This is a genomic window from Collinsella sp. AF36-3AT, assembly GCF_003475205.1.
GTDB classification, from domain to species: domain Bacteria; phylum Actinomycetota; class Coriobacteriia; order Coriobacteriales; family Coriobacteriaceae; genus Collinsella; species Collinsella aerofaciens_AF.
Genome location: NZ_QROZ01000001.1, coordinates 182,264 through 239,934, shown reverse-complemented (window position 1 = coordinate 239,934; position 57,671 = coordinate 182,264). Strand labels below are relative to the sequence as shown.

Genomic DNA, 57,671 nt, shown 5'->3' with positions numbered 1-57,671 from the left:
GAAGCGCCGCCAGACCACGTTTGCCGGCGTCGAGGTCATTCCGGTGCTGCCCGACGATATCGATATCGAGATCAACCCCGACGACATCCGCGTCGACGTGTACCACGCAAGTGGCCCGGGTGGCCAGGGCGTAAACACCACCGACTCCGCCGTGCGCGTGACGCATTTCCCCAGCGGCATTGTGGTTACCTGCCAAAACGAGCGCAGCCAGATCCAGAACAAGGCCGCGTGCATGCAGATCCTCAAGGCTCGCCTGTACGAGATTGAGCTCGAGAAGCGTGCCGAGGCTCTGGACGAGATTCGCGGACCCAAGACCACGATTGGTTTTGGCAACCAGATCCGCAGCTACGTGCTCTACCCGTACCAGATGGTTAAGGACCTGCGCACGGGCGTGGAGACCAGCAACGTCGAGGCCGTTCTTGACGATGGCGATCTGGATCCGTTTGTGATTGGCTATCACCGTTGGGCTACCGGCAACGCCGATGCGGAGGTTCCATCTGCCTAAACCGCTCGGTTTAGGAGAGGATGAATTAAAACCCTCCCAGCAGGGTGGTTTTGTATCCAGAGCAAACCCTGCGCAGGGGTGGTTTTTGTCCGGCGAATCGGTAGAATCGAATACAAGAAGAAGTTCAAAGCGCATCCGATGGGGTGCGCTTTTTTGAGGGAGGCAGCATGGCATATCGTCTGGACATCAAGCGCATTCTATCGATGAACTTCTTTCACGACCTGCCCCAGATTATGTTGGGATGCGCTCTGGCCGCCATCGCGACCGACCTGTTTTTGATTCCCAACGGCCTTGCTGCCGGTGGCGTTACGGGCCTTGCCACCATTATCCAGGCGGTCGGCGCATCGCGCGGCCTATCACTTCCCGTTGGTATTCAGACGATCGTGATGAACGCCTTGCTGTTGCTGGTCGTTATGCGCGAGGGCGGCATGTTCTACGTGGTGCAGACCGCGACGGGCTTTGTGCTGCTGGGCTTCTTTACCGATCTGTTCGCCCCGTTTGTAGCACCTCTGGCGGATGCGGACCTGATGCTCCCTGCCATGTGGGGCGGCATTATTACGGGCATCGGTTACGGCATGGTGTTGCGCGCCGGCGCCAACACCGGCGGCTCGGACACGATTGGCCAAATCATCTCGCGTAATACCTCACTGCCCGTGGGCTCGACCGTCATGGCGATCGATGTTGCCGTATGCGCGCTGTCGGCTCCGGTCTTTTCAATCGAAAACGCACTTTATGCAGGTCTTTCGATGGTCATTAGCGGTTATGTGATCGATGCCGTGGTCGATGGTGGCAACAAACGCCGTATGGTACTCATCATCTCGGACAAGTTCCCTGATATCGCTGCCGATATCATGTATGGCCTGGGTCGTGGTTGTACCAAGTTTAAGGCGACTGGCATGTATTCGGGTGCCGAGAAGCCGGTGATTATGGTCATCGTGAGCCGTCGAGAGCTCAATACCCTCAAGACGATCGTGCGTGAGCGTGATCCTCACGCCATTGTGACGGTTGCCGATGTTACGGAAACCTTTGGCGAGGGATTCAAGGACATTAACGCGTAGGGCAGGCTGCGTCCCATCCAAAAGACGTTCACATTGATAAACCGTTTCATCAGCGGTTCTGCCTGCTCAATTGTTCAAATAATGATAAAAACTCTGGTAAAGCCATCAGTTTCCAGCATAATGAATAACGTACGTGCATTGCGGCTGTGTTGGGATGACCTTCTGTGCCGTGCGCATTTTGTCTAATGAGGATGAAAGGAAGGCACAATGAGCGACGAAGAGCTCAAAAAGGTTGCCAACGAGGTAAGGAAGGGCATCGTCACCGGTGTGCACGCTGCCAAGTCCGGCCATCCGGGCGGTTCGCTCGGCGCTGCCGACATCATGACCTATCTGTACTTTGAGGAAATGAACGTCGACCCGGCCGATCCCCGCAAGGCCGATCGCGACCGCTTCGTGCTTTCCAAGGGCCATTGCGCGCCTGGTCTGTACGCCGTGCTCGCCGAGCGTGGGTTCTTCCCCAAGGAGGATCTCGAGACGCTGCGCCACATCGGTAGCCACCTGCAGGGTCATCCCAACATGAACGACACCCCGGGTGTCGATATGTCCACCGGTTCGCTCGGCCAGGGCATCTCCGCCGCCGTGGGCATGGCCGTTGCCGCCAAGCACTGGGGCGATACTTACCGCACGTACGCCCTGCTGGGTGATGGCGAGAGCGAGGAAGGCCAGGTCTGGGAGGCCGCCATGTTTGCCGGCAACCAGCAGCTCGATAACCTTTGCGTGATCGTCGACCACAATGGCCTGCAGATCGATGGTCCCGTCGAGGAGGTCAACGACCCCATGCCGCTCGCCGACAAGTTCCGCGCCTTTAAGTTCCACGTGGTGGAGCTTGCCGACGGCAACGATTTCGATCAGATCCGCGCCGCCTTTGCCGAGGCTCGCGCTGCCAAGGGTCAGCCGACCGCCATTATTGCCGAGACCACGAAGGGCAAGGGCGTCTCCTTCATGGAGAACCAGGTGGGCTGGCATGGTAAGGCCCCCAACGATGAACAGTTTGAGCAGGCCATGGCAGAGCTCACGGCCGCCGGAGAGGAGCTCTAGGATGGCAGACGTCAAGAAAATCGCCACGCGCGTAAGCTACGGCGAGGCCCTCGTCGAGCTCGCCAACGAGCACGATGACTTTGTGGTCCTCGACGCCGACCTGGCCGCCGCCACGCAGACCGGCAAGTTTAAGGCCGCTTGCCCCGATCGCTTCTTCGATGTGGGCATTGCCGAGAGCAACCTGATGGGTGTTGCCGCCGGTATCGCAACCACCGGTCGCGTTGCCTTTGCGAGCACCTTTGCCATGTTCGCCGCTGGTCGCGCCTTTGAGCAGGTCCGCAACTCCATCGGCTACCCGCACCTTAACGTCAAGATCGGTGCCACGCACGCCGGTATCTCGGTGGGCGAGGATGGCGCCACGCACCAGTGCTGCGAGGATATCGCCCTGATGCGCGTTATCCCCGGCATGACCGTTATCGTTCCCGCCGACGACATCGAGGCCCGTGCCGTGACGCGCGCCGCCTACGAGTGCGACGGCCCCGTGTACATGCGCTTCGCCCGTCTGGCCTCGCCGGTTATCAACGACCCCGAGACCTACAAGTTCGAGTTGGGCAAGGGCATTGTCATGCGCGAGGGCGCCGATGTGACCATCATCGCCTGCGGCCTGATGGTCGGCGAGGCTCTCGAGGCTGCCGAGCAGCTCGCTGCCGAGGGCATCGACGCCGAGGTCATCAACATGCACACCATCAAGCCCATCGATGCCGACCTGATCGTCAAGAGCGCCACCAAGACCGCCCACATCGTGACCGTCGAGGAGCACTCTGTGATCGGTGGCCTGGGCAGCGCCGTTGCCGACGTCCTGTGCGAGCAGTGCCCGACGCCGCTCAAGAAGATCGGCGTCAACGACACCTTCGGTGAGTCTGGCCCGGGTGCCGAGCTCTTGCACAAGTATGGCCTGGACGCCGCCAACATCGTGGCGACCACCAAGGAGTTCTTGGCATAAGGCAAGACGAGGCAAAGTATCGCGTCGACAACCGCAAACAAGCCAGAACAGGGGCGTCCTCAAAGAGGGCGCCCCTGTTTATGCTGAATTTTAATTAGAGTCCTGCCAAGCAAAGTTCCCATGGGGAAACGGACCCATCCCAACAAAGTGCAATTCAGACCCTTCCAACTTTGTATGCGCAGCATCTCAAGTTGGTGCGTCGGCCCCATAGTAGCCGCAGGCCGGGCGCAGGGCTACCTCCCAAATCTTTCCGCAGCGCAGGCCGGCGTTTGTCCGCAGCTCCGCAGGAGCAGGACAAATGCCGGCCATGCGCGAGGACGATTTGGGAGGTAACCCTGCGCCCGGCCGGTGAGACCCAAACCCCGCCATGCTTCTTATGTGCAGTAAAGCTAATGCTGCTAAAATACAAAGCGCTCATGTAGTTTAAACGCACGACGATAAGGAGCACCAGTGGGTAACCACTTCCGTACCTCCGGTGCGGGCGATGATGCCCCCAAGACGCAGACAGGCGTCCAGGGCAGTCGTTTCGCCACTCCGGATTCAGAGGGCCAGCCTGTTGCTCAGGCCCCCGCTCAGCCGGCAGATCAGGCACAGCCGGCATCCGATCCCTTTGCCTACAATCCCACCAGCGATGCTGCGCTTTCCGGCACGGCGGGTTTTGAGCCCGTTCAGGCTGTGACCGCTCGCGTGGAGCAGCCTCAGGCTGGCGCCGCCGCGCCGCAGCCTAGCATGGCCGGCATTCCCGACCCCATGGCCCCTGCGATGCCGGTTCCTCAGCCTGCGCAGTCCGGTCTCTTTGCCGCTATTCCCGATCCCACGCAGCCTGCTGCCCCGGTGGTCGAGAGCGATCAGGCCGCCGAGGTCGCAAGCCTCGATAACGCGCTCAACAACCCCGATTTTACGTCGGTGTTTGCGCCCATCGATCCGCAAGCCAGCCGCAAGAAGATGGCCAAGCAGGCCGGTGTCGAGCCCGTCATCCTTATGGAGCATGTCACCAAGATCTATCCGGCACAGCCCAACAAGCCTGCACTCGACGACATCAACATCGAGATCTATCCGGGCGAGTTCGTCTTCCTGGTCGGTCATTCCGGCTCGGGTAAGACCACGCTGCTGTCGACGCTCAACCGCGACGTCAAGCCGACGAGCGGCCGCATCCTGGTTGCCGGTCAGGACCTCATGAAGATCAAGAATCGCAAGGTTCCGTTCCTGCGCCGTCAGATTGGCGCCGTGTTCCAGGACTTTAAGCTTCTGCCTCAAAAATCTGCCTACGAAAACGTGGCGTTTGCCCTGCAGTGCATCGGCAAGCCCAAGGGCGTTATTCGCAGCCAGGTTCCCGAGGTGCTGCGTCTGGTCGGCCTGGCTGATCAGATGGACTCGCTGCCCGATCAGCTTTCCGGTGGCGAGCAGCAGCGCGTTGCCGTTGCCCGCGCCATGGTCAACCGCCCGCCGCTTTTGATCTGTGACGAGCCCACGGGCAACCTCGACCCGGCGATTTCGCTGGGCATCATGAAGCTGCTCGAGCGTATTAACCGCACCGGCACCACCGTGATCGTCGCCACGCACGACCGCGAGATGGTCGACAGCATGCACCGTCGCGTGATCGCCCTCGAGGGCGGCCACGTTATCCGCGACCAGGAGAGGGGAGGTTACGGCAACTATGGCACCAACTAACGTGGGCTACTCCTTCAAAGAGGCAATCAGTCACTTCTTCCGTAACTGGACTACCTCGCTCGGCGCCGTCATCACGATCTTCCTTTCGCTGTTTATCATCGGCCTGTTCATCATGGGCTCCGCGATGCTGAACTCCGTGATCGGCACCGTCGAGGATCAGGTTGTCATCAACGCGTTCATTAGCGATGACGCCGATCAGGCCGATGTTCAGGCTTTTGAGGCCGAGCTTAAGACGTGGAATAACGTCAAGTCCGTGACCTATAAGGACAAGGACGACGCGCTGGCCGAGTATACGAGCAAGATGTCGGGCAACGCCGACGCCACCATGAGCGCGCTCGATGGCCAGAACCCGCTGCCGGCTTCGTTTGCAATTGAGATGGACGATCCGTCCAAGGTCGAGAGCACGGCCCAGAAGCTCAAGAAGAACGCCGACTTCCAGAAGATCGCGGATGACGGCGACGTCAACGCGAGCGTGCTGTACGGCCAAGAGGAAGTGAGCCGCCTGTTCCAGGTGACCAACTACATCCGCATCGCCGCCGTGGTGCTCGTTGGCCTTTTGACCTTTATCGCATTCATCTTCATCAACAACACGATTCGCCTGTCCATCACGGCGCGTCGTCGTGAGATTGCGATTATGCGTCTGGTCGGCGCCAGCAACGGCTTCATTCGCGGCCCGTTTATCACCGAGGGCGTACTGCAGGCCATTTTGGGCTCGCTGCTTTCCATCGGCGTTCTGGAGCTGCTGCGCAATCTGATGATTCCGCGTTTGCAGGAGAGCATCGGCTGGATGTCGTTTGCCCTGCCGATGCAGTACTACCTGGTGACCTATGCTGCGCTGATTCTGGTCGGTGTGATTATCGGTCTCTTTGGTTCTGCCATAGCCATGCGCCGCTACCTGCGCGTGTAGGCATGCCTGGAATTCATCCCTTCCAACGGGTCGTCTCTTATGGGGCGGCCCGTTTTTTGATCCCAAGGGAACGGCAGGAAAGCGAATCATTTGGGTAGACTCTTTGGAGTTCGTCATCGATAGCAAGGAGGCGCCATGGGGCGCAATAACAAGCATAAGCGTGGAGCTCGCAATAAGCGCGGGCCGGTGCGCAGCGAACGCCGTCCGAGCTTGACCGGGCGCGTGCAGCTCCATGAGCATGGCGCCTATGTCATAACCGAGAGCGGCGACTACAAGGTCATGGGCCGCGGTAAGCGCGAGATCATGGATGGCGATACCGTTGCCGTGAGCATTAAGAACAGCCCGCACGGTGAGCGGTGCGCCGTGATCGAAGGCGTGGTTGAGCGCGCAGCCATAAGCGTGGTGGGTACGTACCAGACCGCTGGTCCGCTCGGTGTGATCGAGCCGCTCGATTCGCGCCTGAAGGCTGACTTCTTCATTCTGCCCGAGGATACCTCGGCGGATCGTCTGGGCGTTCACCCGGGTGATGCCGTTGTCGCGCGCATTTTGACCTACCCGACGCGCCTGGAATCAGGCACCGTGACGATCGAACGCCGCATTGGCGGAGATGACGCGCCGGATTTGGGCGTTCAGTATGTGATGGCGCGTTACGGCTATACCGATAGCTATCCCGAGGCCGCGCTGGACGAGGCCGAGGGACTTTCGCTCGATGTGTCCGCGGCGCTTAAGGACCCGCTCCGCCGCGATCTGCGCGACCGCTTTGTCATCACGATCGACCCGGTCGACGCGCGCGACTTTGACGATGCCATTTCGCTTGAGCGCACGCCCGAGGGTGGCTACAAGCTGGGTGTGCATATCGCTGACGTTTCTCACTATGTGGCTTGGGACGGGCATATCGATCTTGAGGCTCGCCATCGTACGACATCGGTGTATCTGGCCGATCGCGTGCTTCCCATGCTGCCCGAACGCCTGTCCTGTGACCTGTGCTCGCTTCGCCCTGACGAGGACCGTCTTGCGTTTACCGTTGACATTGAGCTCGATGCGCAGGGTCGCGTGCGGCATTACGATCCGTACCCCAGCGTGATTCGCTCGCGTGTGCGTATGGACTATGACGGCGCCGAGGCGCTGCTGGTGCGCGCCGGCGCGGTGGAGTATGGGGTGCTGGAGGGTGCGGCCGAGGATGTTGCGGCTGCTGAGGCCTCGCGCGAGGAGGCGCTTGAGCGCGGTCTTGCGTGCGAGAAGGCCGCCCGCGGCTGCAACGTCGACCTCGGCAATTTCCTTGTCGCCGCCAACGAACTCGCCGAACTTCGCCGTCGTATTCGTCGCGTCCGCGGCTCAGTCGATTTTGACACGGCCGAGATTCGCGCTCTATTGGACGAGGACGGAGTGCCCGTGCAGATTGTGGCGCGTGAGCGTTCGTGTGCCACGTCGCTTATCGAGGAAGCCATGCTGCTCGCCAACGAGTGCGTTGCAGAGTGGCTGGCAGACCGTGATATCGAGGCTTGCTATCGCGTGCATGAGGATCCGAGCCCCGATAGCCTGCACGGTGCCGCCGTTGCGCTGGCGCAGCTGGGCATCATCGACGATCGCCGTGCTGCCGGTATTGCCCTGGGGAGTCCCGATGAGCTGCAGGCTGCAGTTGATGCTGCCGCCGGTACGGCCAACGCACCGCTCGTCAACACGCTGCTTCTGCGCAGCATGCAGCGCGCGCTGTACAAGCCGCGCAACGAGGGCCACTTTGCGCTCGCCGCGCCGTGCTACTGCCACTTTACGAGTCCCATCCGTCGCTACCCCGATCTGGTGGTGCACCGCGTGCTCAAACTGCAGTTGGCCTATGAGCAGCTCGGCGGCAAGGACGCCTTGGTCCGTACGCCGCGGCTGATCGGCAAGGGGCGCGAGTCGCTGCCGCGCATTCTGCCGCAGATTTGCCGTGCGTGCAGCGATGCGGAGCGTGCGGCCGATGCCGCCAGCCATGCGACGCAAAAGATCAAGATTGCCCAGTACTATGAGGATCGCCTGGGCGAGCGCTATGCCGGAACGGTCTCATGGGTCAGCAGCATGGGCCTCTTTGTGCGCTTGGACCTGACGCAGGTCGAAGGCTTGGTTTCGATCAAGAGTCTGGGCAACGAGTGGTTCGAGTTCGACGAGGATGCGCTTACGCTGACGGGCGCCGACACGGGGACTCGCTATGAACTGGGCCAGCGCGTGATTATCGAGGTCTCGCGCGTCAATACCACGCGTGGGCACTTGGACTTTAAGCTTATCCATTAGCCAAATCTCGACTCATGGCGGGAGAGCGGAGGGCGGTCTTTCGGGGCCGCCCTCCGCATTTGGATCATGGCTACCTTGCCGTCTGCTCGGCCGCCCGCTTACCTGCTATTCGAGAGGTAAAACCTACCAAAATAAACCTGTCCCTTTTTGGCAGGTTTACAAGAAAGCGGGGATGAGATGGCGACGGTGTATGGTTATGCGCGGGTGAGTTCGCGCGATCAGAATCTAAATCGGCAGCTGGATGCGCTGGGCGCCTATGGCGTGGGCTCGGCGAATATTTATGCCGACCATGCGAGCGGCAAGGACTTCGATCGCCCGCGGTATCGCGAGCTGCTGCACATCCTGGGAGACGGGGACGTGCTGGTGGTGCTTTCTATCGACCGACTTGGCCGTAATTACTCCGAGATTCTTGAGGAATGGCGACGCATTACCAAGGAGCTCGGGGTTGCCATTGTGGTGTTGGACATGCCATTGCTTGACACGCGCGCCAGGGCCAGCGGCGCGCCGGATGTGACCAATACCCTGATTGCCGATATTGTGCTACAACTGCTGAGCTACGTGGCGCAGGTGGAGCGCGAGAATATTCATCGGCGCCAAGCGGAGGGGATTGCAGCGGCGCGGGCGCGAGGGGTCCGTTTCGGTCGACCTCGCAAGCCGTGCCCTCCTCAGTTTGAGCTGGTACGCGATAGCTATGAGGCAGGCGATATTACCCGCAGCCAGGCAGCAAAGTGCCTGGGCGTGTGCGTGGGGACGTTCGATCGCTGGATGCGCGAGGCGGGGTAGGGGTTTGCGCCGCTTTGGCGCTTCCTGTTGCGATTCAAATTTTGATACGCTGACGATGTCATTTGGGGCTACACTCGCTGATATTCAAAAAAGGAGGTAGGCCCTTGGCGCGCGTAAAACAAATAATCGGATGGACCGCGATCATTCTGTTCGCTGCAACGCTGGCGGGCATCTGGGTGCTGACGGAGCAAAATGCGGTGGAGACGTCGTTGCTGAGCGAGTCCACCGCGCGCGTGGTGGAGGGTCAGGCTACGGGCGTTCAGGCTGCCGATGCCACGGGTGAAGCTCAGACCGAGAACGGGATGACCGGGGGCATCGATTCGGCTGCCTCGAATGTCCGGTCTGGCCGACTTGCTTCCATTCGCATGTGGGTGGGCACGAACGTCCGTCGCGTTGCCCATACCGTAGAGTTTTTCTTCGTCGGATTGTTCGCCTCGGTGGCCGTGGTTTGCTTTTCCAGGCGTCCGTGGAGCGTTTGCTCCCGTTGCGTGCCCGTGTTGCTCTTTTGCGCCGTCTGCTCCGTTGGCGATCAGGTACATAAGATCTTTGTTCCCGGCAGGCATTTCGACGTTATCGATTTAGGATTCGATGCTGCGGGCTATGTCACCGCGATGCTGTTGGTATTGCTGGTCTCCGCATGGGTGCACCACGAGACGCGCCCCATCGGCGCCCATGCGAGGCGCTAGCCGGTAACAAACCCGTTTCTGATCATGCGACCTTGTTGAATTATTTTGTGTCGCGCGTATTTCCGAGCGGTCGGATTTGAGGGGCGAGCGGTAGAACGCTCGTCCTTTGTGCGCCACGATGCGGCACAATGTACCGTAAAAGCTGTTTGTATCCGGTACGAATCGTTCGTTGGTCTTTAATTCTTCTCAACGGAGGTGTTTGAGATGGCAAACGGATTGCTTTTGCGGCTTCGCGAGCGTGAGCTCAGCGCGAGCCCGGCGGAACGCAATGTCATCGCATATGTGAGCGCTCATCCGCACGAGGTGGTCGGGCTGTCCGTCCGCGGTCTTGCCGATGCCACGTTCTCCTCGCCCTCGAGCATTTTGCGCTTTTGCAAGCGTTTGGGTTTTGCGGGCTACAAGGAGTTCCAGCGCGAACTGATTGCCGAGCTGGCGCTCTTAGGTGACAAGAAAGACGTAGCCCTCGAGGACATCTCCATGGATGACAGCGTCGAACGTATCGTGGGGAAGGTGATGAAAAGCAACGTGCGCACGATCGAAGCGACGGCGCGAACGCTCGATTACACCGTCTTGGAGCGATGCGCGGCCTATCTTAAGCGGGCGCGCGCAGTCAATCTGTTCGGTATCGGTGCTCTCGTTTGGTCGCGCACGATCTGGCGCAAAAGCTCATGCGTGTCGACAAAGAGTGCCATCTGTACGACGACTGGCATGATCAGCTCTTGTGTGCCAAGAACATGCATGAGGGCGATATGGCAATCGCCTTTAGCTACTCGGGCTTGACGCAAGAGGTGCTGGACTGCACCGCCGAGGCCCAACGTCACAACTGTCCCGTTGTGGCCGTGACCAAAGTAGATGGATCATCCAAGCTTGCCACCATGGCCGATGCCGTGCTCGGCGTCGCTGCGAGTGAGCCCTTGGTCCGCAGCGGTGCCATGGCTTCGCGTATGGCCCAGCTTATGGTTGTCGATGCCCTGTACGCTGCTTACGTTGCCAGCGACTACGAACGGGCGACGCATGTCATTAAGCAAAACTACATCGAGAAACAGGAAAGATGAGGTGAATGAAATGCTCGATTTAACAAAATTCACGACCGAACAGCGTAATCAAAGGTCTATGGACCTCGATACGATGACATCGCTGCAAATCGTTACGACGATGAACGATGAGGATCTTCGTGCCGTCCAGTCGGTCACAAAAGTGCTGCCCCAGGTTGCCACAGCAATCGACTGGGCTGCTGAGGCACTCGAGCGCGGCGGGCGCGTCTTTTACATGGGCGCAGGCACCAGCGGTCGTCTGGGCGTACTCGACGCTTCGGAGTGTCCGCCCACGTTTGGCGTGTCACCCGATTTGATTGTCGGGCTCATTGCCGGAGGCGAGACGGCGTTTATCAAGGCTGTCGAAGGTGCCGAAGACAGCGAGGAGCTTGGCGCGAGCGACCTGCGGGAGCGTGGACTCTCGGACAAGGATCTTGTCGTTGGCCTGGCGGCAAGCGGTCGTACTCCCTATGTGGTGGGCGGTCTTGTGTACGCCAAAGCAACTGGGTGCAAGACCATCGCAATTGCCTGTAACCAAGGGTCGAAGATCGGGGAGAGCGCAGATCTTGCCATTGAGCCCGTGCCCGGTCCCGAGGTACTGACCGGCTCAACGAGGCTCAAAGCGGGAACGGTCCAAAAGCTCATTCTCAATATGATTTCGACCGGTGCCATGGTCAAGATTGGCAAGGTGTACCAAAACCTGATGGTCGATGTGCAGCAGACGAACGAGAAGTTGGTGGTGCGCGGCCAGAACATCGTGATGGAGGCGACCGGCTGTACGCGCGAGCACGCTATTCAGGCGCTTGCAGATGCCGGCGGCCACGTAAAAACCGCTATTGTCTCGGTGCTGCTGGACTGCGATGCCGAGCAGGCTGCGGTAGCTCTTGAGCGGGCGCGAGGCCATGTCCGTACTGCTGTGAGCGGCCATGAGAAGAGCGATGCCGATGCCCAATAGGTGCACGGCGTGAGCTGATATGACATCCAGACGAGATACCCAATACAAGGAGGAGTTATGACGAACAAAGAGCTGGCTCAAAAGCTGCTGGACCTTTTGGGCGGTAAAGACAACGTGCTCGCAAACACGGCGTGCATGACGCGCCTGCGCGTGACCGTCAAAGACACGGGCAACGTCGACACGGAGGGTATTAAGGCACTCGACGGCGTGATGGGCCTTGTTGAGGACGACACGATGCAGATCGTGCTGGGTCCGGGCAAGGTGAATAAGGTGCTCGAGGAGTTCTCCAAGCTCACCGGCCTTGCGAAAGGCGTTGCTGACGAGAGCGTGGTTGACGCTGCGGCCACAAACAAGGCCGCGCAGAAGGCCAAGTACGAGTCCAAGCCGGTTCAGGCCTTCCTCAAGAAGATTTCCAATGTCTTCGTCGCCCTGCTTCCCGGCATCATTGCGGCTGGCCTCATCAACGGCATCTGCAACGTCATTAACGTCTCGACGGCAGGCGCGCTTGCAGGCGAGTGGTGGTACCAGGGCATTCGTTCCATGGGCTGGGCCCTGTTTGCCTATCTGCCCATCTTGGTGGGCTATAACGCGGCACGTGAGTTTGGTGGCTCCGCTGCGCTGGGCGGCATCGCCGGCATGATGTGTATTGCCAACAGTGCCATGCCCCTGCTTGCGCCTGGCGCGGCCGATCCTGCCACTGCCATTCTGCTGCCGCTCACCAATGCACAGTACAACCCCGCAGCGGGCGGCATGATCGCGGCTCTTATCGCCGGCGCATTTTTTGCCTGGATGGAGCGTCAGATTCGCAAGGTTATGCCCAACGCACTCGACACGTTTTTGTCCCCGCTGCTGGTGCTCATCATCGGCGCCTTTGCTCTGATGCTCGTCATCCAGCCGGTTGGCGCATGGCTGACGACTGCCATCTTTAGCGTTTTGACCTTTATCTTCGAGAAGCTGGGCGTCCTGGGCGGTTATATCCTGTCGGCAGGCTTCTTGCCGCTGGTTTCCGTCGGCCTGCATCAGGCGCTCACGCCGATCCACGCTATGCTCAACGATCCCGACGGCGCTACCAAGGGCATCAATTACCTGCTTCCCATCCTTATGATGGCTGGCGGCGGTCAGGTCGGTGCCGGTCTGGCGCTGTACTTTAAGACCAAGAACGCCAAGCTCAAGAAGTACGTCGCAGAGTCCATTCCCGTTGGAATCCTGGGTGTGGGCGAGCCTCTGATGTATGCTGTTACGCTGCCGCTCGTTCGTCCGTTTGTGACGGCCTGCCTGGGTGCCGGATTTGGCGGCGCGCTCGCGGCGCTGCTTCACATCGGCACGGTTTCTCAGGGCGTTTCCGGTCTGTTTGGCCTGCTGATCGTCGTTCCTGGCCAGCAGCTCGGTTACGTTGCCGCTATGCTGCTTGCCTATGCCGCCGGCTTTGTCCTGACGTGGTTCTTTGGCGTCGACGAGCAGAAGATCAACGAGTTCTTTGGCGAGTAGTTTGATATCGCGAGCCGTGTTGCTTAGGGCTCGAGGCGCGCGGCAGATTTCTTGATGCTATGGTTGTGCCGGCGGGGCTAACTGCTCCGCCGGCCTTTTTTAAAGGAGTGTTGAAGCGTGAAAACGGGTATTTCGATTTATCTTTCCAGCCCTCTGCAGGATATTGAGCGGACGATTGAACACGGTGCCGCGGCGGGTGCGCGCTATGCGTTCACTTCGCTGCATATTCCCGAGGATGGGGGAGCGGCGTATACCGATAAGGTCCGTCATGTGCTGTCGCTGCTTTCCGCCCGCGGCATTGCGCTCATTGCCGATGTGGGGCCGCGCACGTGCGATTTGCTCGGGCTTGAGCGCATCGAGGACCTGCGCGATCTGGGGTTGGAATATCTTCGTTTGGACTATGGCTTTAGCGCCCGGCGGGTCGCGGAGCTGTCCGGTGTATTTCGCATTGTGGTCAATGCATCGACGGTGAGTTCTGATGAAATCGCATCGTGGCGTGAGGCCGGTGCCGATGTGACTCGTTTTGCCGCCTGCCACAATTTTTACCCCAAGCCTTATACCGGTTTAGCTCTGGAGGACATTGCTCGGGTGAATCTTCGTCTTGCGGCGCTTGGATTCGAAATCATGGCTTTTGTGCCGGGTGATGCTAACGTTCGCGGGCCAGTATTCGAGGGACTGCCGACGGTCGAGGCGCAGCGAGGTCGCGCGTCAAAGGTTGCTCTCAATATGCTTGAGCTTGCACATGGCGCCGATTGCGACATTGTGTTGGTCGGCGACCCCGATCTTTCCGATGCGGGCTGGACGCAGTTTGCTCATGTTTCCGCCGGATACGTGGACCTGCAATGCGAGCTTGAGCCCGGTTATGCCTATGTGCGTGGGCAGATTCATCACGACCGACCCGATTCGAGCACCCTCATCTTTAGGTCTCAGGAGTCGCGTACGACGCTTAAGCCGGATTCCGTGCCGATGGATGCCGGTGCCGGCCTGTTTCGAAAGGCGGGGTCGATCGCTGTGAGCAATAGCAGCTATGGGCGCTACGAAGGCGAGCTTGAGATTGCGCGGGTCGATCTTCCCGGTGAGGAGCGCATGAACGTTGCGGGTCATATCACGCCCGAGGCAATGGAGCTGCTGCCGTTCATCAAACGCGGATTCGGGGTACGGTTCGTTTAGCGTGTGACCCGTGGGCTACAATTGGCCCATCATGCGAAGGCGCCTCGTGTGGCGTGTGCCTGCGTTGGCCGATCTATATTCGGAGGATTCCCATGACCGTACTGTTTATTGAATATCCCAAGTGCTCGACCTGTAAGAAGGCCAAGGCATGGCTGGACGAACACGGGGTAGAGTATATCGACCGCGATATCGTTTTGGACAATCCCACGGCTGATGAGCTTGCGACCTGGATTGCTCGTTCGGGACTGCCGGTGCGGCGCTTCTTTAATTCGTCGGGCATGAAATATCGAGAGCTGGGCCTGAAGGCGCGTCTAGATGCGGGCATGACGGATCGGGAGTGCTACGAGCTGCTGGCGACCGACGGCATGCTGGTTAAGCGCCCACTGCTGGTGGGCGACGACTTTGCGATTCCCGGCTTTAGGGAATCGGCTTGGGTCGAGGCGTTGCTGTAGCGGCTGCGGAAAGTGCGACCCGTTTTGAGCGCTCGGGGTGGGACGTGTTTTCCATCGGCGGGCTCGCTCGGCTCAATCCTCGAGCTGTGCCCATTCGTGCGGATCGTAGACCTTTACGTGCTTGTTGGGCTTGCCGCTCCAGTACTCCTCGTCCATAAAGGGCAGATATGCCTGAACGCCGGGGCAGATAAAGGGAATCCGCTGCTGTTGCAGTCGCTCGCGCTGTCGCTGCTCCAGGTGCGCCTCGGATATGACAGTCGGCATACCGGACAGCTCGACGAGGCTTGCCTGGATTCGCTTAAGGTCGGGGAGTCCCGCGTGCCATGACATCCGCATGATCAAAAAGGATGCACGGCGGTAGTTTGCCTGCATCACCGTGATGGCGGGGCGCAGAGTGGGATGGATTTTGTCCCGTTCGGGCCAAAGGTCAGCAGTGATCTCGAGGCCCAGAGTCTCCCATAGGTAATCAAGCTCTTCGTCCATGGCGCCTCGATATCCGTGCAATGATGACGGTTCGATTGTGCCATCAGCCGTGAGTGCTGCATTGTTGTAATCTACCAGCGGTAGATGCGGGATGTTTTACGGGCTTTGGCGCCGTACGTGTCGCTGGCGCTTCACAGGTCCTTCACGTGTCGGCCGTATTTGACTGAATTTCAAAAAAGTCAAAATTGGGGCTTGCGTCACGGCCGGACTTCCCGTATATTTCTTTCTTGCGCAAAGGCACAGCCGAGCGCAGCGATGCAGTCATTGGGATGTCGTCTAATGGCAGGACAGCGGATTCTGGTTCCGTCAATGGGGGTTCGACTCCCTCCATCCCAGCCATTGCATTTGCTACATATGGCCCGTTCGTCTAGCGGTTTAGGACGCCGCCCTCTCAAGGCGGAGATCACCAGTTCGAATCTGGTACGGGCTACCAAAATTGAACGCCCGGGCCTCGTAAGAGACCCGGGTTTTGTGTATTGACCGATATTTAAGGCGCGCGTTGAGTCTGCCGCCCGGACCGAGGAGTTGTCATGGACCTGCCTATCAGCTTGGAAGACATCACGTATGCCGAGAACTATCTGGCGCAGGGCGACCTGGCTACGGCGACGCCGCTGCTTGAGCGTCTGGTGGAGCTCGCCGAGGAGTATATCGACGCTGAGTGCAAGACGGAGGAGAAGCGCCAGTACTTTAGCTTCGACAGCAAGTTTGAGCGCCTGGCCTATCGCCGCGTGGAGAAGGATCCGCGCGAGCTGGTGCAGGTCGAGGTTCCCTTTGACCGCCTGTACTCCGACATGGCGTTTGCCTACATCCGCCAGCAGGATTATGTGAGTGCTCGGAATGCCCTGATGCAGGCCGTGCGTTGGGATCCCATGAACTGCAACTATCGCTTGGACTTGGCCGAGCTGTTCCGCGCGCTCGAGGACAAGCAGGAGTGGGCATCGCTCTCGTTCTCGGTGCTGGAGCGCGCGAGCGACGGTAAGTGCGCCGCACGCGCCTACACCAACTTGGGTCAGTACTTCTTGGAGCCCGAGACCGAGAACATTTCGGCTGCCGTGGGCTGCGCGCGTCTGGCGCTGCGCCTGGCGCCCAACGATGCGCATACGACGCGCCTGCTCAACAAGATCCATACCACCTATCCGGATGCCGCGGACGAGAGTGACGACCATGTGATGGGTGAGCTCGCCCTGCAGGGCGTGCCGACCTCGCCTTCGGCCGAGATTGCCATCTGCCTGATCATGTGTGCGACCGACGCTGCGAGCGACGGCGACAAGCAGGAGGCTACGCGCCTGACGGTCCGTGCCCGCGACCTGGTGGGCGAAGAGGCGTGCGCGGCGATTATCAAGCTGGTGCGCGAGAGTGATGCCGAGCTTAACGCCGAGCGCAAGGCAAAGCGCGAGGCTGCGGGCTCAAACGCCGATGGCGCCAAGGAGGCCGGCGATGCCCAGTAAGCGCGAGCGCAAGCTCATTTCCAAGAATCGCTCGGCACATCACGAGTACTTTATCGATGAGACGTTTGAGTGCGGTATTGAGCTGAGCGGTACCGAGGTCAAGTCGATTCGCGAGCGCGCGTGCCAGATTACCGATACCTTCGCACTGATTCGTGGCGGGGAGTGCTGGCTCGTCGGCCTGCATATCCACCCTTATAGCCATGGTGGCGTGTGGAATCGCGATCCCGACCGTCGGCGCCGTCTGCTGCTGCACCGCAAGGAGATCGACTTTCTTGACGGCAAACTTCGCAACCGCGGCTATGCGCTGGTGCCGCTGGAGCTCTACTTTAATACCGACGGCCGCGTAAAGCTGCTGCTGGGCCTAGGCCGCGGCAAGAAGCTTTACGACAAGCGCGAGGATATGGCCAAGCGCGATGTCCAGCGCGAGATCGACCGCGCCCTCAAGGAGCGCAACCGCTGACCGTCCTTCATAAGTTGCGGTGGAATACGGACTGGTTTGCCTGTTTGAGGGGCTATTCAGTCCCTATTTCACCGCAGCTGCGGGTGTCTCATCTTTCTTACTGTTCTGACACATATGTTTCAAAGGCGGCGTCCGTTATGGGTGCCGCCTTTTTGTGGGTACATACATCCATGAGGTTCCAACCCGGGTTAGGGGAGTGATCGTTATGGACAAAACAGCGTTCTTTACCATGCCGAGCGGTCTGTACGTGGTGAGCGCCGCGGCAGACGGGCTGCGCGCCGGCTGCGTCATCAACACGGCGGTGCAGGTGACGTCCATGCCGCCGCGCATTTCGGTTGCCGTGAACAAGGACAACGTCACCTCGGGCGTCATCGCATCGGCCAAAGCGTTCGCGCTGACCGTGATCGATCAGACGGCCGATATGCTCTACATCGGTAACTTTGGGTTCCGCACCAGCAGCGATTATGACAAGTTTGCCAAATACGAGACCCGCGAGACGGCTCTGGGCATGCCCTATGTGCCCGAGCACGCGACGGCCCTGTTTAGCTGCCGTTTGATCGACACTGTGGATGTGGGCACGCATCTACTGTTTATCGGCGAGGTCGAGGATGCCGAACGCCTGAGTGACGAGACGCCACTCACCTACGATTACTACCATAAGGTCCTGAAGGGCAAGACGCCTCCGAAGGCGTCCTCGTATCAAGGCTAGAAATGTTTTAAAAATACTTGCATTATATTATTGAGAATCTATACTGATAAATGAAGTACATCACCAGTCGCGTTTGAGAGGAGAACATCATGGCTGAGGAGAAGAAGACGTATAAGTTCGTGTGCGTCGTTTGCGGTTACGAGGTTGAGGTCGATACGCCCGAGCTGCCCGAGGATTATGTGTGCCCGGTGTGCGGCGTCGGTCCCGATCAGTTTGAGCTCGTCGAGGAGTAGCTCGCAGACACACGACTTGCAGCAACACATAGCTCTGTCCAAGGGCCCCGGTCGAATTCACGGCCGGGGCCCTTTTCTTCCGTCCCTAAGGGATCACGGCTGCTGTTAGCCGATCCTGCCTGTCGTGAGTCCGGCCGACCGTTTGTCTCAATCTGTAACATGTGGCGGCTCAAAACGGGCCCATCTGTTACAGATTGAGACAAAAGGTTGGAGCTGAAGAAATGTCTCGATCTGTAACATCTAGAAGCGGAAATTGGGTCCACTTGTTACAGATCGAGACAAACCAAACCCGTTCGGCAGAAGATCTCAATCTGTAACATCTAACGGCGAAAACGGGGTCTACGTGTTACAGATTGTGACAAACGGAGCTGTCCCTCGGAATGATCTCGATCTGTAACATCTAGACATCAAAAGCGGGTCTAGATGTTACAGATCGAGACGTTTGCCTGGGTAGGTGCCCCGCCCCATTACATCCCTGTCAACAACACGATATCGAGAATCGTCACGATGGCACCGATCCCTACGAGCAGCGCGTTGAGCGGGCGCGAGTTGGCGTATTTGCCCATGACGCGGGGCGAACTGGTGAGTCGTATGAGCACAAAGACCGTGATCGGCAGCTGAAGCGACAGCAGTGCCTGACTCCAAATGAGACCCTCAAAAGGATTCGGAACGACCAGGCACGCCGCCACTGCGCCGGCGAAACAGGCCGCCACCCCGACCGAGGAATGTCGGTCGTGGATGTCGTATTCCTCGTCGAACATGCCTGCCGTAATGGTTCCCGCGGCCATGCCCGCCGTAACGCTGCTCGAGAGCCCCGCAAACAGCAGTGCCACTGCAAAGATAATCGAGCTCGCCGGGCCCAGAATGGGGGAGAGCGTGGCCGCTGCGACGGCGAGGTCGTCTACGACCATGCCGTGCGCAAAGAAGGTCGTTGCGGCAAGGATGACCATGGCCGAGTTGATTGCCCAGCCCACGCCCATCGAAAAGAGCGTGTCGAAGAGCTCGTAGTGCAGACGTTCTTCGATAACTTGCTCGCCTTGGCCTTCGAAGTGCATGGATTGGATGACCTCGGAGTGCAGAAAAAGGTTGTGTGGCATTACGACCGCACCCAGGACACTCACGATAATCGCAGCAGAGCCAGTGGGCATACTAGGCGTGATCCAGCTTGCGGCGGCTTGTGGCCAGTCGACCTTGACTAGTGCAAGCTCGGCCAAAAACGAGAGTCCTACCACGCCTACGAAGGCGATGATCCAGCGTTCGGCTCGCTTGTAGGAGTTCGTCATGAGCATCGCCATCGATACTGCCGCCACGATGACGCAGCCCGCACGCACGGGCAGCCCAAAGAGCATTTGAAGGGCAATCGCGCCGCCCAGGACTTCGGCCATGGCGGTGGCGATGGTCGCGAGATAGGCGCTGCCGAGCACCGCGCGTCCCACGATGCGGGGGAGAAAGCGGGTCGTGGCCTCGGCAAGGCAGGCGCCCGTGGCGATGCCCAAGTGCGCCGCGTTGTGCTGCAGCACGATGAGCATAATCGTGGACAGCGTGACGATCCACAGCAGCGCGTAGCCAAACTGCGAGCCTGCGGCCATATTGGAGGCCCAGTTGCCCGGGTCGATAAAGCCGACGGTCACGAGCAGCCCGGGGCCGATATGCCGCGCAATGTCTAGGCCTCCGTGACCACCGGTGCGTCGGGAGCCAAAGTGTTGTTTGAGATGGTTGAGCATGGTGCGCTCCTGCGTATGGGCGGCGTGACGTCGCATCTGGGTCGTGCGGCGCCACGCGTCGGATTTGGGTTGGGGCTACTTGTGCGCTTTGCCCTGATTGGCCACGGCGTCGATCTTGGCGGCGATGGTCGCCGGGTCGCCGATGTAGCGCTTGTCGAGGACATTGAAATCGGTATCGAAGGTGTAGACGAGCGGCACGCCGGTGGGGATGTTGACCTTGAGGATCTCCTCGGGCGTGAGGTGCTCGAGCTTCATGACGAGTGAGCGCAGGGAGTTGCCGTGTGCGGCGATGAGTACGCGCTTGCCGGCGAGCATCTGGGGGCGAATCTCGTCTTCGAAATAGGGCCAGGCGCGGGCGATCGTGTCCTTGAGGCGCTCGGTATAGGGCAGTTGATCGGGCGCGACGTCGCGGTATTGCTCCTGGGTGTGGGGGTCGCGACTGTCGCCCGGCTCGAGTGCCGGCGGGCGGACATCGAAGGAGCGGCGCCAGATGAGCACCTGCTCGTCGCCGTGCTCTGCCGCGGCATCGGCCTTGTTGAGACCCTGCAACGCGCCGTAGTGGCGCTCGTTGAGCTTCCAGGATTTGATGACGGGCAGCCACTCGCGATCCATTTGGCCGAGCACGATGTTGAGGGTGTGGATCGCGCGCTTGAGGCGCGAAGTGTAGCAGACGTCAAAGTCGAAACCGGCTTCTTTGAGGGCACGACCGCCTGCGACGGCTTCTTCGCGGCCCGTGTCGGTGAGCTCAACATCGGTCCAGCCGGTGAACAGGTTGAGTTTGTTCCACTCGGATTCTCCGTGACGGATAAGGATAAGTTGCATTGTCTGTCGGTCTGTCTGGTGCGCCATAGGGGCCTCCTTGATCTGGCACGGTGTGCGTGCCGTTTGCTTGACGCCGCAAAGGATACCCGTTTTAGGTTCAAAAGTTAACCAAGACTAACAAAATTGTTGTATTTGAATAGGATGGCGCAAGGGGGGGCTGCCGAAATGTCTCGATCTGTAACAACTAGGGATGGAAATTGGGCCTAGGTGTTACAGATCGAGACAGGAAGAAATGGTCCTATGGAAAATCTCGATTTGTAACAGCTGGCCGCCAAAACCGGCCCTTCGTGTTACAGATCGAGACAAACCAAAACCGCTCCGCAGAAAATCTCAATCTGTAACATCTAGGCGCCAAAATCCGCTCTTCCTGTTACAGATTGAGATGTTTGAAGCGGTGAGCTTACGGGCCGAACTTGGGGGCCTTGTTGCCGCCCTTAAGGTCGGCGGTGTCCACTCGTAGGGTGTGCGTTACGCGATTGTTTCGAAACGGGTGGGAAACACAACGGGCCGGCGATGCTCCTAGTATGCCTATTCAACTGACTGTCTAAATATCTAGGGGAGGATCGCGATGCAGGCAGATTCCGCTCAGCAGCAGGGCCTTTATCGCCCCGAATTCGACCACGATGCATGTGGCATCGGCGCGCTTGCCGATATCAACGGCGAGCGCCATCACCAGATTCTGGACGACGCGCTGTCCATTCTGGTCAACTTGGAGCACCGCGGCGGTACGGGACTCGAGAAGAACACCGGCGACGGCGCCGGCATCCTGTTCCAGGTTCCGCATCACTTTTTCCGTAAAGAGGCTCAAAAGTGCGGCCAGATTCTGCCGGCAGAGGGCGACTATGGTGTGGCCATGCTGTTCTTTCCGCAGGATGACAAGGGCGTAGAGGATGCCCGCCGCGTGTTTGAGGAGGGTTGCGCCGAGGCCGGCGTGCCGCTGCTCTTTTGGCGCGAGGTGCCCGTCGACCCGCACGACCTGGGCGAGACGGCACGCGCCTGCATGCCCACCATTCTGCAAGCCTTTCTGGGCCGCCCCGACGATACGCCGGCGGGTGACGCCTTCGAGCGCCGCCTGTACGTGTGCCGTCGCACTATCGAGAAGAAGGCCGATGCCGAGTTTGCCCTGCGCGACAAGATCTTCTACGTCTGCTCCATGAGCTCGCGCACCATCGTGTACAAGGGCATGCTGGTCGCCACGCAGATGCGCCGCTTCTTCATCGACCTCAACGACGCCGCCGTCAAGACGGCTGTGGCGCTCGTCCACTCGCGCTACTCCACCAACACCACGCCCAGCTGGGAGCGCGCGCACCCCAACCGCTTTATCATCCATAACGGCGAGATCAACACCCTCAAGGGCAACGTCAACTGGATCCGCGCCCGCGAGCCCAACCTGTACAGCCCTGTGCTGCAGCACGACCTTGAGCGCGTGATGCCCATCATCAACCGCGAGGGTTCCGACTCCGCGATTCTGGACAACGTGCTCGAGTTTTTGGTCATGAACGGCCGTCCGCTCACGCGTGCCGCATCCATGCTGCTACCCGAGCCGTGGGACCACAACGACAATCTGAGCGAGGAACGCCGCGCCTACGACGCCTACCAGTCCATGCTCATGGAGCCCTGGGACGGCCCGGCGGCCATCGCCTTTACCGACGGTCGCACACTGGGCGCCGCCCTCGACCGCAACGGCTTGCGCCCCGCCCGCTACTACGTGACGCGCGATGGCCGCTTTATGCTGGCAAGCGAAGTGGGCACCATCGAGGTACGCCCCGAGAACATCCTGACGAGCGGCTGTCTGGGGCCGGGCCAGATGCTCGAGGTCGATTTTGCCCGCGGGCGCGTCATCTACAACGACGAGCTGCGCGCCCGTTACGCCAAGGAAAAGCCCTACCGTGATTGGATTGCCGAGGAGACACTGACCGTCGACGTGCTCGATGAGCCCATTGCTTCCGTGCCCGCCGAGGACGCCGAGGTACCCGCCGCCGTGCGCATGGCTAAGCTCGGGTATCACTGGGATGACGTCGATGAGGTCGTGCGTCCCATGGCCCAGCAGGGCAAGGCCCCGCTCGCCTCGATGGGCATCGACGCGCCGCTGGCTTGTCTGTCCAAGAAGACGCGTTCGTTCTTCGACTATTTCTATCAGCTGTTCGCTCAGGTCACGAACCCGCCCATCGATGCCCTTCGCGAGCACATGGTGACTTCGACCACGCTCTACCTGGGCAACCACGGCAACCTGCTCGAGGATTCCCGTACGGCCTGCCAGCTGGTTCGCCTGGAGCGTCCGCTGCTGAGCGAGGAGGAGTTCGACCGCATTTGCGCCATCGACCGCGTGGGCTTTAAGACTCGCCGTTTCCGTGCCGTCTACCGTCGTGACGCCGGCGAGGGCGCGCTTCAGGCTGCGCTCAAGCAGCTTGCAGAGGACGTTGAGGCTGCGGTCCGCGACGGCGTGAACATCGTGGTGTTGAGCGATCGTGCCGCTGCGGGCGAGGTGCCCGTGCCGTCGCTGCTTGCCGTGGGCTGTGTGCACAACCACCTGATTCGCGCTGGCGTGCGTACCTTTGCCGACATCGTGGTGGAGTGCGGCGATGCCGTGTCCCCGAACGACTTTGCGGCGCTGGTGGGCTACTCCGCAAGCGGCATCTATCCGTACAATGCGCATGCGTGCATCCGCGACTTGGCAGCACGCGGCGACCTGGACGTGACGGCCGAGCAGGGCATCGACAACTACAACAAGGCCGCGACGGCGGGTATCGTCTCCATCATGTCCAAGATGGGTATCTCCACGGTGCAGAGCTATCACTCCGCGCAGATTTTCGAGGCCGTCGGCTTTACTCCGGAGTTCGTCAACGCGTACTTCGCCGGCACGGTGAGCCGTGTGGGCGGTATGGGTGTCGAGGACGTTGAGCGCGAGCAAAACGAGCGCTATGACGCTGCGCTCGCCATCCTTAAAAGCCCGGCTCCCGATCAGCTGCCCACGCTGGGCCTGACCAAGTGGCGCCCGCTCGGCGGCGAGGAACACCTCATCGACCCCCAGGTCGTCTACCTGCTGCAGACCGCCTGCCGTGAGGACAGCTACGACACCTTTAAGGAGTACAGCGCCCGCCTGCACCGCACCGGCCGTGCCGTGCGTCTGCGCGACTTGCTCGACTTTGATGCCAGCGGCCGCACGCCGGTTTCGCTCGACGAGGTCGAGCCCGCGCTCAACATCGTCCGCCGCTTTAACACCGGCGCCATGTCGTACGGCTCCATCAGCAAGGAAGCACACGAGTGCATGGCCATCGCCATGAACCGCCTGCACGGCCGTTCCAACTCCGGCGAGGGCGGTGAGAATCCGCGTCGCGAGACCCCGCTGGCTAACGGTGATTCCAAGAACTCCGCGATCAAGCAGGTGGCAAGTGCGCGCTTTGGCGTGACGAGCCGCTACCTGTGCAGCGCCTTCGAGATTCAGATCAAGATGGCCCAGGGCGCCAAGCCCGGCGAGGGTGGCCACCTGCCCGGCAAGAAGGTCTACCCCTGGATTGCCGAGGTCCGTCAGTCCACGCTCGGCATCGGCCTGATCTCGCCTCCGCCGCATCACGACATCTACTCCATCGAAGACCTGGCCGAGCTCATCTTTGACCTTAAGAACGCCAACCCTGGCGCACGCGTGTCGGTCAAGCTGGTCAGCGAGGCCGGCGTCGGCACCATCGCCACCGGTGTGGCCAAGGGCGCTGCCGACAAGATCTTGATCAGCGGCCACAATGGCGGCTCGGGTGCCGCTGCTCGCGATTCGATCTGGCACGCCGGTCTGCCGCTGGAGCTTGGCCTTGCCGAGGCTCAGCAGACGCTGCTGCAAAACGGCCTGCGCTCGCGCGTGGTGCTCGAGGCCGACGGCAAGCTCATGGACGGCACCGATGTTGCCGTCGCCTGCCTGCTGGGCGCCGAGGAGTTTGGCTTTGCGACCATGCCGCTCATCTCGATGGGCTGCCTCATGCAGCGCGACTGCCAGCAGGATACCTGCCCCGCCGGCATCGCCACGCAAAACTGCCGCCTGCGTCGCGGCTTCCGCGGCAAGCCCGAGCACGTCGAGCACTTTATGCTCTTTGTTGCCGAGCAACTGCGCGAGGTCATGGCGAGCTTGGGCTTCCGCACCGTCGACGAGATGGTCGGCCATCCCGAGTGCCTGCGCCAGATCGAGGTCCCGGGTAACCGCAAGGCAAACCTGCTCGATCTGACGCCCGTGCTGGCAAACGCGACCTGTGAGTTTGGTGCCCACATCCCGGGTGCCGACGGTCGTCACTTCCTGCCCCAGATGGCCGCGGACAGCGAGCTCGACAAGACGCTCGACTCCACGCTGTTTGTGCCCTATACGGCCGATGCCCGTGCGCACCTGCGCCCGATTCGCTTCCATGCCGACATCGCCAACGTTAACCGCTGCGTGGGCACCATCCTGGGTAACGCGGTGACCAAGGCACATCCCGAGGGCCTGCCCGCCGGCTCCATCACCATCGATTGCGATGGATCGGCCGGTCAGAGCTTTGGCGCGTTCCTGCCGCGCGGCATTACGCTCAACGTGTGCGGTGACGCCAACGACTACTTTGGCAAGGGCCTTTCGGGCGGCGAGGTGTCGGTGCGCCCCAACCCGCATGCGACCTATAAGTTCGACGAAAACATCATCGTGGGCAACGTTGCGTTCTTTGGCGCCACGAGCGGCCGTGGCTTCATCAACGGCCTGGCCGGCCAGCGCTTTGGCGTACGCAACTCCGGTGCCACCGTGGTGGTCGAGGGTTGCGGCAACCACGGTTGCGAGTACATGACGGGTGGCCTGGCGCTCATCCTGGGCGAGGTCGGGCAGAACTTCGCTGCCGGCATGACGGGTGGCGTGGCTTATGTCTTTGACCAGTACGGCACGCTCGATGCCCGCGTGAACCACGAGAGCGTTGAGCTCAAGGCCCCGACGGCCGGCGAGCTGGAGCAGGTCCGTGCGCTCATCCAGGAGCACGTGGACGCGACGCAGAGCCCGCGCGGCATCAAGCTGCTCTACAGCTTTGAGACGATGAGCAAGCACTTTGTGAAGGTCATTCCGACCGAGTACGAGCGTGTGCTGGCGATTGTCGCCGCCGCCGAGGCCGTCGGCAAGACGCATGCGCAGGCCGAGGAGCTGGCGTTTGACATTGTGACCGGTCGCGCGAGCGCCGCGGATGTCGATCGCTTTGATGTGGCGGGCGGTGCTGCTGGCGCTGCGTCTGTGGCTGCCAGCTCTGTTGCTTCGACCAAGAAGGAGGCGTAAGTGCCATGGGTAAGCCCGGTGCTTTTCTTGATATCGATCGTGTGACCCACGAGCTTCGCCCCGTGGAGGAGCGCAGCCGTGATTTCGATCCGCTGTACGTTGAGCTCGACGACGATGCACGCCGTGCCCAGGCGAGCCGCTGCATGATGTGCGGCGTGGCGTTTTGCCAGATGGGCGCGAGCTTTGGCAAGGCACGTCCGAGCGGCTGCCCGCTGCACAACTTGATTCCCGAGTGGAACGAGCTGGTGTACCGCGGCCGCTGGGACGAGGCTGCCGAGCGCCTGTCGCTCACCTCGCCCATGCCTGAGTTCACGAGTCGCGTTTGCCCGGCGCTGTGCGAGGCCGCGTGCAACCTGGGTTCGGTCGATGGCCAGCCCACGACGATCCATGACAACGAGCGTGCGATCAGCGACCGCGAATGGGCAAACGGCGGCCCGCGTCGCTTTGAGCCGGCAGGGGAGGGCGCGCCCACGGTTGCCGTGGTGGGCTCCGGTCCTGCTGGTCTGGTGGCAGCATGGGAGCTTGCGCGTCGTGGCGCCCGCGTGACGGTGTTTGAGCGCGACGACCGCCCGGGCGGTCTGCTCATGTACGGCATTCCCAACATGAAGCTCGAGAAGTCCGTGGTCGAGCGTCGCGTGGCGCTCATGCGCGAGCTGGGCATTGTGTTTGAGCTGAGCGCCGATGTGACGAACCCTGCGGTGGCGGCCGAGCTCGATGACTTTGACGCCGTCGTGATGGCTGTCGGCGCTCGTGCGCCCCGCGGGCTTTCGGCTGCGAACGTGGATGCTCCGGGCGTGGTGTACGCGGTGGACTACCTGACGGCTTCGACCGCCTCGGTGCTCGATGGCAGCGAGCCCGCGGTGAACGCGCGCGGCCTGGACGTTGTGGTCATTGGCGGTGGCGATACTGGAAACGACTGCGTGGGTACCGCCGTGCGTCAGGGCGCGCGCAGCGTGCGCCAGTTTGAGTTCTTGCCGGCTGCGCCCGATAAGCGCGCGGCGAGCAACCCCTGGCCGCAGTGGCCCAACGTTAAGAAGACCGACTACGGCCAGCAGGAGGCTATCGCTGCGATGGGTGACGAGATGCGTGCCTGGGGCGTGGATACGCTCGAGGTGCTGCTGGACAAGAAGGGTGCGGCTGCGGGTTTGCGCGTGGTCGATCTGGACTGGTCGGCGGGAAAGCCCGAGCGCATCGCGGGCTCCGAGCACGAGGTGCCGGCGCAGCTGGTGCTCATCGCCTGCGGCTTTACGGGTCCCGAGCACGGCGTGTTCGATGCGGTGGGCGTGCCTGTTGCCACCGCTGGTCGTCCGCTGCCGGTGATGGCTGCCGAGGGCTCGCACCTCGCGGCTCGCACGGAGGGTGTCGCCGCGGATGCCGCACCGGTGTACGTGGCCGGTGACGCCCGCAACGGCAGCTCGCTCGTGGTGAGTGCTATGGCCGATGCCCTGGCCTGCGCAGCCGAGGTCGCCGAGGCGCTGGAGCTGTAAAGTAGTCATTTAAGAACGTCCTCAATGACTAGTCATTTTTTGTCTAGTCGTTGGGGACACTCCTTGCGGATTTGCGAGCGATTTGCTCGTTTGTCGACGTACGGGTGTTCATTTGTCGACTTCTTGGGCTGTGGTCACCTGTTGTTTCTGTGGTGGCTGCGGGCATCTGGCTCAAAAGGGCGGGTTGGCTGTCTATGTCTACCTGCGGTTTTGTTGCGGTGGACTCATTCGGTCAAGTGTCCCGTCAAGTGTTTGGTTAGCATCTGGTTTGCAGTCGAAGGCCTATTTTGCCCGCGCTTGCCTCGGTTGCCCACCCTCCTCGTAAGCTCAAATTGAGGTCCATCAGTTTGAGGAGGATGCCATGACTGACCAAGTTTTTGATCGAGCGCAGCTGGCCGAGGCCGTCGGCAACGATATTGCCGACATGGCTCACTTTTGGATGCTGCGGAAGTTTCAATTTCTGGAGCCGGCGCGCGAGCAGTTCGAGATTATCGTCGATCCGTGGCTCAGCTATTGCGAGGAACCATCTCAAAACGAAATCATGGCCTACAACATGGCGTTTACCGATTGGCTGCTGTTTGAGCGCCCCTATTACCACGGCAAGACGCTGTTGGAGCTGTATGTGGACGAGCCGCCAGCGTCAATTTCTCCTGCTTCGCTCGGGCGACTTAAGCAGGTGCGTGACACGCAGTATTTCTCGCGCTTTGGCATTTTGGACAAGGATCCCGCGACTGGCATGGTCGTGCTGAAGGACACGCGCACCGACCGTCGCTTTGACGTCTACGACCCACATATCGTGCAAAAGGAGCGCTGGAACGATGGTGCGATTGCGGTGCGACTCGCGTGCGTCGACGATGTCTGGCTGACGGCGGGGCAGCTCTACCTGTATGACATCGCGCGCCTGAGCGACACGACGGTCGACGGGCCGGGCTCGGTGCATCCCGAGGACCTGGAGGACGGTTTCGACACCTCGTGCATCAGCTTCTTTTTGCGCCTGGTCCGCGACATCATGGGTGCCCAGGGGCGGTATGTGAAGTCGCTCAACATCTACGAACAGGAATGGGAGTAGGGGATGGACGGTTGTCGCCTGCCTTGCCTTCTGCCTTTATGTCTCGATCTGTAACGTTTAGGGACAAAAAACCGGTCTACCTGTTACAGATCGAGACGAATACCTGGGCGCCGCTGGTTTGTCTAAATCTGTAACGTTTAGGGGCCTGGAGAACGTCTAACTGTTACAGATCAAGACGTTTATCAGCGGAGGCAACGGTGACAATGGTCCATTTGTCCGATGTGGTGGTGATGGAAGTGTCTAATGCCGTTCTCAAACACAAGCATACGGCTCGCAACACGTTGGCGCGGAATAGGATGCTTGCCAGGCTCACGGAGGCGGCTGAACTAGGCGTGCTGCTTGTGACGCACGACAATGCCGAGCTCATGTGGCTGCGGCGCCATGTGGGAACCGACGATATCGCGGAGCCTGAGTCGCACCTGTTCTGTTTTCAGCATGATTGGGATGCGTTGACGCCGACGGAGCGAGCGCTGCGGACCATCAAAGGGCTTGCGGAGTTTCATCCCGATTGGGCGTTTTGGGGTTACGACGCGGCACTTTTGTGGGGTCTGGAGGTGCCAAATGATCTGCTTGGGCCGCGATTTCTTGTTAAGACAGGTTGCTCGGTGCCGCTGAGTGCAGGATGCCGGCTGTTGCGTCCGCAGGCGGCGGGTGCGCTTGAGCGCGTCGACGGCGTGCGAGTGACGCCGTTTTGGCGCACGGTGAAGGATTGTCTGCTGCGTGCGCCGTTTTCGTATGGTCTGGCGATCGCCGATTCTGCGCTGCGGGCGAAGGGCATATCGCGCGACGACCTCTGCGAACGGCTCCAGGCCGATTGCGAGGGCAGACGCGGGTATCGCAGAGCTCAGGTGATTGCGTCGCATGCGGACGGGCTGTCCGAAAACGGTGGCGAGTCTCGATTCCGGGCGTTCTTTATTGCATACGGTTTTCCGGTGCCAGAGTTGCAGGTGGAGTTTCGTGACCCGCTTGATTCGAGCCAAGTGTTTCGCGTTGATTATTTCTGGAGGCTCGAGGACGGGACGTGCGTGATTGGCGAGCTCGATGGAAAGGGAAAGTATGCCTTGCAGAACGACGAGGGTCGGGAGTCGGTCGACCCATTCGTGGCAGAACGTCAGCGAGAGTCCCATCTGACGATGCTCGGACATAAAGTACTGAGGTTTACGTTTGATGAGCTCAAGAATCCGGGGAAGCTGGCTGAAAAGATGAGACTGGCGAACATTCCGCAGCGGGTCAATCTGGCGGAGGAATGGAGACGGCAGTGGTATGGGCGCTAAGGGGTGCAACTGACGCGGAGGTGGTTGTTCCTGCCGAGTTTGTCTCAATCTGTAACAACAAGGGACCGTTTGGCCTCGTAACTGTTACAGATTGAGACGGAAGGTTGGCTACCGCTAAAAGATCTCAATCTGTAACATCTAGAGGCCGAAAACCTGTCTACCTGTTACAGATTTAGACGTTTGACGACGGGGCTGGAGAATATCTCAATCTGTAACATTTACAGGCCAAAAATCGACCTAACTGTTACAGATTGAGACAAAGGTTGGACGCGGTGCCGAAAGATCTCGATCTGTAACATCTAGTAGCCCAAAAAACCGGGTTTACTGTTGCAGATCGAGACGTTCGGCACACACGGCTGGGGCATCGCCGCGCTGACCTCTCTATCCTCACATTCTCCCTTTTCTCCGTTAACCGATACATCGGCTGCATCTCCGTCGCCTTGGGCGATAATGGACAAATGTTCAAGTTAATCGTGAGGGAGGAGCTCGATATGGCGTCTGCCGATCGTTCTACGTTGTTTATCAATGCGACCATTCTGGATGGCTCGGAGCATATGGAGCCGCAACCCGATATGGCCGTGACTGTTGAGCGCGGCGTCATCACCTGGATGGGGCCGAGTGCTGTGGCGCAGGCGCCGGCGGGTGCCGAGGTTATCGACCTGGGCGGTGCGTATCTCATGCCCGGTCTCATCAATATGCACGTGCATCTGTGCGGTTCGGGCAAACCGGTCTCGGCGGGCGATGCGGGCGCACTCATGAAGAAGCTCGACAATCCCGTGGGCCGCTCCATCGTCCGCCACATCCTCAAAGGCAGCGCCCAGCAGCAGTTGGCAAGTGGCGTGACCACGGTGCGCGGTGCGGGTGACCCGCTGTTTGCCGATATCGCCGTGCGCGACGCTATTGACGCCGGCAAGCATCAGGGTCCGCGCCTGGTAGCGCCGGGAACGGGCGTCACGGTGCCGGGCGGCCATGGCGCGGGGCTGTTTGCCCAGGTGGCAAACAGCCCCGTCGAGGCAGTCGAGCAGGTGCGTGACCTGTACGCGCGCGGTGCCGACGTCATTAAGCTGTTCGTAACGGGCGGTGTGTTCGATGCGACCGAGGTGGGCGAGCCGGGCGTGCTGCGTATGCCGGTGGAGGTTGCCGCAGCGGCGTGCAAGGCGGCGCACGAGGTGGGCCTTCCGGTGATGGCCCATGTCGAGAGTACCGAAGGTGTGAAGGCCGCGCTTAAATCCGGCGTCGACACAATCGAGCACGGCGCTCCGATGACCCCCGAGATCCTGGAGTTGTATCACGGTGCCGCGGGTACGCAGCTCGAGGGGCGTGCGCCGAGCGTGACCTGCACGATCAGCCCGGCGCTGCCGTTTGTATTGCTCGATCCAGAAAAGACCCATTCGACCGATACGCAAAAGAAGAACGGCGACATCGTGTGCTCGGGCATCATCGAGAGCGCCCGTGCCGCACTGGAAGCCGGCGTTAAGGTGGGCCTGGGCACGGACTCAAGCTGCCCGTTTGTGACGCAGTACGACATGTGGCGTGAGGTGGCCTATTTTGCCAAGTATGTCGGCGTGAGTAACGCCTTCGCGCTGCATACGGCTACGCAGATCAATGCCGAGCTGCTGGGGCTGGGCGGCGAGACCGGTACGATCGAGTGCGGCAAGGCTGCCGATATCTTGGTAACGCGCAAGAACCCGCTCGATGATCTGTGCGCACTGCGTGAGCCGACGTACGTGATGTGCCGCGGCAACCTGGTGCGCAAACTCAAGGTGAAGCGTATTCCCGAGGTGGACGCCGAGCTCGACGCGATTATGGCCATGCCTGCCGAAGCGCTGGCCGAGGAGCTCGCCCGTGACGGCGTGGCATAGGTGTGACAAAGGGACGGCCCCTATGCCGCGTTCAAAAAAGCCGAGGTCTCAACACGAGGCCTCGGCTTTTATTTTTCCTATGGTGTAGCTGCTAGGAGCGCGTTTCCATCTTGGCGTGGCACTTGGGGCAGGTGACGCGGATCTTGCCCTTACCCTTGGGGACGGACAGCATCTGACCGCAGTTAGGGCACTTAAGGTAGGCCGTGGTCTTGCGGCCCTTCCACATCTTCTTGGCCGTTCGCTTGGCGCGCTCAAAGTCTTCCTTGCTGGTGCCGGCCGCGCGCGAGGCGTTGGCAGCCGCGGCGCCGCCACCCAAGCTGGCGACGAACTTACCTAGGCCGGGGACGTTTGCGGTCGCCGTGACAAAGGCATCGTTCTCCTTGCGGCGCGCGTCGATGTTTTTGGACAGACCGCGCAGCACGCCGAGCGCGATCACGGCGATGGCGATCCAGCTGAGCCACTGGATACGGGCCATCGACCCGATCATCGCGATGATAATGCCTGCGAAGCCCAACACGACGGTGAGCTCATCGGCGCCGTTGCGACCCTTCATAAAGTCATTCATGCGAATTGCCTTTCGTTCGATATACTGCACGCCTTTATACCCGATTTAGAGCAAGGGGGACAGGTTAATCTGCACCAGTGTGGTGCAAGCATACCTGTCCCCAGAACACCAAGACGGTGCAAAGAAGATTGTTCCCAATGCCCCAATTACTTGGAGAGCTTGTCGACGACGCGTTCAATCTCGGCAAGCTTGGCGGCCTTGAGCTCCTCGTCGCCCGATTCGATTGCCGAAGTCACGCAGCCTTCGATATGCGCCTTGAGCACGTCGGCGTTGATGCGCGCGAGGAGCGCCTGTGTGGCCATGAGCTGCGTAGAAATATCGACGCAGTAGCGGTCCTCATCGACCATCCGCAGGATGCCGTCGATCTGACCGCGTGCCGTCTTGAGCATGCGGGTCACCGATTTATGGTCTGCCATCATGGCGGGTTCTCGTTTCTGGTCGGGGGGGTACGTGCGGGTCGTTACGCGGCGGTTACGGACAGGGCGTGGAACTTCTCGCCCGCGGCCTCGACGGCGGCGGCGAGCTGCTCGGCAGTCACAGTGTCGGCGCACTCTACCTGGACGGTCTGGGTCTCATGGTCGGCGTCGGCGTCGGTCACGCCGACCACGTTGAGCAACGCCGTCTCGACGGTGGCGTCGCAGTGGCCGCACATAAGGCCGGAAGTCTTAATCGTGTAACGCATGGGTATTCCTCTCTGTTGTGTCGGCTTTCCCAGGCACCCGACCTTGACCTTCAAGCCGTCGCTCGCGTACCAAAGTACGCGTCGCTCCTCTTTCAGGTCAATCTCGGGCACCTGGAAAACCCGTTCTAAATGGACGTCATAGTGATCCTATTTTGCCACTTTGGGCTTAAAGGTTCGCAGGCGCAGCGCATTGCTTACGACGCACACGCTCGACAGGCTCATGGCCGCGGCGCCAAACATCGGCGAGAGCTGCCATCCGGTGAGCGGGAAGAATACGCCCGCCGCCAGCGGAATGCCGATGCCGTTGTAGAACAGCGCCCAGAACAAATCCTGCTTGATGTTGCGAATCGTGGCGCGCGAAAGCTCGATGGCGCGGGCGACGTCCATGAGGTCGCTGCGCATGAGCACCACATCTGCCCCCTCCTTGGCGATGTCGGCGCCGGCGCCGATCGCAAGGCCCACGTCGGCGCGCGCTAGGGCGGGGGAGTCGTTGATGCCGTCGCCCACCATGGCGACCTTGCCGCCCGCATCCTGCAGTTCGCGCACGTGGCGCTCCTTGTCGGCGGGGAGGACGTCGGCGATGACCTGTTCGCTGGTGAGTCCCACGCGGCGGGCGATAGCCTCGGCCGTCACGCGGTTGTCGCCGGTGAGCATGCGCACGTCGACGCCGAGCTTGCGGAGCGCGGCGATGGCCCCGGCGCTCGTCTCCTTGACCTCGTCAGCCACGGCGATGGTGCCGACAAGCTCGCCGTTCTTGGCAAAGAACAGCGGTGTTTTGCCCTCGGCGGCAAATTGCTCGGTAAGACCCGCGGGCACGGTAACGCCCAACTCGTTCATCAGGCGTACGTTGCCGGCGGCGATGACATTCTGCCCCTCGCGCGCCGTTACGCCACGACCGGGCACGGCGGCAAAGTCCTCGACCATGCGCGCGACAATTCCGCGTGCCTCGCACTCGGCCATAATCGCCTCGGCCAGCGGGTGCTCGCTCGAGCGCTCCAACGCGGCGGCCAGCTTGAGCAGCGGCTTTTCGCTCATGGCGGGCGAGCCGTCAGCGCGCGTGGCTACTACGATATCGGTCACGGCAGGCTTGCCGCGGGTGACCGTGCCCGTCTTGTCGAGCACTACGGTGCCCACACTGCGCAGATTCTCCAGCGCCTCGGCACTCTTGAACAGAATGCCCATCTCGGCGCCCTTGCCGGTACCCACCATAATGGCGACGGGCGTGGCCAGACCCAGTGCGCACGGGCAGCTGATCACCAGCACGGCCACGGCGGAGGTGAGCGCCTCGTTCATGCTGCCGGTCAGTGCCATCCACACTACAAAGGTCACGACCGAGATTACAAACACCACGGGCACGAACACGCCGGCGACCTTGTCGGCCATGCGGGCGATGGGCGCCTTGGTGGCGTTGGCGTCCTCGACGAGCTGGATGATCTTGGCGAGCGATGTCTCGGCACCCACCCGCGTGGCGCGGAAGGTAAACGAACCGGTGCGGTTGACGGTGGCGGCGTTGACGGTGTCGCCGGCGGTCTTTTCCACGGGGATGGACTCGCCGGTGAGCGCACTCTCGTCCACGGCCGAGCTGCCTTCGAGCACCACGCCATCGACGGGGATGGACTCTCCGGGGCGCACGCGCAGGACCTGGCCGGGAAGGATGCTGTCGACGTCCACAGCGGTCTCGGTGCCGTCGTCGGCCACGATGGTCGCGGTCTTGGGCGCTAGGTCGATGAGCGCCTCGATGGCGCCGCCGGTCTTGGATTTGCTGCGCGTCTCGAGGTATTTGCCCACGGTGACGAGCGACAGGATGGTGCCGGCACTCTCAAAATACAGGTTGTCCATGCTCGTCATCATGGCCTCGTGCACCTGACCTGTAGCCAGCTGTTCGGCCATGATGAACATGGCGTAGAGCGACCAGGCGATTGACGCGGTGGCGCCGACGGCGATGAGAGCGTCCATGGTGGGCGCGCCGTGCGCGAGCGATTTAAACCCGTTGATAAAGTACGCGTCGTTGACGTAGACGATGGGGATGAGCAGGACAAGCTCGGTGAGGGCGAGCGTCATGCTGTGGATGTGGTCCGTGAAGATGCCGGGCAGCGGCCAGCCGAGCATGTGTCCCATGCCTATGTAGAACAGCGGAATGAGAAAGATGATTGAGATGATGAGACGGGTGCGCATGGCGGAGGCGGTGGCCTCCAACTTTTTGGTCGGCGACTCCATATGGGCGGCGCCGGACCTGACTTGCGCGTTGCCACTTGAGCCGGCGGCACCGGTGCCCGCGTCGACGGGCGAGGCCGAGTAACCCGCGCGATCGACAGCGGTGCAGATGTCGTCGGGGGAGATCTGCGCGGGGTCATAGTCCACCAGCATGGAGCCGGCGAGCAGGTTGACCGCGACGCTTTGGACGCCGTCGAGTTTGCTGACGGCGCGGTCCACGTGTGCCTGGCAAGCGGCGCACGTCATGCCGCCCACGTTAAACTTATCTTGAGCCATGGCTTCTCCTTTCTGTAGTTCGGTGTTTGAATTGTTAACCTGCCGATACTATACACCCATACCCCCTGGGGGTGTCCAGTGGGGATGAAAATGTATGACATTTCGCTACAGATGCGGGTGGCTGCTCAATCGTTGGCAGCTCATGTCAAACATCTCGATCTGTAACATCTAGCGGGGAAAATGACCTCTAACTGTTACAGATCGAGATTATGTTTTGCGATGTTTGAGTTCGTCTCAATCTGTAACGTGTAGACCCGGTTTTGTCTCGTAACTGTTACAGATTGAGACAATCGGCCCAGGCCCGCCTCGTCCGCTCCGTCATCTGTGGTTTACGTGGGGGCATGCGAAGCACGGGTATACTAACCCGCGGCGAATCTGCTCCATCGCTTAGGGCCGCTGCGTCTGGACGGCGCGTGATAGGGCTGCCAAAGCGATCGCCAGCGTGCTGAGCAACGTCCTCTCTGTGCGCACCCGTTTTTGTATGTATTAGCGCACTACCAAGCACGCCCGCGCGGCCGCATGCCGTGCCCATTGCGCGTGCAGATAAGGAACAACAACATATGCGTAATTCTGTATCCGACGTCACCGACGCCGAGATCCTGGACGAGACCCGCGAGGCCATGACCCAGGCTGCCTTCGATGCCGCCGATGAGGCCAATGCTGCCCAGGCCGTCGAGTCCGCTACCGAGAGCCTGCCCGCCTTTGACGAGCTGGGCCTTTCCGACGAGATGCTTCGTGCTATCGAGAACCTGGGCTACACGGCGCCGACGCCCGTGCAGGCCGGCTCAATCCCCGTGGTGCTCGAGGGCCGCGACCTGCTTGCTGCCGCTCAGACTGGCACCGGCAAGACGGCCGCTTTTTTGCTGCCGACCATGAACAATCTGGAGCACATCGCTCCTTCCAAACCCGTGCGCGAGCGCGGCGGCCGCAACCGCCGTCGCGGTGCTAAAAAGCCCGAGGGCAACGGCCGTGGCCCCGTGATGCTCGTCATCACCCCCACGCGCGAGCTCGCCCAGCAGATCGACGAGGTCGCGAGCAAGATCGCCGACGTCACGGGCCACGTTGCCGTGACCGTCGTGGGCGGCGTGAGCTACAAGCCGCAGACCGCGGCGCTCAAGTACGGCTGCGACATTCTGGTCGCCACGCCGGGCCGTCTGGTCGATCTGATCGAGCAGGGCGCTTGCCACCTGGACGAGGTCAAGGTGCTGGTACTCGACGAGGCCGACCGCATGCTCGACATGGGCTTTTTGCCCGCCGTCCGCCGCATTGTGCGCGAGACGCCGGCCGAGCGCCAGACGCTGCTGTTCTCGGCCACGCTCGACGAGGAAGCCGTGGGCGAGATCACCGACCTGGTGAGCGATCCGGCCCGCGTGGAGATCGCGCCCGCCACGTCGACCGCCGACACCGTCGACCAGTTTGTGTTCCCGGTGTCCATTGAGGCCAAGAACAACCTGCTGCCCGAGTTCCTCAAAATGGAGGGCCCGGAGCGCACCATCGTCTTTATGCGCACCAAGCACCGCGCCGACAGCTGCTGCCGTCGTCTGGAGCGCAAGGGCATCAAGGCCGCCGCGATCCACGGCAACCGCAGCCAGGCCCAGCGCGAGCGCGCGCTTTCGGCCTTCCGCGACGGCACCGTTGACGTGCTGGTGGCGACCGACGTGCTCGCCCGCGGCATCGACATTAGCGATGTACGCTACGTCGTGAACTTTGACGTGCCGGCCGAGCCGACCGACTACATCCACCGCATCGGCCGCACGGGCCGCGCCGGCGAGCTGGGCTGGGCCATCACGTTTGTGACCGAGCAGGACGTCGATGAGTTCTACGAGATCGAGAAGCTCATGGACAAAACCGCCGACATCTACGAGGCCGGCGACCTACATGTGGGCCCCAACCCGCCCGCTGTTGACCCCGAGCGCGATCCTGCGGCCTTTAAGGTGAAGAAGAAGACCAAGCGCGGCAAGTCCAAGAGCAAGAAGAAGCTCGAGCAGGCACGTCGCGACGGCAAGCGCAACGGCGACGATTACGGCGATGTTGCCGGTCGTTCCAGCCGCGGTCGCGACGAGCGCCGCGGCGACGGCGAGCGTCCGAGCCGTCCCAAGCGCGGCGGCAAGACCCGCGTGCGCGAGGGCGTTCAGGCTCGCGTGGACGAGGCTGTGGAGAGCGTGGCTCGCGAGGTGGCTGCCGAGGAGCGCGGGGGTGCTGCTGTCGAGCAGACCCCGCGCGGCAACCGTGCCGAGCGCCGTGCCAAGCAGTTCCAGGGCGAAGCGCACCGCCGTCGTCGTGAAGACGAGGACCGTGGCGGTCGTCGTCGTGTTGAGCGCGAAGACGAGGGCCGCGGTTCGCGCGGTGGCAAGCGCGGTTCGGGTGACCGTCGTCGCTCCGGTCGCGATGGCGAGCGCGGCGGGCGCGATGAGCGCCGTGGCGGCGAAGGCCGTGGCTCGCGTGACGAGCGTGGTACCCGCGGCGGCGAGTCCCGCGGCGGCAAGCGCTTTGACGAGCGCGGAGGCCGCGAGGGTGGCCGCGGTGGCGAGCGTCGCGAGGGCGCTCGTGGCAACGGTGGTCGCAGCGGCGCCGGTCGTTCGAATGAGTCGCGTGATCGTCGCGATCCGCGTGCCAGCCGCGATCGTCGCGATGACTGGCGCAACTACGATGACACCCGCGAGGAGCGCCGTGGCGGCTATCGCGGCGGGCGTGGCGGCAACCAGGCCGGCTCCCGCGGCGGTCGTGCCGGCGGTCGCGATAACCGTGGCAGCTACGGCAACAGCCGTGGCGGCAAGCGCGGTGGCAGCTCCCGTCGCCCCGGCGACGGCGGCGGCAAGCGCAAATAACATACGCATCGCCCGCTAGAGCGAGGTGAACCAAGGGCCCCGAGCAACTACGTTCGGGGCCCTTTTGTTTGCCGTATCCGATCGCTAGTTCAAATGTGATTTCCTCGGGAATGCATCTAGAGGATGCCGTGGGCTTGTTTCCTGCCATGCAGCAATGGGTCCTATGGGGTGCGCCGTGCATTTTTTGGAGTATTCTGCAGTTCGAGCTGTCTGCATATGATTCGACGTCGCCAACGGTGGCCTTCGGATATCCCTAGCGAGCGTTCCGAGTCAGATTTCGCCGTTTTCCGGAGCAGGGGGCGCGTCATTCTCGCCATGTCGGGACTTAGAATGATACGGCGCCCTACAGTTTTGCCCACCCGCGGCGGTGCTGGCGCGGTCACGTTGCAGAATACTCCGTTTTTTGCACGGGCCAGGATGGGGTTCCTCAGGAAAACGCGGCGGTATCCCGTAAATATATACAATCTGTACCGTAATTTATACAAAACGAAGAGGCAGACAGCGTAGGGTGGGTGCATTGGGGTGCCTGGCGCACCAAAACGGGGAGCTCCCCCCATGCGCCGTATACTCTGTCTGAATGTGAAAACGGCTTGACGCGTTGCCAGGCGTAGGGAGAGGGTGCCTCGATGAGCGTATTCGAAATTGTGTTTAGTCCGACGGGTGGAACGCGGAAGGTGTCTGGCCTTGTGGCCGGGGCGCTGGACAATAATACCGTTACCGTCGATCTGACCGATAGCGGGCTAGATCTCAGCGCTGTCTCGATGGCTGAGGACGACGTGGCCGTAATCTCTGTGCCGGCGTATGCCGGTAGAATCCCGGCTGTGGTGGCTGACCGGTTGGGCATGGTGCGCGGCAACGGGGCTCGGGCTGTTTTGGTTTGTGTATACGGAAACCGCGCGTTTGAGGACACGCTCGTAGAGCTGGAGGACGTTGCGAAGCGCGCCGGATTTAGGGTGGTTGCAGCTGTTTCTGCTATTGCTGAGCATTCCGTTGCTCGTCAGTTTGCTGCTGGGAGACCGGATGCGCAGGATGCGGCGCAGCTCGCAGAGTTTGCGCAGCAAATTCAGCAAAAGCTGTTGGCTGAGGATGCGTCCGAGCCCTCTATCCCCGGCAATCGTCCTTATAAACAAGCTGGAGGTCGCCGTATGGCACCCGAGGCAACAGAGGAATGCGTCTCCTGCGGTGCATGCGCCGCGGCGTGTCCCGTTTGTGCTATCGACAAGGGCGACCCCAAGCGAGCAGCTGACGAGGCGTGCATCTCCTGCATGCGCTGCATCGCCGTATGCCCGCGAGGCGCTCGCAAGCTTGATCCCAACAAGCTATCCGCTGTTTCCCAGATGCTGAGCAAGGCTTGCGTCGTGCGGAAGGAATGCGAGCTCTTCATCTAACGCATGCGAAATTGCTGCAAGGAATGTCCCTGGGTGCCGGCAGAAAAGGAACGTCCCTAAGTGCCGCCAAAATACCGTTTATCGAAGAAAAAATACCGCTCACCGGTCATAATGATTGTTCCGGCTTTGGGCTTGTCTACAATAACTCCTGTAAAAATGCGGAAGGTTACCGAGTCCCTCGGACGTGGGCCTAACCAAAGTCTTTGAACGGGTGTGTCTCTATGGATGCATTCGATTGATTTTGGTTGGGCTATATTTATGAAGGGACATGCCACCATGGGTTTCTTTTCTCGCCTGATGGGCGGTTCGGATGAGCAGAAGACTGCGACCTCCGAGTTCGAAATCCTCGCTCCCGTTTCTGGCGAGCTTGTTCATCTAGAAAATACCAATGACCCCGCTTTTAGCAGCCGTGCCGTGGGCGATGGCGTTGCCGTGGTTCCCCAAGAGGGAACAGTGTGCGCTCCTGTTTCCGGCACCGTCGCGGCGTTGTTTCCGACTGAGCACGCGCTGGGCATCATGTCCGACGACAGCTCTGCTCAGGTGATGCTGCATATCGGAATCGACACTGTTAAACTTGAGGGCAAGGGCTTCCATGCACTTGTTGCTCAGGGTGACCATGTCGACGCGGGCCAGCCCCTCGTCGAGGTCGATTTCGACGCGGTTCGCGCCGCTGGCTTCGACCCCACGGTCTTCGTTATCGTGTGCGAGCGCTCGGAGAACTCGACTCTTCGTGAGCATGCTTCCGGCCCTGTTGCTGTTAAAGAGCCTGTCGTCTGGCTTTCCGAGTAAATTCTTGTGGTGGGTACCGTGGTTATCAAGCGAGTTTTCAACAATAACGTCGCAATGGTCACTTCGGACGATGGCTCCGAGCTCATCGTCATCGGCCGAGGCCTCTGCTTTGGCCGCCATGCCGGCGACGCTATCGACGAGGCGTCGGTCGAAAAGACCTATGCGCTGCAGGAGGGAACTTCTCAGGATTCGCGTACGATTGACCGCTTGGCACATCTTTTGGAGTCCATCCCCACCGTCAACCTCGTGATTTCCGAGGATATCGTTCAGATGCTCCGTCGAGAGCTCAATGTTGATATCAACGACAAGATTCTCATTGCTCTCGCAGACCATATCAGCCTTGCTTTGGAGCGCGAGCGCAAAGGCGTTCCCTGCGAGAACCCGCTGCTGCTCGAGATCCAGCAGTTCTATCGCAAGGAGTACGCGCTTGCGGGCCGTGCGCTGCAGATTATCAAGGAGTATATGGGCATCCAGATGAGCGAAGAAGAGCAGGGTTTTATTACGCTGCATATCGTCAACGCCACCATGCCGCAGCGCTCTGACCGTCTGATTGTTTCGGTCCAGCTTGTTCGCGACGTGCTCGCGATTGTTTCCGAGCACTATGCCACGACCCTTGACGTCGCCTCGTTGCCGTACGAGCGTTTCGTTCGCCATCTGCAGTTTTTTGCGCAGCGAGCGCTCGATCCCGCGGCGGGGCAGGTCAATGGCGACGCGCTGTTCCGTATCGATGAAACGGCGTATCCGAGGGCGTTCTCGTGCGCGGAGTCAATTGCCGACCACTTGGCGTCTACCTATAACGTTGTCGTTACCGATGCCGAGAAGAGTTATCTCGCATATCACATTGTTAACCTGCTTGGAGAACCTGGTCTCTAGGCATAACGTGCCCACACATCGATTGATATAAGGCAAGGCTCACGGTCTTGTCTAGGGCACACCTATCTCAATTTGCGGAAAAGGAAGGGGAGTACCGCTATGACCGCAAAAAAGAAGTTCAATTTCAAAGCGCCGTTGGAGGTGTTCGCGAAGTCGATCGTTCAGCCGATGATGTATCTCTCGGTTGCCGGCATCCTGCTCATCGTGGGCATCATTCTGACCAACAAGACCATCTGCGCCGTGGTCCCCGTGCTGGGCTCCGGCCCGTTCCAGCTTGTGGGCGCCGTTGTCTATCAGTCGCTGATGTTTATCATCAACAACCTCTCGATTTTGTTCTGCGTGGGCATCGCCGGCGCCATGGCAAAGAAGAACAAGGGCCATGCTTCGCTGATCGCCCTGATGTCGTTCTTCCTGTTCCTGCAGGCCAATAACATCGTGCTCAACGCCACCGGTTCTCTTGCCGAGGCGAGCGGCATGCTCGGTCTTACCGGAACCGGCCAGAGCACCGTTATGGGCATCCAGGTGCTCGATACCGGCGTGTTTGGCGGCATCATCCTGGGCTGCATCACCGGTGCCGTGTTCAACAAGTACTCGAACAAACAGTTCCCCATTGCCCTTTCGATGTTCTCGGGCGTTCGCTTTCCGTTCCTGATCATGATCATCATCTCCTGGATCATGGGTGCTGGCTTCTGCATCGTTTGGCCTCCTGTCCAGGGTGCCATCTCCTCCGTTGCCGGAATCATTAAGGAGTCGGGCAACATCGGTCTGTTTATCTACGGCATGCTCAACAAGCTGCTCGTTCCCACCGGCCTGCACCACCTCATCTACACCCCGTTCCAGTTCTCCGATGTGGGCGGCACCCTTACGCTGGGCGATCAGGTTATCGCCGGCGCCTATCCCATCCGTGTTGCCGAGATGGCAATGACGGGCCAGCCCTTCTCCGATAGCACCTACTTCAACAGCTACACCTTCAACAACCTGTGGCCCTACATCGGTATCGGTCTCGCCTTTATCTTCACCGCCTACAAGCAGAACAAGGATAAGACCAAGGCCGTTATCATCCCGCTGATCATCACCGCCGTGCTCTCCTGCGTGACCGAGCCCATGGACTTCCTCTTTGTCTTTGCCGCTCCCGTGCTCTTTGTCGTTCACTCGATTCTTTCCGGCATCTTCCTGGTTCTGCTCAAGGTCCTCTCCGTGCCCGCTTCGACTGCAGGCGGCATCATCAACATCGTGGTTTCCAACCTGGTCCTCGGTGTCGACAAGACCAACTGGCCGGTTATGCTGGTGCTTGGAGTCGTCAACGCCGCTCTGTACTTCTTCCTCTTCACCTTCCTTATTAAGAAGCTCAACCTCCACACGCCTGGTCGCGAGGAAGAGTCCGAGCTTGCTGAGTCCGTTGCCGAGGGCGAGGCCGCCGCGTCTGTCGCGGTGAAGCAGGGCGCTGTTGCCGCGGCCCCCGCAGAGGGCGTCGATGCAGGTATTGCCGACCTGGTCGCAGGTCTTGGTGGCAAGGACAACATCGAGGAGCTCGAGAACTGCTTTACGCGTCTCCGCGTGAACGTTAAGAACCCGGACCTCATCGATGAGAACCTCATCAACCACGTGCCCAACAGCGGCATCAACCGCAACGGCAACAATATCCAGATCATCTTTGGCATGAAGGTCGCCGAGATGCGCGACAAAGTCGAGAACGCAATTGAGAAGGAGCAGTAAACAATGATCATTACTCTGTGTGGTGGCGGATCCACCTTTACCCCTGGCATCGTCAAGTCCATCGCCCTGCGCAAGGACGAGCTCGATGTTGACGAGATTCGTCTGTACGACATCAATGAGGAGCGCCAGCGCAAGATCGGCGTGCTCGTGGACTGGATTTTGCACGAGGACCTCGGCCTGGACATCAAGCTCACGGTGACCACCGACAAGAAGACGGCTTTTACCGACGCGAGCTTCGTGTTTGCCCAGATGCGCGTGGGCGGCTACGCCATGCGCGAGCAGGACGAGAAGATTCCGCTGCGCCACGGTTGCGTGGGTCAGGAGACCTGCGGCTGCGGCGGCCTTGCCTACGGCATGCGCACCATCTTCCCCATGGTCGAGCTGATCGATGACGTTGAGAAGTACGCCAAGAAGGACTACTGGATTCTCAACTACTCCAACCCTGCTGCCATCGTGTCCGAGGGCTGCCGCGTGCTGCGTCCCAACGCTCGCATCATCAACATCTGCGACATGCCGATCGCGATCATCGACGTGGTTTGCGCCGCACTCGATATCGACAAGAAGGATGTCGAGTACGATTACTTTGGCCTCAACCACTTTGGTTGGTTCACCTCGATCCGCCACAAGGGCGAGGAGGTGCTCCCGCAGCTGCGCGAGTACATCAAGGAGCATGAGATTCTGCTGCCCGACTCCTACCTCAAGGGCATGGGCTCGCTCATGGCAAAGAAGCCCGAGGAGGCCACTGACGAGCACCCCGAGCAGAACCGCCACACCAAGGGCAGCTGGTACTACGTCTGGAAGGGCGAGTACGAGATCATGGAGTGCTTCCCGGAGTACCTGCCCAACACGTATCTGAACTACTACCTGCAGCAGAAGGAGTTCGTCGAGCATTCCAACCCCGAGCGCACCCGTGCTAACGAGGTTGAGGAGACGCGTGAGAAGAACCTCTTCGACGGCATCGACCACTACGAGAAGACGGGCGAGATCGACGAGAGCACGTTCTATGCGGGCAGCCACGGCGATTGGATTGCCGATCTGGCTATCGCTCTGAAGAACGACACCAAGCAGCGCTTCCTGGTCATTTGCGAGAACAAGGGCGCTATCCCCAACATGCCCTACGACGCTATGGTCGAGCTGCCTGCCTACATTGGCAAGAATGGCCCCGAGGTCATCAGCCGCGACAACATTCCTCTGTTCCAGCAGGGCCTCATGATGCAGCAGCTGAACTCCGAGAAGCTCGTGGTCGAGGCTACGATCGAGGGTTCTTACGAGAAGGCGCTCAAGGCCTTTACGCTGAACAAGACCGTGCCTTCGATGAAGGTCGCCAAGGAGGTTCTCGACGACATGATCGAGGCCAACAAGGGTTACTGGCCCGAACTTAAGTAAAAGCAACAGGGTCGCTGGCCGCATACCTGGAGCAATGCCCCGTCCACGTGATTGCGTGGGCGGGGCATTGTCATTTGGTAACGCGTTTTACCAAATATGGCATTTATCTGCGATAAAGGTGTTTAGCACCGCTGAGGGCCGCGTTTTATACCGCCTGCCGAACTGTGTTGTTGCCAAACAACTTATTAGGCCAGTGTGTTGCATGTAGCATTTTCGCCCGGCCTCGCCTCCGGGCTGCCATGTGAGAGGGGATCTTATGGCACGACTGCATGTAATGGAGCGCAGCCACGCCCAGGCCGTTATGGACGACCTGCATGATGCGCTTGGACGTCGTCTGGCGGTGAGCTCGCTTGCCCCGTGCCCCGTCGAGTTTACGGCGGCGCTCGTCAACCTGTGCTCCACCCAGAGCTGCGGCAAGTGCACGCCCTGTCGTGTGGGTCTGAGCGCGCTGAGCGACCTGCTCGCCGACGTGCTTGAGGGCCGAGCCGATGAGTCCACGCTCAATCTGATCGAGCGTACGGCCCGCACCATCTACCTTTCGAGCGATTGCGCCATCGGCTACGAGGCTGGTGCCATGGCGCTCACCGCCATTCGCGGCTTCCGTGACGATTTTGAACACCACATTCGCGAGCACTCCTGCGGCTTTGACCGTGAGGCGCGCGTTCCGTGCGTATCGGGCTGCCCGGCGCACGTCGACATTCCCGGATACATCTCGCTGGTCGAGGCCGGCCGTTATGCCGACGCCGTCAAAGTCATCCGCAAAAACAACCCGCTGCCGCTCGTCTGCGGCCTGGTATGCGAGCACCCCTGCGAGATGCACTGCCGTCGCGGCATGGTCGACGACCCCATGAACATCCTCGCCCTCAAGCGTTTTGCCGTCGAGCATAGTGACCTCAACGACCACAAGCCGCATGTAGTGGACGACACCGGTAAGCGCGTCGCCGTGATCGGCGGCGGCCCGGCCGGCCTTTCCTGTGCCTACTACCTGGCCGTGATGGGTCATAAGGTGACCATCTTTGAGCAGCGCCACCACATGGGCGGCATGCTGCGCTACGGCATTCCCAGCTACCGTCTGCCGCGCGAGCGCCTGCAGGCCGAGATCGACTGGATCTTGAGCGCCGGCATCGACGTTGAGCTCGACCACTCTGTGCGCGGCGAGGAGCTCGCCCGTCTGCGTGACGAGTACGATGCCGTCTACCTGGCCATTGGCGCCCACAGCGATAAGAAGCTCGGCCTTCCGGGCGAGGAAGCGCTCGGCGTGGAGTCGGCCGTCAAGATGCTGCGCGCCATCGGCGACGACGAGCTGCCCGACCTGAGCGGCCAGCGCGTGTGCGTCATCGGCGGCGGCAACGTGGCCATGGACGTGGCGCGCTCCGCCGTGCGCTGCGGTGCCGAAAAGGTGAGCATCGTCTACCGCCGTCGCATCTGCGACATGACGGCCCAGGACGCCGAGATCGCCGGCGCCCAGGCCGAGGGCTGCGAGGTACTGGAGTTGACCGCCCCGCTCGCTATCGAGACGGGCGAGGAAGGTCGCGTGAGTGGCCTGCGCGTGCAGCCGCAGATTATCGGCGAGCCCCGTCGTGGGCGTCCGGCCCCGCGTGCCGCCGCCACGCCCGAGCGCGTCATTCCCTGCGAGCGCGTGTTTGTGGCCATTGGCCAGGACATCGATTCCAAGCCGTTTGAGGACATGGGCATCGCCTGCAAGTGGGGTCGCGTCGTCACCGATTCGGATGGCGCCGTGCCTAACTTCGATGGCCTCTTTAGCGGCGGTGACTGCCAGACCGGCCCCGCCACCGTCATCCGTGCCATCAACGCCGGCCGCGTTGCTTCGGCAAATATCGACCGCTATCTGGGCTTTGACCACAAGATCAAGCTCGACGTTGAACTGCCGACCGTGCAGTTTAAGGGCAAGCACGAGTGCGGCCGCTGCGAGCTGGGCGAGCGCGAAGCCGGCGAGCGCATCCACGATTGGAATCTGGTCGAGCAGGGCCTTACCGAGGAGGAGGCACGCCAGGAGGCAAGCCGCTGCCTGCGTTGCGATCACTTTGGCTTTGGCGCGTTCCGCGGAGGGAGGAACCTGGAATGGTAGAGCCCAACAAAACCACCGTCAGTGACAACACCGAAAACGGAGCGCACAATATGGCCAAGCTCACTATCGATAATTGCGAGGTCGTGGTGTCCGAGCGCACCACGATCCTGGATGCAGCCAAGTCCGTCGGCATCCAGATTCCCACCCTGTGCTACCTGCGCGATCTGAACGAGATCGGCGGCTGCCGCGTGTGCGTGGTCGAGGTTGAGGGCTGCGATCAGCTGGTTGCCGCCTGCAACAACTACGTGCTCGACGGCATGGTGGTCCACACCAACAGTCCCAAGGCCCGCGAGGCCCGTCGCACCAACGTGCAGCTGCTGCTGTCCCAGCACGATTCGCAGTGCACGAGCTGCGTGCGCAGCGGCAACTGCAACCTGCAGACCATCGCCAACGACCTGGGCATTTTCTATCTGCCGTATCAAAGGCATTTGGCGGGCGAGGGCTGGGATTTCGATTTTCCCATCATCCGCGAAAACGACAAGTGCATTAAATGCATGCGCTGCATCAAGGTGTGCGAGAGCGTGCAGGGCCTGGGGATTTGGGACCTGACCAACCGCGCCACGCATACCGCCGTGGGTACCCGCGGGCGCGCACCGATCGGCAAGACCGATTGCGTCGCGTGCGGCCAGTGCATCACGCATTGCCCGACGGGCGCCCTGCGCGAGCGCGACGATACCGAGACCGTGTTTGACGCGCTCGCCGATCCCGACAAGATCGTGCTGGTACAGATAGCGCCGGCCGTGCGCACCGCCTGGGGCGAGGAGCTCGGCATTCCGCGCGAGGAGGCAACCGTTGAGCGTCTGGCTTGCGCGCTGCGTCGCGTGGGCTTTGAGTATGTGTTCGATACCGATTTTTCGGCCGACCTCACCATTATGGAGGAGGGCTCCGAACTGCTCGAGCGCCTGAGTAAGGCCGCCAAGGGCAAGGGCGACAGCCGCGGCTGGCCCATGTTTACGAGCTGCTGCCCGGGCTGGGTGCGCTTTGTGAAGGCGCGCTATCCGGAGTTTGTCGACAACCTGTCCACGTCCAAGTCACCGCAGCAGATGTTCGGCGCCATCGCCAAGACCTACTACGCCAAGGTGCTGGGCGTGGAACCCGAGCGCCTGTTCGTGGTGTCCGTGATGCCGTGCACGGCCAAGAAGGCCGAGTGCGCGCTGCCGAGCATGGTGGGCGAGGACGGTGCGCCCGATGTGGACGTTGCGCTGACGGTGCGCGAGATGGTGCGCATGGTCCGCGCGAGCCACGTGAGCGTGGACACGCTGGTCGAGGAGCCGCTCGATACGCCGCTGGGCTTTGGCACAGGCGCGGGTGTGATCTTTGGCGCCACGGGTGGCGTGATGGAGGCCGCCGTGCGCTCGGCCTATTACCTGGTGACGGGCAAGAACCCCGACGCCGACTTCTTTACCGACGTGCGCGGCCTGGACGGCTGGAAGGAAGCCGTGGCCGATATCGATGGCACCAAGGTGCGCGTCGCCGTGGCGCACGGGCTGGGCAACGCCGCCCGCCTGCTCGACGCGATTCGCGATGGTCGTGTGAGCTATGACTTCGTTGAGGTTATGGCGTGTCCGGGCGGCTGCGTCGGTGGCGGTGGTCAGCCCATCCATGACGGCTGTGAGCTGGCGGCAGAGCGCGGCCAGGTGCTCTGGGGCCTCGATGCGGCGGCAGACATTCGCTTCTCGCACGAGAACCCCGATGTTCAGGCATGCTATCGCGAGTTTTTGGGCGCGCCGCTCTCGCCGCTGGCTGAGGAGCTGCTGCACGCTGACCACCACGCCTGGACGATGCCTAACGAAGGGATGTGCTAACGATGCGCGCGTTTGAATTTGAGCTTTCGCGCCGAGGGTTTGCCTCGGCGCTTGCCGCGGGCGTGCTGTCGCTTGCGTTGGCTGGCTGCAGCGGCGGGGCTGCGGGGGCGGGCTCCTCTGCGGGCTCTGCCGGGTCTGCGCCGAGCGGCGCTGCCGCCGAGTCGGTCGAGGTGCACGTCGCCTCGCTCAAGGGGCCGACGTCGATCGGTCTGGTGCAGTTTATGGACCAGGCGGCGCGTGGCGAGACGGATAACGAGTTCGACTTTGCGATCAGCGCCGCTGCCGACGAGATCGTGCCCAAGGTCATTCAGGGCGATGTCGATATTGCCCTGGTGCCCGCCAACGTGGCGAGCGTGCTCTACAACAAGACCGAGGGCGCGGTGCAGGTCATCGACATCAATACGCTCGGCGTGCTGAGCGTGGTGACGGGCGACGCGGGCGTGACCTCGTTTGCCGACCTGGCGGGTCGCACCGTCTATATGACGGGCAAGGGCACCACGCCGGAGTACGTCATGAACTATCTGCTGGAGCGCGCAGGTCTGACTGGCCAGGTGGCGCTTGAGTTTAAGAGCGAACCCGCCGAGGTGCTGTCGGCCCTGCTTGCCGACCCGTCCGCCGTGGGCGTGCTACCGGAGCCATTCAAGACCGCTGCCATCGCCAAGAGCGAGGGCAAGCTGTCGGCACCGGTGAGCCTGACCGATGTGTGGGACGAGCTCGCGGGTGACACGGGCTCCCGTTTGCTGACGGGCGTGACCGTGGTGCGCCGTGCCTTTGCCGAGGAGCATCCCGAGGCTGTGGCGGAGTTCTTAAGCTGCCATGCGGCGAGCGTTGAGGCCGTAAACGCGGCACCGGCGGACTGGGCTCAGGCGGTGGTCGATGCGGGTATCGTCGATAACGCCTCGATTGCCGAAAAGGCGATTCCCGGGTGCATGCTCGTGTGCCAGACGGGGAAAGATATGAAGGCGGCGCTCGGTGGGTACCTGCAGGTGCTGGCCGATGCGGACGCGAGTGCCGTGGGCGGTAAGCTCCCGGCTGACGATTTTTACTACATGGAGTAGCCCGTGCGTGCGTTTGCTCGACACATGACTGAGCGTGCGAAGGCGGTGGCGGCAGTGGGTGCCGTCGCCGCCTTTTGGCTTGCCGTGTGGATCTTTGCGGCGTCGCTGGTGGCGCAGCCGCTGATCTTGCCGGGGCCGGGTGCTGTTGCCTTGGCGCTTCTGCGCCTGGTGTGCGATGGCGGTACCTGGGCGATTTTGGCGGGCTCGGGCGCGCGGATACTGGGCGGGCTGGCGCTTGCCGCGGTGTATGTTGGTGTGCTTGCCGGGATTTCGTCACGTTCGCGGGCGTTTGCGCACCTGGTGGCTCCGGCGCTGTCGTTTGTAAAGGCGACACCGGTCGCCTGCGTGGTGGTCCTGTTGCTAATCTGGCTGGGGTCGGCGCGCGTGAGCATCGCGGCAGTCTTTTTGATGGCGCTGCCGGGCGTGTATTTTTCGCTGGCCGAGGGCTTGGCACAGGTGAATAAACCGCTGGAGCAGATGTTCCGTCTGCATGGCGTGCGCGGCTGGCGACTGTTTTGCGCCCATACCTGGCGCGAAGTCCTGCCGTTTGTGCTTTCGTGTGCGCGTGCCGTGATTGGCATGAGCTGGAAGGCCGGCGTGGCAGCCGAGCTCATCGGCATGGCGGTGGGCACCGTGGGTGAGCGCATCTATCAGGCGAAGCTTTTGATCGAGACGGCTGATCTGCTGGCGTGGACCGTGCTGGTCGTTGCCGCCTCGTGGGCGTGTGAGCGCGTGCTGGTGTGGCTGCTGCGGGTTTCGGGACCCGTGGCGTGGCGCGTGGCCGTGCGTGCGCATGGGCGCGGCGCTCGCGGGCGTGCGAGGGCTGCCGGGGGCGGCGCTGCGGCGGAGCTTGCGCTCGCCGTGGGCGAGCGGGCGCCCTGGGCTCCGGCGCTCGATGGACTGACACTCCGTGTGCCCGCCGGTGGGCGCGCCTGCGTGATGGGCGCCTCGGGTGTGGGCAAGTCGACGTTGCTTGCGCTGGCTGCGGGGGAGTGCGCGCCGTGCTCCATGGTGTTTCAGGACGTGCGCTTGGTTGAGGACGTTTCGGCTTTGGAAAACGTGCTGGTGTGCGCCGACGCGCGCGTGGACGCCTCGGGTGCCGCGGCCCTGCTGCGCCTGTTGGTGCCGGGGGTCGATTTGCATGCTCGCGTGGCCGAGCTCTCGGGTGGGCAACGTCGTCGCGTCGAGATCGCCCGAGCCCTGCTGTGCCCAGGCGACGCGGTGATTCTGGACGAGCCCTTTACCGGTCTAGATACCGCTGCGCGCGACGCATGCGCCGAGGTCGTGCTCGACTTGCTCGACGGTCGCATGCTGTTGCTTGCTACGCACGATGCCGTCGACGCTCAGGTCCTCAATATCTCGGACATCATCACGCTCTAAATACTAACTCAGCAACAAAATGATCCGTTTTCCTCCGTCCCCATGGGGTCGGGTGTGGTATTCTATCTGTGGGGTAATACTTAGAAATACCAAGTAATACCAACGCCGCAGAAACAAACTCCGGATGCGGGCCAATCGGGTTGCCTTCACAGCCCGTCGCCCAGCCGCGTGGCCCGCATCTATCCGCACCACCGTCGTTTCAAAAAGGAAGCGCCATGGCAGAACACATGACCCCGGTTGTCGCGAAGGTCTTGCCCGAGGAGAAGGCAGCCTTCGCGGCGGCAACCCAGCTCGTGGGCACCACGCCGTCCAACGCCATCCGCATGTTTATCGCCGCGTTCAATCGCTGCGGCACCTTCCCGTTCGACATCTCGCCCAACGGGGCCTTTGGCAAAGACTGTCCCCAACGGCTGGTCGTTGAAGAACGTCCCCAATGACTAGTCGTTGGGGACGTTCTTATATGACTACCCGTCGGGAGGAGGTTGGCATGCTCAATGCGCTGGTTTGGGCGCTTGCCTGTTTTGGCGTCGTCGCTGCCGATATCGCTCTGAGCGTGGTTTTGTTCTCCGCTCTGGGCGTCGCATCGGTTTTCATGGGCTTTTCGATTGACGACCTCGATATTCAATTGCTTCAGGCTGCCGCGCAGATGGCGTCGTTTTTGATGGCGCTGCTGTGGTGGCGTTATCTGTGGCCGCGCTCGTTTATGACGCGCTGGCAGGGCGAGCGCCCGCTTGGCGGGGGAGCAGGCAAAGCATGGAGGCGCATCGCCTGCGTTATCGTGATCGGCCTTGCCCTGCAGGTGGTCGTTGGCTACGTGACCGACGCCGTGCTGTCGCTGTTGCCCGAGGTCGCGGCCGACTACAGTGAACTTGTCGAGGAAACAGGCATGGGCGACACGAGCTACCTGGCCGTCCTGACCACGGTGCTCGGCGCTCCGTTTTGCGAGGAGTTGCTGGTGCGCGGCATCATTTTTGAGTTTTCGCTCCGAGCATTTAACCCGCAGTGCCGTCCGCTCTGGAAGCGCCGGCGTCGTGCGGGTGCGCAGGACGGCGCCATGGTGCCTTGGGCGGCCCCGAGCACGTGGGGTATCGCCGCGGCAATTGTGCTGCAGGCGGCGGTCTTTGGCTTTATGCATATGAACTGGGTGCAGGGCTGCTACGCCGGCGCCGCCGGTCTGGTCTTTGGCTGGGTGCTCGTGACCACCGGAAAGCTCCGCTACACGATTCTGCTGCACTTTGCCTTTAACGCCGGGTCGTACCTCATGGGCCTGCTGTGGTTTGTGAACACGCCGCTCGACGTGATAATCACGGTCGCGATCGCCGGCGTGATCCTGGTGGAGGCAATGCGCTCGCTGCGCCAAGCGTGTGGGATGGACGCAGCGAGTGCACCACTTCGCTAGTTGCGGCGACCGCCTCCGTTGGCACCCTGACGCCCCTGAGCTGCGCGGTTGCGGCCTGCGGTGTTCTGCGCGCGCGACATGCCGCCGTGACCCTTGCTGCCCTTAGGCCCCTTGCCAGCGCCGGCGTCACCGTGCGGCTTGCCGCCCTTCTTGCCGGTGCCATGCCCACCGCCAGCAGACGTCTCGCCCGGGCGCGGCGGTACGGGACGGATCAGGCAATGCTTGGTGTAGCCGATCAGGTCACGACGCCCGGCTTTTTCCAGCGCCTCGCGCACGAGCTTGTAGTTCTCGGGCTTGCGATACTGGATGAGCGCGCGCTGCATGGCCTTCTCGTGCGGGTCGCGCGCTACATAGATCGGCTCCATGGTGCGCGGGTCCACGCCGGTGTAGTACATGCAGGTCGACATGGTGGACGGGGTGGGGTAGAAGTCCTGCACCTGCTCGGGCATGTAGCCCATGTCGCGCACAGCCTCGGCAAGCTCCACCGCTTCCTTCATCGTCGAGCCGGGGTGGCTCGAGATCAGGTACGGAACCACGTACTGCTTGAGTCCGTATTCACGGTTCAAGCGCTCAAATTTGCGACAGAACGCGTCGTAGACGGCGCGGCTCGGCTTGCCCATCACGGAGAGCACCGCGTCGCTCACATGCTCGGGCGCCACGCGTAGCTGGCCCGAGACATGGTGCTCCAGCAGCTCGCGCAAAAACTCGTCCGAGGCATCAGCCATGGTGTAGTCAAAACGGATGCCGCTGCGGACGAAGACCTTCTTGACGCCCGGCAGCTGGCGCAGGTCGCGCAGCAGCTGCGTGTAGCCGCTCTCGTCGACCACCATGTTCTTACACACGCTCGGCCATAGGCAGCGCTTGTTCTTGCACACGCCATGTTTGAGCTGCTTGTCGCAGGCCGGGCGGCTAAAGTTGGCCGTCGGTCCGCCCACATCGTTGATGTAGCCCTTAAACTCGGGGTCGTGTGTGAGCAGCTCGGCCTCGCGCATGATCGAGTCGTGGCTGCGCATCTGCAGCACGCGGCCCTGGTGGAAGGTCAGCGCGCAAAACGAGCACTCACCAAAGCACCCGCGGTTGGAGCTGATTGAAAACTTGATCTCGGCAAAAGCCGGCACGCCGCCCGCTGCGTCGTAATCGGGATGCCAATCGCGTGCGTAGGGGAGTTCGGCCACCTCGTCCATCTCGTCGGTGGTAAGCGTCGCGGACGGCGGGTTCTGCACCACATAGACGCTGTTGGGGTAGGGTTCTACCAGGCGATGCCCGGTGATGGGGTCCATGTTCTGCTGCTGCACGTTAAAGCTGCGCGCGTAGTTGAGCTTATCGGCGGCAAGGTCGTCCCAGCTGGGCAGCAGGTCGTAGTCGTAGACCTCGTCGAGCGAGCTGGTGCGGTAGACGGTGCCGTTGATATAGGTGATCTGATCGATGGGCAGGCCCGCGTCGAGCGCATCGGCGATCTCGACGATCGCGTGCTCGCCCATGCCGTAGATGAGGATGTCGGCGCCCGAATCGAGCAGCACCGAGCGCTTGAGCTTATCCTGCCAGTAGTCGTAGTGGGCCAGGCGGCGCAGACTCGCCTCGATGCCGCCGATGATGATGGGGGCGTCCTTGAACGTCTGGCGGATGAGGTTGCCGTAGACCGTGACGGCACGATTGGGGCGGTGCCCCTCCTCGCCACCGGGGGTATAGGCGTCGGTGTGGCGGCGGTGCTTGGTCACCGAATAGTGGTTGACCATGGAGTCCATGTTGCCGGCACTGACGAGAAAGCCCAGGCGCGGCTCGCCGAGCACCGTGATGCTGGCGGGGTCGGTCCAGTCGGGCTGGCAGATGATGCCCACTTTGTAGCCGTGCGCGTCGAGTACGCGGCTGACGATGGCCATACCAAAGCTAGGGTGGTCCACGTAGGCGTCGCCGCAAATGTAGGCAAAGTCGCACTGGTCCCAGCCGCGCGCATCCATGTCGGCGCGGCTGACGGGGAGGAACTTGTCGCGGCCCGGACGCCAGGGGCGTGAGGGCGCTGCCTGGGCATGAGTGGCGTGGCCACCCTGGGCCTTGCCGCCACGCTTTTGCTGCTGGCCGCGCTGGGCATGCTTGCCGTGCTGGTTGTGCTGAGCGTCCTGGGGCTTTTTTGCCACGATTCCTCCCGTTGTTAGTATGCTGCACGTAATTGTAACCAGTCTTTTTGGGACGGGGCTAAAAAGACTGGTGGAGTACATGAGCTGGCGGATCGGCGCGTCGATGCGGGTGCCGTTTGTTTCCAGACTGTGTATCCCCGTGTCGAAGGAGCCGTCTCGCGCGCACGCCATGTTGTCAATGGGTTACAGTATGAACGGCGGCTATGTTTCCGCCAACGCACGAGAGGGTCGTCAACAAGGAGGATGCACGACGATGCAGCGTGCCAAACAGATATCGGAGTCCATCGAACTGGGCATTATCCTGGCGCTCGCCGGCGGCTTTATGGATGTGTATTCGTACATTGGGCGCGACCATGTTTTCGCAAACGCGCAGACGGGCAACATCCTGCTTGTGGGCGTGAGCATCTCGGAGGGCAATTGGGCACTTGCGGGGCGCTACTTCTTCCCTGTGGTGTCGTTTGCCGTGGGCATTATGCTTGCCGACCTGGTACACGAACGGTTTGGCAGCGTGATTCACTGGCGCCAAGTGACGGTGTTCTTTGAAGCCGTCATCTTGCTGGGCGTGAGCTTTATCCCGGGCGGCAATTTCAACCTGCTCGCCAACTGCCTCACCTCGTTTGCCTGCGGCATGCAGGTCGAGAGCTTCCGCAAGATCCACGGTCACGGCATCGCTACGACCATGTGCATCGGCAACTTGCGCAACGCACTGCAAAACGTGGACGATTACATCATCACCCACAAGCGCGGCTTTTTGGAAAACGGCCTGCTGTACTTTGGCGTGATCTTCACCTTTGTGTTTGGCGCCGTGCTGGGCAACTGGTGCATCGAGCGCATGGGGCTGCACGCCATTGCGGTGGCGAGCATGCTGCTGTTTATCGCGTTTGCCATCATGTTTATCGATCGCGAACGCGACTTGCACAGGAAATGGGCCCGCATCGTAGCTGACTGGCAGACCACGAGTCTTAAGCGCTAAGGTGCATGTTCGTAACAACATTCAGGAGCCAGAAAAACTATCTAGCTCCTGAATGTTGTTACGAACTGCTTTTTGCGATTTATTCGAGATGCTCTTCAATCCGAGCCCTAAGAAGGGCAATGGCTGTAGGTATTCCAATTGCGGCGGCTAATTCGGCTTTATCCAAAACCTGTATGCTAAAGCACGATTGTTTATCACATTGAAGGACGATAACTGAAGATAGCTTCACTTCCTGTTGGCTGAATATATCGTAATCTCCAAATAGGAAGTTACCTTTTATTGCGTAATTCGGTATGTTCGTTACGCACTTCATCTCAAGTCTGTTTAGACCATAATCGAACACCGCAACTTCCTTGTGTTCGATGATGAGCGCAACCCTGGGCATGTTGCTAAAGCCACCGTCGACGACAGTGAAGAGTTTTTCATTCGCATCGTCATAAACGGTATATTTAAGACTCGATAGCTGTCCTAGTGGACCCGTGAACCCATGTCTTTTGATGTTGAGGTTGTCTCCCGCTGGGTTGACGAGAGCCAGAGCATGCGGATAAGGGTTACCTTCAATTGAGATTCGATATTCGTTTGTAGCCGTCTTGCTCGATTTAGGACCAGTAGCCATCACGCGTCATCGCCTCGATCGAATTGGAACCGTCTTCTACTTCGTGCGGAGAATTGCGCTGTACGTTGCGGTACATGCAGCTGCAATAACCGCATGGGCAATTTCTAACAAAATGAATGACGCTATTTGCTGCATGCATTTTATTTACTATAAAGTATCCTTTTATAAACGTATTGTCAAACATATATTGCTAAAACAGAAACAATTTATAGACTGAGTTGGTCGTATTCTTTGGGCGATTGCTCCTATAATCTAGCCTTCGCTGCTGTCGGGAGGGAAGGACTGGGGCTCCGTTATTATGTTGAAACGCTTTAACACTTTTGACGTTCTCACGCGTTTTTTGTTTCAAAAGCGTTAGGATGGAACTTGCAGCGCGGGGCGTAATGGGTGCCCCGCACACGATGGGAGGCTATCAATGGCTAATCGTTTCGTTCTCAACACCATTTCTTATCATGGTTCCGGCGCCATCAAGGAGATCCCCGGCGAGCTCCAGCGTCGCGGCTACAAGAAGATCTTCGTCTGCTCCGACCCCGATCTGGTCAAGTTTGGCGTTACCGCTAAGGTGACCGACGAGCTCGACGCCGCCGGTATTGCTTGGAGCCTCTACTCCGAGATCAAGCCCAACCCCACTATCCAGAACGTCAAGGACGGCGTCGAGGCTTTCAAGGCCGCCGAGGCTGACGCTATCGTGACCATCGGTGGCGGCTCCTCCATGGATACCGCCAAGGCCATCGGCATCATCATCAACAACCCCGAGTTCGCCGATGTCCGCAGCCTCGAGGGTGTTGCTCCCACTAAGAACCACGCCGTGTTCACCATCGCTGTGCCGACGACCGCCGGTACCGCCGCCGAGGTGACCATCAACTACGTCATCACCGACCCCGAGAAGGTCCGCAAGTTCGTGTGCGTCGACACCAACGACGCCCCCGAGGTCGCCGTCGTCGACCCCGATATGATGGCTTCCATGCCCGCCGGCCTGACCGCCTCTACCGGCATGGACGCTCTGACCCACGCCATCGAGGGCTACACCACCAAGGGCGCTTGGGAGCTCTCCGACATGTTCCACTTTGAGGCTATTAAGCTGATCAGCGAGAACCTGCGTGACTCCGTCGCCGAGGCCAAGTCCGGCCAGCCCGGCTCCGGCCGCGAGGGCATGGCCCTTGGCCAGTATGTCGCCGGCATGGGCTTCTCCAACGTTGGCCTGGGCATCGACCATGCCATGGCTCACACCCTGTCCGCTCACTACGACACCCCGCACGGCGTCGCTTGCGCCATGCTGCTGCCGATTGCCATGGAGTTCAACAAGCCGGTTTGCGCTGAGCGCCTGGCCAAGGTTGCCGTTGCCATGGGTGTTGACACCACGGGCATGAGCACCGACGAGGCTGCCGACGCCGCTATCGCCGCCGTCAAGCAGCTCTCCGCCGACGTGAACATCCCGCATGTCTGCGAGGCCATGAAGGCCGACGAGATCGAGGTCCTGGCCAAGGACGCCATGGCTGACGCCTGCTTCCCGGGCAACCCGCGCGAGGCGACGCTCGACGACGTCATCGAGCTCTTCAAGAAGATCTGCCCGGCTGCCTAACCTGGTTCGGCGGGCCCCGCCCGTTAGCCCCAGAATCGTCCTCGGACATGTCGGAGGCCCCGCTGCGCACTACGTGCGGCGGGGCCTCCTTCTGTCCTGCGGAAAGATTCTGGGGCTAA

47 protein-coding genes and 2 tRNA genes (1 of these 49 cut by a window edge) are annotated in these 57,671 nt (G+C 61.0%); 40 read left to right on the top strand and 9 right to left on the bottom strand.

The window, feature by feature from the left end:
• The 15 genes from prfB to DW003_RS00910 all read left to right on the top strand — a co-directional run.
• On the top strand, positions 1-505 hold the 3' end of the coding sequence (prfB, locus tag DW003_RS00975; RefSeq protein ID WP_118387069.1) for a peptide chain release factor 2. Its footprint begins 644 nt before the window's first position; 505 of the gene's 1,149 nt are visible here — the last part of the coding sequence; its start codon lies beyond the left edge, outside the window; the stop codon is at positions 503-505.
• A 167-nt stretch (positions 506-672) separates the two neighbouring features.
• Positions 673-1,563, top strand: a complete 891-nt coding sequence (locus DW003_RS00970) for a YitT family protein (protein WP_117839681.1) — start codon at positions 673-675, stop codon at positions 1,561-1,563.
• 207 nt (positions 1,564-1,770) lie between these two features.
• Positions 1,771-2,601 (top strand): transketolase, encoded by an 831-nt coding sequence (locus tag DW003_RS00965; RefSeq protein ID WP_117839682.1) that lies wholly within the window; start codon positions 1,771-1,773, stop codon positions 2,599-2,601.
• Position 2,602: 1 nt separating this feature from the next.
• Positions 2,603-3,544 carry a transketolase family protein gene (locus tag DW003_RS00960; RefSeq protein WP_118387067.1) on the top strand — a complete coding sequence of 314 codons (942 nt, stop codon included), beginning with the start codon at positions 2,603-2,605 and terminating at the stop codon, positions 3,542-3,544.
• A 450-nt stretch (positions 3,545-3,994) separates the two neighbouring features.
• Positions 3,995-5,215 carry a cell division ATP-binding protein FtsE gene (gene ftsE, locus DW003_RS00955; protein WP_118387065.1) on the top strand — a complete coding sequence of 407 codons (1,221 nt, stop codon included), beginning with the start codon at positions 3,995-3,997 and terminating at the stop codon, positions 5,213-5,215.
• Positions 5,202-6,122, top strand: a complete 921-nt coding sequence (gene ftsX / locus DW003_RS00950; RefSeq protein WP_089572231.1) for a permease-like cell division protein FtsX — start codon at positions 5,202-5,204, stop codon at positions 6,120-6,122. Before ftsE ends, ftsX begins: the two co-directional genes overlap by 14 nt.
• Before the next feature lie 135 nt (positions 6,123-6,257).
• Entirely contained in the window at positions 6,258-8,393 is a 2,136-nt protein-coding gene (locus tag DW003_RS00945) for a ribonuclease R family protein (RefSeq protein WP_117839685.1), read from the top strand.
• 177 nt (positions 8,394-8,570) lie between these two features.
• Positions 8,571-9,176: a recombinase family protein gene (locus DW003_RS00940; RefSeq protein ID WP_117629497.1), complete on the top strand. Its 606-nt coding sequence runs from the start codon at positions 8,571-8,573 to the stop codon at positions 9,174-9,176.
• 104 nt (positions 9,177-9,280) lie between these two features.
• On the top strand, positions 9,281-9,862 hold the full coding sequence (locus tag DW003_RS00935) for a VanZ family protein (RefSeq protein ID WP_158566981.1): 582 nt from the start codon (positions 9,281-9,283) through the stop codon (positions 9,860-9,862).
• A gap of 204 nt (positions 9,863-10,066) precedes the next feature.
• Positions 10,067-10,642 carry a MurR/RpiR family transcriptional regulator gene (locus DW003_RS00930; protein WP_233545432.1) on the top strand — a complete coding sequence of 192 codons (576 nt, stop codon included), beginning with the start codon at positions 10,067-10,069 and terminating at the stop codon, positions 10,640-10,642.
• Positions 10,531-10,917: a MurR/RpiR family transcriptional regulator gene (locus DW003_RS10020; RefSeq protein WP_233545425.1), complete on the top strand. Its 387-nt coding sequence runs from the start codon at positions 10,531-10,533 to the stop codon at positions 10,915-10,917. The genes DW003_RS00930 and DW003_RS10020 overlap by 112 nt, the downstream gene beginning before the upstream one ends.
• Before the next feature lie 10 nt (positions 10,918-10,927).
• A complete protein-coding gene (gene murQ / locus DW003_RS00925; RefSeq protein WP_118387336.1) occupies positions 10,928-11,851 on the top strand; it encodes an N-acetylmuramic acid 6-phosphate etherase in 924 nt (307 codons plus the stop codon).
• A gap of 57 nt (positions 11,852-11,908) precedes the next feature.
• Positions 11,909-13,339: a PTS transporter subunit EIIC gene (locus DW003_RS00920; RefSeq protein ID WP_118387063.1), complete on the top strand. Its 1,431-nt coding sequence runs from the start codon at positions 11,909-11,911 to the stop codon at positions 13,337-13,339.
• A gap of 117 nt (positions 13,340-13,456) precedes the next feature.
• Complete coding sequence (locus DW003_RS00915) at positions 13,457-14,509, top strand: MupG family TIM beta-alpha barrel fold protein (protein WP_118387061.1); 1,053 nt, start codon at positions 13,457-13,459, stop codon at positions 14,507-14,509.
• A 92-nt stretch (positions 14,510-14,601) separates the two neighbouring features.
• Complete coding sequence (locus DW003_RS00910) at positions 14,602-14,961, top strand: arsenate reductase family protein (protein WP_117778501.1); 360 nt, start codon at positions 14,602-14,604, stop codon at positions 14,959-14,961.
• Positions 14,962-15,033: 72 nt separating this feature from the next.
• Here DW003_RS00910 and DW003_RS00905 read toward each other — a convergent pair whose 3' ends face one another.
• Complete coding sequence (locus tag DW003_RS00905) at positions 15,034-15,444, bottom strand: hypothetical protein (protein ID WP_117763185.1); 411 nt, start codon at positions 15,442-15,444, stop codon at positions 15,034-15,036.
• A 265-nt stretch (positions 15,445-15,709) separates the two neighbouring features.
• On the opposite strand from DW003_RS00905, the gene DW003_RS00900 reads away from it, so the two are divergent.
• From DW003_RS00900 to DW003_RS00875, 6 genes are all read left to right on the top strand, one after another.
• Positions 15,710-15,783: transfer RNA gene (locus tag DW003_RS00900), tRNA-Gln, on the top strand.
• Between the two features lie 17 nt (positions 15,784-15,800).
• A tRNA-Glu gene (locus tag DW003_RS00895) sits at positions 15,801-15,877 on the top strand.
• Between the two features lie 97 nt (positions 15,878-15,974).
• Positions 15,975-16,892 (top strand): hypothetical protein, encoded by a 918-nt coding sequence (locus DW003_RS00890; protein WP_117634813.1) that lies wholly within the window; start codon positions 15,975-15,977, stop codon positions 16,890-16,892.
• Positions 16,882-17,352 (top strand): SsrA-binding protein SmpB, encoded by a 471-nt coding sequence (gene smpB / locus DW003_RS00885; RefSeq protein WP_006235325.1) that lies wholly within the window; start codon positions 16,882-16,884, stop codon positions 17,350-17,352. Before DW003_RS00890 ends, smpB begins: the two co-directional genes overlap by 11 nt.
• 205 nt (positions 17,353-17,557) lie before the next feature.
• Entirely contained in the window at positions 17,558-18,061 is a 504-nt protein-coding gene (locus DW003_RS00880) for a flavin reductase family protein (RefSeq protein WP_118387059.1), read from the top strand.
• Between the two features lie 89 nt (positions 18,062-18,150).
• Positions 18,151-18,294 carry a rubredoxin-like domain-containing protein gene (locus DW003_RS00875; protein ID WP_055251878.1) on the top strand — a complete coding sequence of 48 codons (144 nt, stop codon included), beginning with the start codon at positions 18,151-18,153 and terminating at the stop codon, positions 18,292-18,294.
• Positions 18,295-18,761: 467 nt separating this feature from the next.
• Here the strand turns inward: DW003_RS00875 and DW003_RS00870 are convergent, their stop codons facing one another.
• Both DW003_RS00870 and gpmA read right to left on the bottom strand, forming a co-directional pair.
• Entirely contained in the window at positions 18,762-20,018 is a 1,257-nt protein-coding gene (locus DW003_RS00870) for an Nramp family divalent metal transporter (protein ID WP_118387057.1), read from the bottom strand.
• Positions 20,019-20,093: 75 nt separating this feature from the next.
• Positions 20,094-20,867 (bottom strand): 2,3-diphosphoglycerate-dependent phosphoglycerate mutase, encoded by a 774-nt coding sequence (gpmA, locus tag DW003_RS00865; RefSeq protein WP_118387055.1) that lies wholly within the window; start codon positions 20,865-20,867, stop codon positions 20,094-20,096.
• 541 nt (positions 20,868-21,408) lie between these two features.
• Here gpmA and gltB point away from each other — a divergent pair.
• The 5 genes from gltB (at position 21,409) to DW003_RS00840 (ending at position 31,798) form a co-directional block, all read left to right on the top strand.
• Positions 21,409-26,106 (top strand): glutamate synthase large subunit, encoded by a 4,698-nt coding sequence (gene gltB / locus DW003_RS00860; protein ID WP_118387053.1) that lies wholly within the window; start codon positions 21,409-21,411, stop codon positions 26,104-26,106.
• 5 nt (positions 26,107-26,111) lie between these two features.
• Entirely contained in the window at positions 26,112-27,593 is a 1,482-nt protein-coding gene (locus DW003_RS00855; RefSeq protein ID WP_118377152.1) for a glutamate synthase subunit beta, read from the top strand.
• A 361-nt stretch (positions 27,594-27,954) separates the two neighbouring features.
• Entirely contained in the window at positions 27,955-28,662 is a 708-nt protein-coding gene (locus DW003_RS00850) for a hypothetical protein (protein WP_118377151.1), read from the top strand.
• Positions 28,663-28,874: 212 nt separating this feature from the next.
• Positions 28,875-29,936, top strand: coding sequence for a hypothetical protein (locus tag DW003_RS00845; protein WP_147352170.1), 1,062 nt, complete (start codon positions 28,875-28,877; stop codon positions 29,934-29,936).
• 491 nt (positions 29,937-30,427) lie between these two features.
• Positions 30,428-31,798, top strand: coding sequence for an amidohydrolase family protein (locus DW003_RS00840; RefSeq protein WP_233545424.1), 1,371 nt, complete (start codon positions 30,428-30,430; stop codon positions 31,796-31,798).
• A gap of 91 nt (positions 31,799-31,889) precedes the next feature.
• Here DW003_RS00840 and DW003_RS00835 read toward each other — a convergent pair whose 3' ends face one another.
• The 4 genes from DW003_RS00835 to DW003_RS00820 form a co-directional block, all read right to left on the bottom strand.
• On the bottom strand, positions 31,890-32,363 hold the full coding sequence (locus DW003_RS00835; protein ID WP_089572264.1) for a hypothetical protein: 474 nt from the start codon (positions 32,361-32,363) through the stop codon (positions 31,890-31,892).
• A 146-nt stretch (positions 32,364-32,509) separates the two neighbouring features.
• Positions 32,510-32,782, bottom strand: a complete 273-nt coding sequence (locus DW003_RS00830) for a metal-sensing transcriptional repressor (RefSeq protein ID WP_117629570.1) — start codon at positions 32,780-32,782, stop codon at positions 32,510-32,512.
• A gap of 41 nt (positions 32,783-32,823) precedes the next feature.
• Entirely contained in the window at positions 32,824-33,045 is a 222-nt protein-coding gene (locus tag DW003_RS00825) for a heavy-metal-associated domain-containing protein (protein WP_055285700.1), read from the bottom strand.
• A gap of 147 nt (positions 33,046-33,192) precedes the next feature.
• Positions 33,193-35,535 carry a cation-translocating P-type ATPase gene (locus DW003_RS00820; protein WP_118387048.1) on the bottom strand — a complete coding sequence of 781 codons (2,343 nt, stop codon included), beginning with the start codon at positions 35,533-35,535 and terminating at the stop codon, positions 33,193-33,195.
• A 560-nt stretch (positions 35,536-36,095) separates the two neighbouring features.
• Here DW003_RS00820 and DW003_RS00815 point away from each other — a divergent pair.
• The 12 genes from DW003_RS00815 (at position 36,096) to DW003_RS00760 (ending at position 52,246) form a co-directional block, all read left to right on the top strand.
• Positions 36,096-38,363, top strand: a complete 2,268-nt coding sequence (locus DW003_RS00815) for a DEAD/DEAH box helicase (protein WP_118387046.1) — start codon at positions 36,096-36,098, stop codon at positions 38,361-38,363.
• Positions 38,364-39,049: 686 nt separating this feature from the next.
• Positions 39,050-39,751 carry a 4Fe-4S dicluster domain-containing protein gene (locus DW003_RS00810; protein ID WP_233545420.1) on the top strand — a complete coding sequence of 234 codons (702 nt, stop codon included), beginning with the start codon at positions 39,050-39,052 and terminating at the stop codon, positions 39,749-39,751.
• 276 nt (positions 39,752-40,027) lie between these two features.
• On the top strand, positions 40,028-40,540 hold the full coding sequence (locus tag DW003_RS00805) for a PTS glucose transporter subunit IIA (protein ID WP_158549283.1): 513 nt from the start codon (positions 40,028-40,030) through the stop codon (positions 40,538-40,540).
• Between the two features lie 18 nt (positions 40,541-40,558).
• Positions 40,559-41,413, top strand: coding sequence for a PRD domain-containing protein (locus DW003_RS00800; protein WP_118387334.1), 855 nt, complete (start codon positions 40,559-40,561; stop codon positions 41,411-41,413).
• A gap of 99 nt (positions 41,414-41,512) precedes the next feature.
• Entirely contained in the window at positions 41,513-43,129 is a 1,617-nt protein-coding gene (locus DW003_RS00795; RefSeq protein WP_118387042.1) for a PTS transporter subunit EIIC, read from the top strand.
• A 3-nt stretch (positions 43,130-43,132) separates the two neighbouring features.
• Positions 43,133-44,515 carry a 6-phospho-alpha-glucosidase gene (locus DW003_RS00790; RefSeq protein ID WP_117655571.1) on the top strand — a complete coding sequence of 461 codons (1,383 nt, stop codon included), beginning with the start codon at positions 43,133-43,135 and terminating at the stop codon, positions 44,513-44,515.
• Between the two features lie 256 nt (positions 44,516-44,771).
• Positions 44,772-46,604 carry an NAD(P)-binding protein gene (locus DW003_RS00785; RefSeq protein WP_118387040.1) on the top strand — a complete coding sequence of 611 codons (1,833 nt, stop codon included), beginning with the start codon at positions 44,772-44,774 and terminating at the stop codon, positions 46,602-46,604.
• Between the two features lie 50 nt (positions 46,605-46,654).
• Complete coding sequence (locus tag DW003_RS00780) at positions 46,655-48,409, top strand: [FeFe] hydrogenase, group A (RefSeq protein WP_118387332.1); 1,755 nt, start codon at positions 46,655-46,657, stop codon at positions 48,407-48,409.
• Positions 48,410-48,411: 2 nt separating this feature from the next.
• Complete coding sequence (locus DW003_RS00775) at positions 48,412-49,467, top strand: ABC transporter substrate-binding protein (RefSeq protein ID WP_117778483.1); 1,056 nt, start codon at positions 48,412-48,414, stop codon at positions 49,465-49,467.
• Positions 49,468-49,470: 3 nt separating this feature from the next.
• Entirely contained in the window at positions 49,471-50,847 is a 1,377-nt protein-coding gene (locus DW003_RS00770; protein WP_118387038.1) for an ATP-binding cassette domain-containing protein, read from the top strand.
• Positions 50,848-51,062: 215 nt separating this feature from the next.
• On the top strand, positions 51,063-51,284 hold the full coding sequence (locus DW003_RS00765; RefSeq protein WP_117778481.1) for a hypothetical protein: 222 nt from the start codon (positions 51,063-51,065) through the stop codon (positions 51,282-51,284).
• 23 nt (positions 51,285-51,307) lie between these two features.
• Positions 51,308-52,246 carry a CPBP family intramembrane glutamic endopeptidase gene (locus DW003_RS00760; protein ID WP_158573166.1) on the top strand — a complete coding sequence of 313 codons (939 nt, stop codon included), beginning with the start codon at positions 51,308-51,310 and terminating at the stop codon, positions 52,244-52,246.
• On the opposite strand, the gene DW003_RS00755 is transcribed toward DW003_RS00760, so the two are convergent.
• Positions 52,243-54,381, bottom strand: a complete 2,139-nt coding sequence (locus DW003_RS00755; RefSeq protein WP_233545415.1) for a YgiQ family radical SAM protein — start codon at positions 54,379-54,381, stop codon at positions 52,243-52,245. The genes DW003_RS00760 and DW003_RS00755 overlap by 4 nt on opposite strands.
• A 253-nt stretch (positions 54,382-54,634) precedes the next feature.
• Here DW003_RS00755 and DW003_RS00750 point away from each other — a divergent pair, with 253 nt between their 5' ends.
• Complete coding sequence (locus tag DW003_RS00750; protein ID WP_117757907.1) at positions 54,635-55,354, top strand: YoaK family protein; 720 nt, start codon at positions 54,635-54,637, stop codon at positions 55,352-55,354.
• A gap of 79 nt (positions 55,355-55,433) precedes the next feature.
• Here the strand turns inward: DW003_RS00750 and DW003_RS00745 are convergent, their stop codons facing one another.
• Positions 55,434-55,970, bottom strand: a complete 537-nt coding sequence (locus tag DW003_RS00745; protein WP_117778478.1) for a hypothetical protein — start codon at positions 55,968-55,970, stop codon at positions 55,434-55,436.
• A gap of 415 nt (positions 55,971-56,385) precedes the next feature.
• Here DW003_RS00745 and fucO point away from each other — a divergent pair, with 415 nt between their 5' ends.
• Positions 56,386-57,552 (top strand): lactaldehyde reductase, encoded by a 1,167-nt coding sequence (fucO, locus tag DW003_RS00740; RefSeq protein WP_022094861.1) that lies wholly within the window; start codon positions 56,386-56,388, stop codon positions 57,550-57,552.
• Positions 57,553-57,671 lie beyond the last annotated feature (119 nt).

Coding starts and splice junctions, on each gene's coding strand:
- DW003_RS00970 (WP_117839681.1), top strand. CDS start 673: ATGGCATATCGTCTGGACATCAAGCGCATTCTATCGATGAACTTCTTT.
- DW003_RS00965 (WP_117839682.1), top strand. CDS start 1,771: ATGAGCGACGAAGAGCTCAAAAAGGTTGCCAACGAGGTAAGGAAGGGC.
- DW003_RS00960 (WP_118387067.1), top strand. CDS start 2,603: ATGGCAGACGTCAAGAAAATCGCCACGCGCGTAAGCTACGGCGAGGCC.
- ftsX (WP_089572231.1), top strand. CDS start 5,202: ATGGCACCAACTAACGTGGGCTACTCCTTCAAAGAGGCAATCAGTCAC.
- DW003_RS00945 (WP_117839685.1), top strand. CDS start 6,258: ATGGGGCGCAATAACAAGCATAAGCGTGGAGCTCGCAATAAGCGCGGG.
- DW003_RS00940 (WP_117629497.1), top strand. CDS start 8,571: ATGGCGACGGTGTATGGTTATGCGCGGGTGAGTTCGCGCGATCAGAAT.
- DW003_RS00930 (WP_233545432.1), top strand. CDS start 10,067: ATGGCAAACGGATTGCTTTTGCGGCTTCGCGAGCGTGAGCTCAGCGCG.
- DW003_RS10020 (WP_233545425.1), top strand. CDS start 10,531: ATGCGTGTCGACAAAGAGTGCCATCTGTACGACGACTGGCATGATCAG.
- murQ (WP_118387336.1), top strand. CDS start 10,928: ATGCTCGATTTAACAAAATTCACGACCGAACAGCGTAATCAAAGGTCT.
- DW003_RS00920 (WP_118387063.1), top strand. CDS start 11,909: ATGACGAACAAAGAGCTGGCTCAAAAGCTGCTGGACCTTTTGGGCGGT.
- DW003_RS00910 (WP_117778501.1), top strand. CDS start 14,602: ATGACCGTACTGTTTATTGAATATCCCAAGTGCTCGACCTGTAAGAAG.
- DW003_RS00905 (WP_117763185.1), bottom strand. CDS start 15,444: ATGGACGAAGAGCTTGATTACCTATGGGAGACTCTGGGCCTCGAGATC.
- DW003_RS00890 (WP_117634813.1), top strand. CDS start 15,975: ATGGACCTGCCTATCAGCTTGGAAGACATCACGTATGCCGAGAACTAT.
- smpB (WP_006235325.1), top strand. CDS start 16,882: ATGCCCAGTAAGCGCGAGCGCAAGCTCATTTCCAAGAATCGCTCGGCA.
- DW003_RS00880 (WP_118387059.1), top strand. CDS start 17,558: ATGGACAAAACAGCGTTCTTTACCATGCCGAGCGGTCTGTACGTGGTG.
- DW003_RS00875 (WP_055251878.1), top strand. CDS start 18,151: ATGGCTGAGGAGAAGAAGACGTATAAGTTCGTGTGCGTCGTTTGCGGT.
- DW003_RS00870 (WP_118387057.1), bottom strand. CDS start 20,018: ATGCTCAACCATCTCAAACAACACTTTGGCTCCCGACGCACCGGTGGT.
- gpmA (WP_118387055.1), bottom strand. CDS start 20,867: ATGGCGCACCAGACAGACCGACAGACAATGCAACTTATCCTTATCCGT.
- gltB (WP_118387053.1), top strand. CDS start 21,409: ATGCAGGCAGATTCCGCTCAGCAGCAGGGCCTTTATCGCCCCGAATTC.
- DW003_RS00855 (WP_118377152.1), top strand. CDS start 26,112: ATGGGTAAGCCCGGTGCTTTTCTTGATATCGATCGTGTGACCCACGAG.
- DW003_RS00850 (WP_118377151.1), top strand. CDS start 27,955: ATGACTGACCAAGTTTTTGATCGAGCGCAGCTGGCCGAGGCCGTCGGC.
- DW003_RS00840 (WP_233545424.1), top strand. CDS start 30,428: ATGGCGTCTGCCGATCGTTCTACGTTGTTTATCAATGCGACCATTCTG.
- DW003_RS00835 (WP_089572264.1), bottom strand. CDS start 32,363: ATGAATGACTTTATGAAGGGTCGCAACGGCGCCGATGAGCTCACCGTC.
- DW003_RS00830 (WP_117629570.1), bottom strand. CDS start 32,782: ATGATGGCAGACCATAAATCGGTGACCCGCATGCTCAAGACGGCACGC.
- DW003_RS00825 (WP_055285700.1), bottom strand. CDS start 33,045: ATGCGTTACACGATTAAGACTTCCGGCCTTATGTGCGGCCACTGCGAC.
- DW003_RS00820 (WP_118387048.1), bottom strand. CDS start 35,535: ATGGCTCAAGATAAGTTTAACGTGGGCGGCATGACGTGCGCCGCTTGC.
- DW003_RS00815 (WP_118387046.1), top strand. CDS start 36,096: ATGCGTAATTCTGTATCCGACGTCACCGACGCCGAGATCCTGGACGAG.
- DW003_RS00805 (WP_158549283.1), top strand. CDS start 40,028: ATGGGTTTCTTTTCTCGCCTGATGGGCGGTTCGGATGAGCAGAAGACT.
- DW003_RS00795 (WP_118387042.1), top strand. CDS start 41,513: ATGACCGCAAAAAAGAAGTTCAATTTCAAAGCGCCGTTGGAGGTGTTC.
- DW003_RS00790 (WP_117655571.1), top strand. CDS start 43,133: ATGATCATTACTCTGTGTGGTGGCGGATCCACCTTTACCCCTGGCATC.
- DW003_RS00785 (WP_118387040.1), top strand. CDS start 44,772: ATGGCACGACTGCATGTAATGGAGCGCAGCCACGCCCAGGCCGTTATG.
- DW003_RS00780 (WP_118387332.1), top strand. CDS start 46,655: ATGGCCAAGCTCACTATCGATAATTGCGAGGTCGTGGTGTCCGAGCGC.
- DW003_RS00775 (WP_117778483.1), top strand. CDS start 48,412: ATGCGCGCGTTTGAATTTGAGCTTTCGCGCCGAGGGTTTGCCTCGGCG.
- DW003_RS00765 (WP_117778481.1), top strand. CDS start 51,063: ATGGCAGAACACATGACCCCGGTTGTCGCGAAGGTCTTGCCCGAGGAG.
- DW003_RS00760 (WP_158573166.1), top strand. CDS start 51,308: ATGACTACCCGTCGGGAGGAGGTTGGCATGCTCAATGCGCTGGTTTGG.
- DW003_RS00750 (WP_117757907.1), top strand. CDS start 54,635: ATGCAGCGTGCCAAACAGATATCGGAGTCCATCGAACTGGGCATTATC.
- DW003_RS00745 (WP_117778478.1), bottom strand. CDS start 55,970: ATGGCTACTGGTCCTAAATCGAGCAAGACGGCTACAAACGAATATCGA.
- fucO (WP_022094861.1), top strand. CDS start 56,386: ATGGCTAATCGTTTCGTTCTCAACACCATTTCTTATCATGGTTCCGGC.